Raw genomic sequence first — 57671 nt, 5'->3', positions numbered from 1 at the left:
CATAGTTGTCCCAGTAAACATAGATCCAACCTTGAGCTTGAAACCCGTTATTAAAAATACCTTTGGTATGGAGGTCTACAAAATCATTCCCTTCCTCTATTTTAATCTTATAGATCTTTCTTTCATTATCTACCAAAATAGTATCTAATTCAAACTGGTGGCTTTCCAACATATTTTCACCGAACAATGCCTTGGGATCATGCGAGTTTCGAACCAAATTCAATTTACCTTTAAACAGGTTTTCCAATCCATTCACGCGACCGTCATTCCAGCGAATGGCTTTTACCAATGACGATGTCCTGATGGTGTCTCTTTTTAGGTTCCTTGATTTCATTTTGAAATTCCTAACATGATTTTTTAGATATGATGTATACACCAATAGACTGTCAACATCTCTTAAATCATAGCTCTTTCTTACTTGATCTACATTTATTTTGATATTCTCATTTGCCCCAGATGGAAAACTGGAATCATACAACGTAATGGCACTTTCAATGAGCCATTTAAATTCCCTCTTATTTCTCTCCTTGTGTCTAATAAACCCCTTTTGAAGATATGGAGATTCTGGCAAATTACGTGGAAGGCGCTCTAGCGCTCTTTCAATAATTTCGTTTGCTGTTTCTGGTCTCGTATCGGCAACCAGCAAGACCTCATTCAAGGAAGCAATATCCTCCTCCAAAATAATTTCCATGGAGTCATCGAATTCGTTTACAGGAATTTTATAACTTTTATAACCGATATTGGAGACAATCAACGTATCAGTCTGATGCTTTTCTGGTATCAATAAAACAAACTTACCATCCTCATTAGTCACAGTTCCTATGGTCGTATTCTTCACATATACACTACAGTTTTCCAATGGAAGGAAGGACTGGAAATCCACCACTTTATTTTTAATTTCAATTTGGGAATGACCAATAAACCCTATCATTCCTATTACCAAAAAGAGAATCAGTCTTTTCATATTATTTTGGGGCGTGTTCTAAAGCAGGTTTATATTCTACCTTATCGATAATCATTTTTGACAAAACTTCTTTTAGAATTTCGGCAGTTCCTCCGCCAATAGGTCCCAACCTACTATCTCTAAACAAGCGAGCCATAGGGTACTCTTCCATATAGCCATATCCACCTAAAAATTGAATACATTCGTAAGCCACTTCATCAGCCATTTTGGTGGATTTTAATTTAGCCATAGTCGCTTCTTTAACCACATACTCTCCTTGATTCATTCTGTAAGCAATACCATAATTAAACTCTTTACAGAAGGTCATGTCAGTATATAGGTCAACAAACTTATGTCTCAACGCCTGAAACTCAGTAAGGGATTTACCGAAAGCCCTTCTGTTATTCATATAATCAAGAGCATATTCCAGAGCAAATTCAGCCCTTGCATGTGCATTGATCCCCATAATTAGACGTTCCAATGCAAAATGTTGCATGATATAAGAAAAGCCCTTGCCTTCCTCACCCATTAGATGGGATACGGGCACCTTCACATTATCAAATGCAATTTCTGCTGTATCTGATGCACGCCAACCTAATTTATCCAATTTGGTTGCTGAAATACCTGAAGTATCTCTATCGATTAAGATGATACTAATACCTTTGTGACCCAAATCGGGGTTCGTTTTTGCTGCAACTACCAAATAATCACTATAAACACCGTTGGTAATAAACGTTTTGGAGCCATTAATGATATAATGATCACCGTCACGAACAGCCGTCGTTCTCATTCCAGCCACATCACTACCTCCAAAAGGTTCTGAAATACAAAGACATCCAATCAAATCTCCATGAATACTACCCGACAAGTATTTTGCCTTTAACTCCGGACTCGCTTCTGCATTTACGTGTGTCATCGCTAAATAGGCATGTGCCCAAATATTGGCTGCAAATCCTCCAGAATTTATTTTCTGCAATTCTTCCAGTAAAATAACAGTATAGAAAAAGTCTAAATTCAATCCGCCGTATTCCTCTGGGGATGCTAACCCCAAATATCCCATATCACCAAATTTCTTCCAGATAAACCTCTCAACGGTTCCTGACTTTTCCCATTTATCTATATGAGGAACCACTTCTTTTTTAAGAAAATCCTTCAGGCTTTCTCTAAATAAATGATGTTCCTCTCCAAAATATAAATTGTTCATTAATTTCTAAGTCTTATTTTTTGTGTTTTTCTAATCTAAAGTCAAATACAATTTAATTATTTCCAATTTCACAATCGGGAAATCTTTAATTTTTAACAATTCATTAAAATTTTTAAATCCATCTCGCAAGGTTCTTTCTTCTATTATTTCATGAGCAATTTCATAATCAATATACTTGATTTGCACCAACTCATTTACAGAGGCCGAATTTAAGGCTATTTTGTCAATATGCCTTGGGGTTTTTATGGTAAAGTGCTTCCCTATTTCTTCAATAACCTCTGAAGATAGACCATAAACCTCAAACAGTTCAACCTGATCGGCAAAGCCATTTATCTTTGTACGGAATTTTATAATTCTTTCTGAAAGCGTTGGCCCAATACCGCGCACCTTTTGTAAATCACCTGCAGTGGCTAGATTCAAATCCTTTTTTTCTGAAGGGTAATTACTATTGTTCGAAAACGAATTGGTCTTTTGGTTATTGTTATAGCTTTTTGTCCATTCAGGAAACTTGAAATAGGGCGATATTTCTTTTAACAGGGAATCTGAAACTAAGGTTACTTTTTGAAATTCGCTAACAGAATTCACCCATTTATTTTGCTCTCGATACTTTAACAACCGATCTATTTCTTCATTGGTCATCCCTAACACATAGCCTTTGTAATCTGTGATATAATTGGGATTGAAAGGATAAATTTTAGGCTTGCTGTTTTCCTCATAAACCTTAACCAAAGAATCCCTTTCTTTCAAAAAAGCATCAATCTCCTCTTGATTTCCATAATCAATAGGCTTTGTAAAATCTGACACATAATAAATTGCCTGAACAGCCAACACCACAAGGATCAATAAAAAAATCCCATTTCGTTGTCTTCTTGTAAACAGGAAATGGGATTTCATCATATCTTATTTTTAAAAATATTACATGTGCTTAGTCAAATCTTCAGCCCCTTCATCCAAGGCCTCATGTTTCACATTAATAGCCTTCATATACTTCCTTAATTCTTTGCTAATGATTGGAGATAAAATGACAACCCCAATAATATTAGGTACTACCATGGCAAAAATCATAGCATCTGAAAAGTCAATAACCGCTCCTAAACTAATTGAGGAACCTAATACCACGAATATCAAGAATAGTATTTTATAAACTAGATCACTTACTTTTCCTTTTCCGAATAAATATACCCATCCTTGCATTCCATAATAAGACCATGAAATCATAGTTGAAAAGGCAAATAAAATAACTGCAATGGTCAAAATAATAGAGAAATGCGGGATAACAGAATCAAACGCAGTTGCTGTTAGCTCTACCCCTTCCTTAATAGGAACGCCATATTCCATAAATCCGCCTTCATAATTGGTGATAATGATTACCAATGCTGTCATAGTACAAATCACTACAGTATCAACAAAAGGCTCTAATAACGCTACTATTCCTTCAGATGCTGGGTATTTGGTACGAACAGCAGAGTGAGCAATTGCAGCAGAACCAACGCCTGCTTCATTAGAGAATGCTCCTCTTCTAATACCTTGAATCATAACTCCTACTAAACCTCCCGCAATTCCTAATCCTGAAAAAGCACCTTCAAAAATCAATCCGAAAGCATCACCAATATGATTGTAGTTAGCTCCTAAAATAATTAGTGAAGCCAAAACGTAAATTCCAGCCATAAAAGGAACTATTTTCTCAGTAACCGAAGCAATCCTTTTAATACCACCTATTATTACCACGGCTACGATAACCGCCATAACCATACCGAAATACATTCCAGCATTATCACTTTGAAAATCAAATAACTTGGTAAACTGCGCTGCCGCTTGATTGGCTTGGAACATATTACCTCCTCCAAAAGAGCCTCCAATCACAAAAATGGCAAAAACAACGGCCAACACTTTTCCTATTCCCCCCATTCCTTTCTCTCTGAACCCTTTTGTTAGGTAGTACATTGGTCCTCCATAGACTGTACCGTCTTCACCTACATCTCTATACTTGACACCAAGGGTACATTCAGCAAACTTAGAAGCCATACCTAAAAGTCCGGCAACAATCATCCAAAAAGTAGCCCCAGGACCACCAATGGATAACGCTACGGCAACACCAGCAATATTACCCAATCCAACGGTTGCGGAAAGAGCAGCTGTTAACGCTTGAAAGTGAGAAACCTCACCATGGGCACTATCATCGCGTAAGGTCTCAATGATATTATGATCTTCATTTGGTGTTTGATCACCATATAGTGTATCGGCACCATGCTTTTCAATATCCTCATATTTCCCTTGCACCACACGTAAAGCCGTTCTAAACCCAGTAATGTTGATGAACTTAAAATAAATAGTAAAGAAGATGGCACCACCTATCAAAACAATTAAAACCCATGGAATTTGGTAATTTTCAGAAAAGGGAATTTCATAAAAAATACCTTCAACAAACCAGCCAGTATACTCCTTGAAAATTCTATCAAATTTTTCAGAGGCCGATTCTTGGGCAAAGGTGATAAGGGGTAAAATCAAAGTAAAAATTGTAAGAAGATATCTTCTCATGCTATTTTAAGTTTTAGTTAGATTTATATTTCTTTTTTGTAAAGGGCGACAAGATGCAAAAAAAAATGCAGTTATTAAAACATTGGTTGTTAAAAACCCTTAGCTCAAGTTGAATTCAGAATTGAGTTTTTGGATCTGCTCTGGCCTTCCCAAAACGATAATTTTTGAGTTGGGAACTAGATTAATATCAGCATCTGGATTAACTATATATTCTCCTTCTGGACTTTTAAAACCTATCACATTACATCCTGTCTTTTTCCTTAGGTCTAAATCTCGAATGGTTTTTACAGCACTGGTATCATAAAGTTTTTCAACCTCTACTTCCTCGATATTGATATTGGACTTTCCTACAATAGAAAGGTTATCTATAAATTCTATTAAATCTGGAATAACTACTAAAGAAGCCATATGGTCGCCACCAATTCGATCTGGTAAAATAACGTTATTAGCTCCCGCAAATTTTAACTTTTCATAGGAAGTTTCTTGTGACGCTCTACTAATAATTGTCAACTTACTATTTATTTGTCTAGCAGAAAGAACCACAAATACATTATCTGCATCATTTGGCAAAGCGGAAATCAATGTGCTCGCTCTTTCAATTCCAGCTTCCTTTAATACATCATCTTCATTGGCATTTCCATTGACATACAAAATGTTCTCTTCATCCAATTTCTGTAAAAGTTCCTTATTTCTCTCAACCACCACAAACTGCTTTTTATAAGCCTTTAATTTTCGTGCTGCCTGACTCCCATTACGACCATATCCACAAATGATAATATGGTTATTAAGCGCTTCCATTTCCTTTTGCATCTTTTTGATCTTTAAATCTTCATAGTTATTTCTACTTAAAATGTATTCCGTAATCACGCTTATGGCATAACCCACAATAATAACACTTGTTAAAATTAAAATGATGGTGAAAATTTTCGAGGCATCATCCAAAGGCTGGACTTCACTGAAACCTACTGTGGTCATAGTAATGACCGTCATGTAAAGGGCGTTTATCCAAGAATAACCAGACAGAATTTTAAACCCTACCACTCCAGTCCCGACCAATAATGCTAGCAGGAACATCGCTGTGTAGATTTTAGACCTAAAAATTCTAAAAAAAGCTACTCTGGAAATCATAGATCGAAAACAGATGAACGCTTTGTATAAACCAAATCTTTAATACGCATCCAAAATGCGATGAACAAATACAAAGCAAAACCAAACCCTAAGGTTACAAATGTCAAGTACATAAAGGAAGTCCTAACCACCTTAGCCCTAATCCCCAATCTATCTGCAATTCGCTGACATACATGATACCCCCGTTTCTGGAAATAAAGTAAGCTATTGTAAAATATATTCATACCGCAAGATAAACATTTATTTGTACTATGAAATGTTGGTTTGCTCAAGATATCCTAAAGCAAACCTTAATAAATCATTTAACTATCAATGCATTTCCTATGGCGCATTGAAGGCATTTATTTTTATCACAATATTCTGTTTTCAGCTGCAGTAACCCTTGGGTTTGCAAAGAAGAAAAACCCACTTTTTTTAGTTGATCAAAAGCTTGAACTATATGATTTTTTTCAGGTTTAATTTCATGGGCCAATTGAAACAAATCCTCGGAAGGATCTTTTCCTATAGATTGGTAATATGCAAATTTAAGAGGGATTATAGTATTGATCAAAAGCAAGTCAACAAACGACTTGCTCATTATCTTTTTGGACGTTTTGGATTCCTTCCCAAAACTATAATGAGAGTCCCAATAAGGAGAGGTCGATTTACGCAACAATTTATAAAATGCCTCCTTTTTGTTAAGGTCCATCAATTGAGAAAACAAATGTTCCTCTTCATGATATAACGTGGCTAGCTGTGACAATCGTAAAGTTGGAAAATTTTGAGGTCGCAATCGAAAAAACTGAATGGGCAAAACTCCTTGATTAGACAACTGAAACTTTTGATTCAAAAATTGATATTCCTTATTGAGGCTTTTAAAATAACCATCCTCCTGTTCGCCATCCAACAAACCAGCTTGCCCAAACAGTAAAGCTTCAATGGCCATTTGATTGGATCGTACCTTTCTTACCACATTAAAATCCAATGATTCTGCTAAACTTTGAAAAGCCTCTCCATTAACCTTAAGACCAAAGTTCTTTGCTAGCAAAACAAATAAAACGGCCTCCCAATTGTTCTTTGTCTTTTCTAGAAGTTTAAATATGGTTTGAGATTTTCTCTCCAACCTTTCAATAAACAATCGCTCCAACCAATTATTTATAGTAAATCCATGAACCTCCGAAAAATGGGTTTCACAATTAATCCATTTATCCTGCTTTGAAAAAAGCTCACGATATCCTGCTACAGTTCTTTCATCTAAGTAAGGTTTCAACTCCACGGTTGGTAAAGTTGAATTATCACTACGGAAGACCTCAGTGTCATGTTGATAAACCACATGCAGAATCACATTATTATAGGCGGGGTCATTTTCATGATTATGCTGAAACCAGTCACTGGAATTCATATGAATTTCCACATTTCCAGCCCAAAGCTGGTCCCCTATTTTAATTTGAGCATTAAAAAAATCTGGACCAGAATTATGGTTATGGGTTCCTACATTCCAAATTTCAACAGGCTCATATTGGGTTGTTTCCAATTGCTCCTGATGAAATTTTTTATGTTTCCAGATAAAATGTAGAAAATCCTCTTGCATGGATTAAATTTAGCAGATATTAATCTCAAATGCAATAAATTAAAAATCCTCTTTTAGGATTGCAGTTATATTAAACTGTAAACTTGTCTAGCAATTTCCAATTCTTCATTTGTTGGGACAACCAGAATAGAAACTCGAGAATCTTGACCATGAATTGTCCTAACCTCTCTAGATCTTTTTTCATTCTTATCCAAATCCAATTGAATTCCCAGATAATCCATATCCCTACAAACCAAAGACCTCAACACAGAACTGTTTTCACCTATTCCCGCTGTAAACACAATGGCATCGAGACCGTTCATAGCAGCTGCATAACTACCTATGTACTTTTTAATTCGATACGCATTCATTTCTAATGCCAATTGACAATTTTTATTTCCTTTTTCAGCCTCCGATTCTATATCTCTCAAATCACTAAACCCTGTCAGACCCAACATGCCACTCTTTTTGTTGAGTAATTCATTAATTTCTTTAGAGGAATACCCATACTTATCAATCAAATAGAATATTACCGATTGGTCAATATCTCCAGAGCGTGTCCCCATGATCAACCCATTCATAGGTCCAAAACCTAATGAATGATCGATACAGATTCCATCTTTGACGGCTGATATGCTACAGCCATTTCCTAAGTGCACGGTTACCAATTTGGAGTTTTTTAGTTCCAACACTTCATTTGCTTTCTCTGAAACATATTTATGGCTCGTTCCATGGAACCCATAAAGTCTGATTTTTTTCTCATAAAACTCGTTGGGAATGGCATATTTGTGTGCCTTTTCAGGAATAGTGGTATGAAAAGCGGTATCGAAAATAGCCAATTGTTTCGCGGATGGGAAAATTTCCTCTGCTACCTCAATTCCTTTAAAATTGGGAACATTATGCAAGGGAGCCAATGAAAATAGATCTTTTATTTTATCCTTTACCTCTTGATTCACAAAGGTTGTTTTGGTGAAATTTGCTCCACCATGAACCACCCTGTGTCCAACAGCATCTATATCATCCTTATTTTCAACGACTCCATTTTCCTTATCCAATAATAGTTGGGAAAGAATATTTAAGGCTTGGGTATGATCTGAAACATTTCCTTCCTTTTCGATAGAAAACGATTCCGATTGATATTTGATATTTGATTGCTCCAGTCCTATTCTATCTACCATTCCAGAAGCCAAAACCTCTTCGTTAGGCATTTGCAATAATTGAAATTTGATTGAAGAACTTCCGGAGTTTATTACTAAAATTTGTTTCATTTGTTATCCATCAACAATATTAATACTATAGTTTTAGATCTTGGCAAGACCAATTATAATTGAGCCTGAATAGCAGTTATAATAATGGTATTGTATACATCATCAACTGTACATCCTCTACTTAAATCGTTTACCGGTTTATTTAAACCTTGAAGCATAGGACCTATTGCCAGCGCACCAGTTTCTCTTTGTACCGCTTTATAGGTATTATTCCCTGTATTTAAATCAGGAAATATCAATACATTGGCTTGACCAGCCACCTCAGAATCTGGCATTTTGCTTTTTCCAACAGCCATATCTACTGCGGCATCATATTGAATAGGGCCTTCTATTTTTAGATCTGGTCTTTGTTTTTTCACTATTTCGGTCGCTTCGCGTACTCGGTCCACATCTTCTCCTTTCCCTGAAGTACCTGAAGAATAGGACAACATGGCAATCTTCGGTTCAATACCAAAGGTTTTACTACTTTCTGCCGATGTAATAGCAATTTCAGCTAATTCAGCAGCAGTAGGATTTGGGTTAATGGCACAATCTCCAAAAATGGAAACTCGATCTTCCAAACACATAAAGAAAATGGAAGATACCACAGAAACACCAGGCTTGGTTTTAATAAATTGAAGTGCTGGCCTAATGGTATGCTGTGTTGTATGTGCTGCTCCAGATACCATACCGTCGGCGTGCCCTTTGTAAATCATCATGGTTCCAAAATAGGAAACGTCACTCATCCAATCCCTGGCGATATCCATATTAACATTTTTATGTTTTCTCAATTCATAAAATGTGGAAACATAATCTTCAAAATAATCGCTTTCAACTGGATTGATAATTGAAACCGTATTTAGATCCAATGGAATTCCATGAAGCATGACTAATTCTTCAATTTTATCCTTTTCTCCCAACAAGGTTAAATCAACCAAGTTTAAACCAGAAAGTCTTGCTGCCGCCTGAAGAATACGTACGTCATTACCCTCAGGTAAAACAATATGTTTTTTCGTTTTTTGGGCTCTTTGCAACAATCCATATTGGAACATTCTAGGTGTCATTCCTATAGGCTTGAAATTGATTAATTTTTCAACCATAGGGTCTATGGGAACATATTTTTCAAAGGCATTAAGACAAGTCTCTATCTTTTGAGAACTACTGGCATAAATTCTTGATTTTATTTGACCTATTTTATTCGTCACAGAAAACGTTCCTCCTTTAACCGAAATGATGGGAACAATTTGAGACAATCCCTCTATTAATTTCAAAATAGGTTCTTCAGGAATCAACCCTCCAGTCAACACGATTCCGGAAACTCTTGGGTAACTGGCAGAAATATTGGCTTGAAGTGCGCCCAAAATTATATCTGCACGATCCCCCGGCGTGATCACCAAGGCATCTTCCCTGAGAAATGTCAAATAATTTCTTAATTGCATTGCCCCAACCGCATAACTTCCCGTTTGATTATTAAGATATCCTTCTCCAAACAACACCGTTCCGTCTAGCTCATCTATTACCTCTTTAATTGTTGGGTTGGCCAAAGTTGGGATTTCTGGGATGGCATAAACTGCTACATCACTACCAAAAAATGCCTGAAGTTCCTTCTTTGTAGGTTTTAAATTGTCCTGCGAAACTTTATTGGCAATTACTCCCAGCACAGGCACCTCTTTTTGAGAGAATGATTGAAAGGCCATTTCCAAACCGTTTAACATCTCAGCTTGCGATTTATCTTGACCACTCCCAATTATAATAGCAGGGATTCTAAGATTTTTAGCCATTAACACATTAAAATCAAACTCAAACACCGTACCGTCAACCAAAAAGTCACTGCCCTCGACCAAAACGAAGTCAAAATCGTTTTCAAGTTGCTTATATTTGTGAATGATTAAATCTAAAACCTGTCCAGACTTTCCTTGGTTAAGCATTTGTACCAATTGCGGTCTTGTGTAAGCATAAGCCTGCTCATAATCCAATTTTAAGTCAAAATTGGACAAAACCGTATCGAGATGGTTATCAACTCCGGTTTTATGGGTATCTATAATAGGTCTGAAATAAGCAACTCTAGCTACTTTTCCCAAAAGGGAATTCATTAGACCTAATGTAATCAGCGACTTACCACTATGAGATTCCATAGTAGCAACATATAGTCCTTTATTCATGATTAATTTTGTTGTATTAATTTTCAGATACTTCTGATAATGAACAAGTAAAGGTAGAACTTTAATACTTAAATTTACTGATATTTGTCATACTTTTGCTTGTAAAATTTGATAAGAAAGCAGTAAAAATCGCAACTTTTCAGGTATTTTCCTTCAAAAAAAAAGCCACTCCAAAATTTTGGAATGGCCTTAAAATTAAAACGCCTGATTACACCATTACTGCCAACCGCCACCTAAATTTCTATATAAGGTAACTCGAGCCAATAATTGTTCTTTTTTGGTTTCTACCAGTTCAATTCTAGATTCCAATGCATCTCTTTGAGTTAACAGAACTTCCATATAATCTGCCCTTGCCGACTTAAACAGTTTATTGGTAATATCTATAGATTGGTTTAAAGCATCTACTTGATTCTCTTTGAGCTCATAGCTCTTTTTTAAGTTGTCGATTTTAGACATTTCATTAACCACTTCTATATAGGCGTTTAAAATGGTCCTTTCATACTCAAAAATAGCTTGAAGTTGCCGGTCGTTGGCATTGAAATATTCAGCTTTTATAGCATTTCTATTGATTACAGGCGCCACCATATCACCCACCACCGAATACAATAAAGAAGCCGGGGATGTAGTCAAATATTTTAGGTTAAAAGACTCAAATCCCACACCTGCTTTAATGGTGAAAGAAGGATAAAAATTAGCTTTAGCCACTTTGACATCCAACTTGGCCGCAGCCAATTCATACTCCGCTTTTCTGATATCGGGTCTATTATTGAGTAATTGCGAAGGCACACCTGAGAACAAAGTATCCAATTCCTTTTCTACAAACACATCAGAATTTCTAACAATGTGTTGTGGCGTTCTTCCAATGAGAAAGTTGATTCTATTTTCGGTCTCTACAATTTCCTGTTTGACTGAAAACAGTTCACTTCGGTTTTTATAAACCTCAGCCTGCAATCTTTGTACTCCCAATTCGGTAGCTCGAGCCGCCTGCTTCTGAAGCTCAACTGTTTTTAAGGCGTCATTTTGAAGTTTTAGGTTTTGCTGAATGATCCCAAGCTTATTGTCCAGGGCTTCCAACTCGTAGTAGGAGTCAGCGATTTCGGAAATCAAATTGGTAACCATAAAGTTTTTTCCTTCAACAGTGGCCAAATAATCCATCATAGCTGCCTTTTTGGAATTTCGTAGCTTTTTCCACACATCCAATTCCCATGTAGCAAATGCTCCAACTTGATAATTTGGAAGTGGTTCTGGAAATTCCTCACCTGGTCTAATGTCCGTATTGGCATCATTAGCTCCTTGACTTGTGTATCTACCAATTTTCTCAACTTCTCCGGCTGCCTGAATTCCAACAAAAGGTAAGTACTCTCCCTTCCTAGTTCTAATTTCATTTTTGGACATATCCACCTGCATCATTAATATATTCAACTCTTGGTTGTTCACCAAGGCTGTATCAATAAGTGCTGTTAATTGGTCATCATTAAAAAAGCTTTTCCAATTAATGGTGGCTACATTTGTGGTATCTCCAGAAATTTCTTCCTGATAACTTTGGGGAAGGGAGGTGTTCTCTTCCCTTAATTCCCTAGTAGGGACACAACTAAAAAATAGTAGTATCGCAAACCCCAAAAGACTCCAAGATTGAGGTATATGATATTTAAAGATTAAGTTACTTTTCATTTTTTCGATTCTTCATTAATTTTTTCAATTGCTTATTCATCTCATTCAATTTCTGTCTTAAGCCACTTTGCTCCTCTCCATGTCTCATAAATTCCTCTGACATAGGCTCAAGATTTTCGTCCTTGATTAAGCTTCTGCCTTCAGCCATTTTTCCAAAAATGAAATACAATCCAGGAATTACTAAAACTCCAAATACGGTTCCAATCAACATGCCTCCTAAAGATGAACCTCCAATGGTTCTATTTCCAATAGCTCCTGCACCTGAGGCTAGAACCAAAGGAATCAAACCGGCAAGGAAAGCAAATGAGGTCATTAAAATAGGTCTGAACCTCATCTTTGCTCCTGCAATTGCTGACTCAAGGATGCTAGCTCCTTGCCTATTTTTTTGCACCGCAAACTCGACAATCAACACCGCATTCTTACTTAATAATCCCACCAGCATAATCATCCCAATCTGCGCATAGACATCATTGGAAAGTCCCATAAGTTTTAGCATTAAAAAGGAACCAAAAACCCCAATGGGTAAGGATAAAAGCACCGCAAAAGGCAACAAGAAACTTTCGTATTGGGCAGCCAAAACAAAATAAACAAAAATGAGAACCACTATAAAGACATAAAGGGCATCATTACCTCGTTGTGCTTCATCATAGGACAATCCTTCCCAAGCAATATCATAACCTCTTGGTAATGTTTCCTTGGCTACTTCTTGAATCGCCTTTATCGCATCATCACTCGTATAACCTTTGGCTGGCAACCCTCTAATGGCAGCCGAATTGTATAAATTATAACGCGTTATTTCGTTAGGTCCCAGCTTTTTTTCCAAAGTCATAAAAGAAGAATAAGGCACCATTTGTCCTTCTTCGTTTTTCACAAAGAGTTTTTCAAGGTCGGTAGGAAGGCTTCTGTATTCTGGAGCTGCTTGGGTATATACCTTAAAAAAGCGACCAAATTTGATAAAACCTTGCTCATAGGTACTACCAATTAAGATATTCAAATTTTCCATGGCCTTTCCTATGGAAACACCTTTTTGCATAGCCGCCTTATTATTAATCTTCAAATCGTACTGCGGATAATTGGCTGCAAAAAAGGTAAACAGACCGCTCAACTCTTTGCGTTCTCCCAAGGCTTCCAAAAATTCGTTATTGATTCTTTCAAATTCATGGTAATCAGTGCCATTGGTTTTATCAAGCAGTCTCATAGAAAAACCTCCTGAGGACCCAAATCCAGGAACTGCAGGAGGTTCGAAATATTCAATCACCGCCCCAAGATTCTTACCTTCTTCTTCCAATTCCTCCATAATCTCATGAACCGAATGCTTCCGGTCAGACCATGGTTTTAAGTTGATTAAGCAAGTACCTGCATTAGATCCACGTCCTTCAGTCATAATCTCATAACCAGCCAAAGATGACACAGATTCCACACCTTCAATTTCCTCACAAATGGCTTGAAGTTTACGTGCCACATCATTGGTACGTTCCAAAGTTGCACCTGGTGGGGTTTGTATAATGGCGTAGATCATCCCTTGATCTTCACTTGGAATAAATCCGGAAGGCAATATTTTATTCACCAATCCTGTTCCTACACAAAATGCAATTAGAACTCCAAAAGTAATTACCCTTCTATGCACTATATGCTTTAAAACGCCAACATAGCGCCCCGTCAACCTTTCAAAAAGTCTGTTAAAACTATCAATGAAACGATTCATCAATGACTTTTTCCTAGGCTGCCCATGATTATTCTTTAAAATCATAGCACACAACACAGGAGTCAAAGTCAAGGCCACAATAGCCGAAATCACTATTGAACCGGCCATAGTTATGGAAAACTGTCGATAGAATACCCCTACCGGTCCTGTCAAGAAAGAAATAGGAATAAACACGGAAACCATGACCAATGTAATTGCGATAATAGCACCACCTATTTCACCCAAAACCGCCTGAGAGGCCTTATAAGGACTAAGATGTTCTTCTTCCATTTTTATGTGGACCGCCTCCACGACCACAATGGCATCATCCACAACAATTCCAATGGCCAAAACCAAGGCAAATAGGGTAATCAAATTGATGGAGAGTCCGAAAATTTGCATGATAAAAAATGCACCTACCAAGGATACTGGAACTGCAATTATCGGGATCAGGGTCGAGCGCCAATCTCCTAAAAATAGAAATACAACAATGGCCACTAAAATAAAGGCATCCCTTAAAGTATGAAGTACCTGTTCGATGGAAGCATCGAGGAAATTTGACACATCATAACTTATCTTATAGTCAATTCCTGGAGGCAAATCTTCTTTGAGTTCCTTGAGCTTCTCCTTGACAGCATCAATGACATCACTACCATTACTTCCAAAGGTTTGTTTAAGTACAATTGAAGCAGAAGGTTTTCCATCCAAATTGGAATAAATATCAAAAAACTCACTTCCCAATTCCACATCGGCAATATCTCCGAGGGTTATCATCTCCCCTTCGGCATTTGCTCTAATGATAATGTCTTTATACTGTTGGGGCTCACTATACCTATCTTGATAGGTCAACACATACTCCAAGGCCTGTGATTTTTTCCCAGAACTTCGACCAATCCTACCGGGACGTGCCAAAATACTTTGATCTTGCATTGCTTCAAGAACTTCTTCGGCTGAAATATTATAGGCCCGCATCCTGTCAGGCTTCAGCCAAACCCTCATGGCAAACTTACGGCTACCTAAAATCTGGGCACTGGCAATACCGTTTATCCTCTGGATTTCAGGTACAATTCTGGTGTAAGCATAATTATAAAGGAATTTTTCATCGGTATTATCCTTCTTGCTATAAAGGTTGACATACATCAACATACTGGGCTGAACAGGAGTTATGATAACCCCTTCTCTTTGAACCAATTCAGGCAGCAAAGGCATCACCTGATCAACCCTAGTTTTCACCCGTACTACGGCATCGTTGGGATCGGTCCCTGGATCAAAAATAATTCTTACTGTTCCTTCTCCTGCACTGGTGGCATCGGAAGCGATATATCTCATACCTTGAACACCATTGATAGCCGTTTCTAACGGAATCAAGGTTGATTTCACCAACACATCGGCACTAGAACCTGGGTAGGCTATAAAAATATTTACTGTGGTTGGTGCAATTTGCGGAAACTGCGAAATGGGCAGTTGTTTTATGGCCAAGAATCCCGTAAAAACAATAATTACAGAGATGACAATGGCCAATACTGGTCTTTGGATAAACTTTTTAAACATTGTCTGATAGTTTTGGGATTTCTACTCGGCGTATATGTCTAAATGAGCTAAAACGTCATCTGCCTTTTCCAGCTCAAATTTTATTTTCTGACCATCCTTTACAAGTCGGATCCCTTCTAACAAAACTTTATCGTTTTCCTCAAGACCTTGAGTGACTTCAAACAAATTGGATAATTCTGCTCCAACCTTGACTTCACGTTGCCTAACTATATTATCCTGATCAACAACAAAAACGAAATGTTTATCCAACACCTCAAATGTGGCTTTCTGAGGAATCAACAAGGCATGATTCAAAGCTGTTTTCATAAGAACTGTTCCTGTTTCTCCATGTCGCAAAATGCCATCAGGATTTGGGAAAGTGGCCCTGAAAGCTATATTCCCTGTCTCATTATTGAACTCACCTTCAATGGTTTCTACAATACCATTTTGATTGAACTTTTTATTGTTGGCCATGAGCAAGCTTACTTCCTTTTTTTCCTCTTTCTTGGCGCTCATGATATAATCTAAATATTCGGCTTCAGGAACATTAAAATATACCCACATCTGACTGTTATCTGACAGAGTAGTAAGTAATTCTCCTTCTTCAAGCATACTTCCTTCTCTTACATGCAAATGGTCCATGATCCCATCAAAAGGCGCTTTAATATTGGTAAAACCTAAATGGGTTTCTGCCAGTTTCACTTCAGCTTTCGATTTTTCAAAATTGGCTTTTGCAAGTGCTAACTCATTGGGAGAAACCACTTCATTATCTGCCAAAAGCTTGGTGTTTTGATATTCAATGGAAGCCGCATCATTTTCTGCTTTCGCTTTTTGAAGTTCTGCTTGATATATGTTTGGCATGATTTGGAACATCATCTGTCCCTTTTGGACTTTTTGTCCTTCATCTACCTTAATTTCTTGAAGGTAGCCCTTTTCCATAGCTCTCAGTTCTATATTCCTGATGGAGTGAACCTGACAAACATATTCTTTAGTGATAGATGTATCCTTGTAAATGGGATTGGTTACTTGAAAAGTGCGTTCTTCGTGCTTCTCCTCTTTGTGGGATTCGCAACAAATACTAGTAATAAACATGACCAACAGGCCCATGTAAATTGGGTATTTTTTCATAGTACAATGAAATTTTAAAATGAATAAATGTTGATAAGTAGTAGCCTGACTTATTTCTAGGACAGGCTCATTTTGGGTAATGAAACGGATTCAAAAAATGGTAAATGAGATTTTACCATTGAAGATTTTCAGATTCTAAAAACTTGAAATTGGATATACTTCTTGTATACTGTCCTTGATAAGGATTCTTTTCGATCAAAAAGCGGGTTAGAATGTGCTTCTAATGTTCTTAAACAAGAAAAAGCATATAAAAAAGCAATACTTACCTGGTGGTGAAAAGAAATGGAATTGCCATTTTGATCATGACTACCTTCAACCTCCTCACTTTCCGTGATTTCAGTAAAAAACTTTTCGAAATCGAAATGACCCTGATTGTCTTTTGAAGATAAGGTCAACTGATTTGCATTGGAAGCTTCGGAAACATTTCCTATGATATCCTCTACAGAATCAACATTAAAATTGGAAGTTGCAAATAATTGGGCTAAACCTCCTAAAAGGATAGCGATACCTAGCAGATATTTTGCAAAAGTTTGCCTCATGATTTGGCACAAAAGTATTTTGGGGTTTTAATATGCACAAGAAAAATTTGTTAAATTCATGATAAACCTTAGACTTAACAATATAAAGGTTAACATTTCATTTATATGACAATTTAGGGCCCTAATATTTGAATAATTACCAACAAAAATTCTCCAAAAGAGGATTTAACCCACTGACAAAGTTGATTGCTTTTATTTTTTTTAGTATCTTTAAGGGAAATAGTATTTACTTCCTTAAGAGCAATCCGTAGCATGGAATTGTATGATTTGGATTTCTTTTTGAAATTCATACACCAATTTTTTTAATCTATCCCTAAAATTGGCCCCGAGGTTATTTGTCCCACTTCGTTAATTAAATGACATATTAAAAACCAATTTCTAACCTTAATTCAAACATTATGAAACGACTAGGGATTTTAATTGTACTCATTTTCGGATTTCAAATGAGTGCCATACCACAAGAAACCAGTAATACCGATCAATTACAAATTAAAGAAGCTATCGACACCTATTTTGTAACCATGTGGGAATTAGATAATGTTACCTATGTAGAAGAATTTAATCACAAAGGTCCCAACAGTTCCTCTTATTTTGAATCAGAAGTTTTAAAAAATTATAGTAAATACCAAATTGACAAAATAAACCTCTTGTCTTCTAAGGGCGTAATAAGTAATTCACAATCAGATCAAGAAAAGGCAGAAGTGAAAGTGTATTTCGACACTTATGAAGGTGGGGGATTCTCTCATTGTGGCATGAAAATATTCAAACTCTCAAAAAGTTTAGGAGATTGGCGAATAAAATCTGTTGAATCTTTTGTACACCCAGAAGTGTGTCCTGAAATTGTAGATTAAAACAATTTTTAATTTCATAGAATTGAAAAATAAAGATTTCAATTAAGTGTTAAAGCTGGTTATTGTTCTGGTTTATTCGGTTGCCATTTTTTATTAATCTGCACCATGGTCAGTAAATTAAAATGATTATATTTAACTGAATAACAACCTGCTATTAATCTAAATGCAATACATAAAACAACTTGACAGCTTACGAGCTATAGCTGTACTCTTTGTTATATTTCATCATTGGAAACCTGTCCCACATGTTAATAGATTCTCTTTAGGAGCTATGGGTGTCTATATATTTTTTGTAATTAGTGGATTTCTTATTTCCTCCATTCTTCTATTTGCCAAAAAAGATCACGAAACCAATCATACCTCAAAAAAGACCATTTTAAAAAGTTTCTACCTAAGAAGGGTTTTAAGAATATTCCCTCTATATTATTTTGCAATTACCTTAGGTTATATACTACAAAATCATATCAATCTGTATGTTGATTTTGAAAAGCTTCTTCCCTATCTCGCTACCTTTACCACCAATTATTACTTTTTATTCAACGAAACTTGGGGAGGTTTGTTCTCTCATTTTTGGTCTCTCGCTGTCGAAGAACAATTCTATTTAATTTGGCCTTGGATTTTGGTCTATTGCCACAAAAAATACCTGCCGGTGGTGATCATTATTTTCATCTTTATAGGAATTGGACACCAATATCTTTCTAATTATGAAATTGAACAAGTCGGTATCTCAACCCTTTCTTGTTTTGACGCCTTGGGTTTGGGGTCATTACTAGCCTTTTACTATGTATATCAACCTCCTGCATTAAATAAATTTCAAAAAGTACTTGCTCCCCTGGGTATTATTATTTTTGTTTTATTCTTAATGAAATACCTATTCTTTCATGGCGTAATTTTTATTCCAAATTTACCCTTAGGAACCTCAATGGCCATTATGACTACTGCTCTAATCAACCACTTCATAATTCATCATCAGAACAAAAATTTTAAAGAAGCTTTCTTCTTTAAAAATAAGATTCTAATTTGGATCGGGAAATTGAGTTATGGTTTGTATGTATACCACTACTTTATTCCAGAAATATTTGGCCCTATTATTTTTGGCCAAAACACCCAAACATTCAAAAATCAAAATTTTAGTTTAAATCATTCGCTGCAGTTTGTTACCTACCTCCTTATTACTTTGTTTATTTCATTCATTTCTTACAGATTCTTAGAGCAAAGATTTTTAAAACTTAAAAACCTATTTAAATATTAGTTCTATTCTATCAAACTCCTGAAGTACAGGCAAATATTAACTTTTCAAATTTATATTTAAAGTAAAAAACTTGTATCTTTATTAGCATCTTAAGATACCTAGAAATCATTTTAAATACATTCATCATGTTTGCGGTTATCTATTCCTTTAAAGTAAAACCTGGGTTGGAGTCAACCTTTGAAAGAGCATGGAATGAAGTCACAAGATTAATTAAGATGCATGAAGGGGGATTAGGTGCCGTACTTCACAAAAAATGCCAACAACACTATATTGCTTATATGCAATGGCCAGATGAGGATACTTGGCAGCTGGCTGGTAAAAACCTGCCTTTAACTTCTAATAAAATAAGGAAGTTTATGAAAGATTCTTGCAATTCCATTGAAACCTTATTCAAATTAGAGGTTTTAGATGGCGTACAAGGCTCCTTTATTCAACAACATTAATTTTAAGTAAACTCTCATTCTCATTTTCTTTCAATCCATAGGTATCGGCATATACCTTAGTGAATTGCGCTCCAAAAAAGAAAATTAAGGATGCGTAACTAGCCCATAAGAGCACTAAAACCAGTCCTCCTGCAGCTCCATAAGTAGACCCAGGATCTGATTTCCCAAAGTATAGTCCGAGTAAAAATTGGCCCAAAACAAACAAAACTGCTGTAAAAAATGCACCTATCCATACATTTTTCCATTCAATTTTACGGTCTGGCATATATCTAAACATCAAGCCAAACAATAGAAAAATAATAGCTGATGATAGGATTCCGTCCAAGCCATAAGCCAAATAAACCACCAAATCTGGAAAAAGAGTTCCCAAATAATCAGTAGTTGCTGATAAAACTGCCGTCAAAGCAAAACTAATCAGTAATAAAAAACCAATGACCAAAATGAATGCAAAGCTTCTTGCTCTATCTGTAATCAATTCCCAAATTTGGTTTTTAAAATGTTTTTTAGTGGATTCGACACGCCACAATTTATTCAATGAAATTTGTAGTTGATAAAAAACACCGGTAGATCCATAAATCAAGGTGGCTAACCCAATCACCGTAGACCAAATACTTTTCTTTTGATCTTGAGTATCTTCCACAATTGCCACAATTGTTTGGGCAGCATCGGCACCCAAAGCTGATTTTATTTCATTGATCAACCCACCTCTAATTAATTCTGCACCCCAAATCCCACCAATGATGTTGATAATAACTACCAACAAGCCAGGCAAAGACAATACCGCGTAATAAGCCACAACCGCACTCATTCTCCAAGGGTCTGAAGCCATCCAAGCCTTAAAGGTTTTGGCAGTTAATTTTGGTAAATGCTTGAATTTAAATTTTTGCTCAGTCATGTTAAAAGGTTGAATAGGATTCCCACTCAAACCTTGAAGCTAATCATTTTGATTTGTAAAGGAAAATTTACTCTTGTTTTTTAAAGATTCATTCAATTCAAGCCTATTCCTCCAAAAAACCCATTTTTTTCATCCAATCATTATTGAACATCTTGCCAACATACCGGCTACCGTGGTCATGAAACAATACCACCACAACATCATCTTTGGAGAAATATTCCTTTAGCTGCAATACACCTTTGATGGCAGCACCAGCAGAATTTCCTAAAAACATACCTTCTTCCTTTGCTAATTTCTGAGTAAAAATAGCAGCGTCCTTATCAGTTACCTTAGTAAAACCATCTATAATACTGAAATCAACGTTCTTTGGAAGTATGTCTTCGCCTATACCTTCTGTGATATAAGGATAGATTTCATTTTCATCAAAAACCCCAGTTTCGTGATACTTTTTAAACACACTACCATAGGTATCCACCCCCCAAATTTTAATATCTGGATTTTGCTCTTTTAAATATTTTCCAACACCAGAAATGGTACCTCCAGTTCCCACACCAACCACAAAATGGGTGATTTTACCCTCTGTTTGTTTCCAAATTTCTGGACCCGTACTTTCATAATGTGCCAAAGCATTACTAGGATTGTCATATTGATTGACATACCAGGAGTTAGGTGTCTCTTCAGCTAGTCTTTTAGACACTGAATAATAACTACGAGGGTCATCCGGTGCCACCGCTGTAGGGCAAACCACCACTTCAGCTCCCATAGCTCTGAGTACATCCATTTTTTCCTTGGACTGTTTATCGTTTATTACAAAAACACATTTATATCCTTTTACAATGGCAGCCAAAGCCAATCCCATACCTGTATTTCCAGAAGTACCTTCAATAATCGTTCCTCCAGGTTTTAACCTCCCATCCTCCTCAGCATCTTCAATCATCTTTAAGGCCATTCGGTCCTTAACAGAGTTTCCTGGATTAAACGTTTCATATTTGGCTAATACCAAACAAGGTAATTCCTTGGTGAGTTTATTGATTTTCACCAAAGGTGTATTACCTATGGTATCCAAGATATTTTTAGCGTATTCCATAATGTGGTTTTGGTTGGCAAAAATAGGGAAAAGAAAAAGGTTTCATAAAAATCCATTCTTAAATCCTTGAACTATTCAAATCTAATTGCCTTAACAGGAGAAATTTTAGTGATGATTATCGAAGGTATTATAAGCATTGCAAGACATAATAGAAATGTCCCTAAGTTAAGGGCTAAAATATATCCCAAACTCATATAAACAGGGGCTTCTGTCACATAATAGACTTCTGGATTTAAAGGAAATAGTTTTAAGTACTTTTGAGCAAATAACAATCCCAACCCAATCAGATTCCCCCAAAACAACCCCAAGACAATTAAATAGGATGCATTGTATAAAAAGATTTTACGGATGCTCCAGTTATCACTTCCCAAAGCTTTTAAAATCCCAATCATTTGTGTTCTCTCTAGAATTAGTACTAGTAGAGCCGTTATCATATTAATCCCAGCAACAATAATCATGATGCCAATAATTCCATAGATATTTTTATCAAAAATCTTTATCCATTCAAAAATAGAGGGGAATTTTTCTTCAACACTATAAGTATTCAACATAGAAGGTGTGTTCTGATAAACTTCCATCATTTTTTCATTTATTTGACTGTAATCGTCCAAATAAATTTCAAAATTCCCTACTTCATTTGGCCCCCATCCATTCAATCTTTGTAAGTGACGAATATCACCAACGATATAAGTTTCATCAAATTCCTTAAATCCAGAGTTGTAAATTCCAACCACATTATAAGTAATCATGCTTGGTGGTTTATTAGGATCTTCCTTTCTAAACAGAGTTGTAAACCGATCCCCCACTTTAAAATGCATTCTATTCGCCAAATAATCTGAAATCAACACCTCTTCATTTCTTCCCTTTGAATAATCAGGGAGACGCCCTTCAAGAAGAAACTCTTTAAAATAGTTCCAATGATAATCCTGCCCAACTCCTTTCACTATGATGGCTTCAAAGTCATCCTCTGTCCTTATAACACCAAATTTGGAAGCCACTCCTTGAATATGTTTGATACCAGAAACCGATTTGAACTCCGGATAAAAATCTTGATCTAGAGAAACAGGGACACCACTTTCTTGGGAATTGTTACTATCAAAATTGGAAATAATAAGGTGCCCATTAAAAGCTGAAACCTTTTCTCTTATTTTTTGTTGAAGCCCTATCCCCGTTGCTATAGCAACAAGCATAACGATAATTCCAATGGCAATTGCCGTGATTCCTATTTTTATAATTGGAGCCGAAACGCTACTTTTATACGTTTTACTATCAATTATACGTTTAGCTGTAAAATATTCGAAATTCAAATTATGATTCACGGTTTAAAGATGCTCAAAAATACCATTTTATTCTTTGTCTTGATACTCATTTCCTGTGGAAACATTTCCAGACCAAAAGATTCTTTAAATAATGGAGAAATGTCTTCGTCTAATAACGAGATAGAGGACCAACCTATTATAGTTGGTGCCAACAGAACCGAAATTTATTTACCAGAATTAAAAGAAAAGAAAGTTGGTATTGTAGCCAACCAAACCAGTGTCATTTTTAAAAACGACCAAAGCTATACCCACCTTGTTGATTCTCTTGTGTCCTTGAACGTCTCTATTAAAGCTGTTTTTGCTCCAGAACATGGATTTAGAGGTAAGGCTGATGCAGGTGAACATGTAAATGACGGCATGGATTCAAAAACAGGTTTACCAATTATTTCTCTTTATGGTAACAATATAAAACCAAAACCTGAACAACTTGAAGACATTGACGTTCTTGTTTTTGACATTCAGGATGTAGGTGCTCGATTTTACACATATATATCGACCTTACACTATGTTATGGAAGCTTGTGCTGAACTGAACATTTCTATAATTATCTTAGACCGTCCTAACCCAAACGGACATTATGTTGATGGCCCTATTTTAGAGCCCGAATTTCAAAGTTTTGTAGGAATGCATCCCATTCCAGTGGTTCATGGTATGACTATAGGTGAATATGCCCAAATGATTAATGCTGAGGGTTGGTTAAAAGATAAAATCACCTGTGATTTACTGGTAGTTCCTATGGATAACTATAATCATAAAAAATCTTATGATTTGCCAATAAAACCTTCTCCAAACCTTCCAAATGCACACGCCATTAATTTATATCCCAGCTTGTGTTTTTTTGAGGGTACTAATGTAAACGCAGGAAGGGGTACTGAAAAGCAGTTTCAGGTTTTTGGAAGTCCGGATTTAAGCGCTTCCACTTTTCCCTATTCTTATACTCCTGAGCCTAATGAAGGAGCCAAACACCCCAAGCATGAAGGCAAGGTTTGCTATGGTATGGACTTATCCAATATAGAACCTTTAGATCAACTAGATTTATCTTATATCATTAAAGCCTACCGACATACAACTAATCAAGAAGCGTTTTTCAATTCTTTCTTTGATAAATTGGCTGGAACGAAAAAGTTAAAACAACAAATAATGGATGGCCTTTCAAATGAAGAAATAAGAGCCTCCTGGAAAGAAGGATTGGTAGTCTTCAGAATGAAAAGAGAAAGGTATTTGATATATCCGTAAATGAAAAAGGATGGCATCTGCCATCCTTTTTTAAAATATTATTCTACTAATTAAAGCTGTAAGACACTCTTGCATTGAAGCTATTGAGTCCTGTTCGATCCGCAAAATTCAGCACTTTGGAATTAGTCACGTATCTAATGCCAACATTGAATTTAGCTATATCAACGCCCACACCTAATTGCAACCCATAAATAACATCTCTAAGTTCAAATACGTAGTAATTATCTACCTCAACGTTATCCTTATGCTGGTCTACCTCCATAGAACCAGATAACGAATAATTAAAGCTTGGACCAGCTTCTAAAAAGGGAACTATCTTTTGATTATTAGTATTGAAACGGTATCGTACCATTAAATTCAAATAAATAGTAGATAAATCAAACTTCAAATTTTGGTGGCTCTTATAATCTAATGCGGCACTATATACATAAGAGTATTCATATGAATCTTCAACTGAAAAATATCCCAGTTCTCCTAAAACAGACCATTTTTTCAATTGGTCATTTATAAATATCTCATAAAATCCGCCTACATTATAACTAACCGTATGCTCAGGTTCAAATCCTTCAAAAACACCAGTTGTTCTTTCAAATTTTAGTTGGGTTAGTCCTACACCCACAAAAACTCCGTAATCACTTTTTATTTTATTTTTCTTTTTGAACTTATAGTCCGTTTCACCACAATGGTTGTACTTTTCAATTACCTCCATTAACTCTTCTCTTTTATAATCCAGAGAATTGCTCGCTTTGACACTTTTACAATCGGAAAAAAGTAAATTCAATTGGCCAATAAAATTTTTCTGAGGTCTCAACTTGGAATCCTTTGTTAACATTTGCCTGTAATTCAATTCTCTAAAATCATCTCCTTTCTCAACAAAATAGTGACTTCTACTATCAAAATATTCAAAAAAATTTATGGTTCCACGAACTATTTGTTTCATAAAAATATGCACATCCATAAACTCAACTGGCGTATCTGCATGCATTTTATCTAAATTTTGTTCGGTCACATCCAATGATGTATATCTAGAAATATATGTTTCCTGATTTACAGTAAATTCTTGAAGCAAATCTGGCGTATAAATCATAGTTTCATTACCATTTCGAAACTCAATTTGTTTGGGAGATCGTTTCCAATCTTGAAAATTAATTTCTCCATTACGTGTTGTCCCTTCAGCAGTAATGACACTTCCTGGGATAAAATTATTTTGTGCATGCATTAGCACAGAAATGAAGAAAAGGCCTAAAAATGAAATTTTTATTCTCATGTTGTTTAAATGATATATAATGGTTAATTAAAGTTGTAGTAAGCTCTTAGCATAAATGTTTGTAAATCACTAGAATCAGCAAAACTGAAAACTTTGGAGACAAATCCATATCTCAATTCAAGGGCAAACTTGGAAACTTCCAATCCAGCCCCTAAGGAAAGACCAAAGTTCATCTTTCTAGGTTCAAACTTATAGTGATTTGTTCCATCAGATCCATCTTTGGTCTGAAAAACTTCTAAATTTCCAGAAGTGAAATTTACACCAACACCTCCGCCCAAAAACGGAATCAGCTTTTGATTATTCGTATTGAATCGATACCTAATTAATAAATTGAAATCTACAGATGAAATTTGGTATTCAAACTGTTGACGATTATGGTAATCAAACAATTCAAAATAAACATGGGAATATTCGGCATCCCCTTTAACTGTAAAGAAACCTAGTTCTCCTAATACGGACCATTTCTTTAAATCTTTATTGATGAATAGTTCATAGAATCCTCCAAAATTGATGGACATATTATTTTCTGGGCTGTAGTTTACAAACGCAGATTCCGAACTTTCTGTATTTAAATTTAGTTTGGTAACCCCAACACCTATAAAGGCCCCAGAGCCGTTTTCAATTTCTCTCCTTTTTTTGTAAACATAGGTTTGGTCTCCACAATGGTTGTACATATTTATCAATTTGACTAGTTGTTCCTTTTTATAGCTCATTGATTCCTTGACATGAACATCTTGGCAATCGGAAAGCAATAAATTCAATTGCCCAATAAAGGTTTTCTGAGGTTTCAACTTTAAATTATCAGTTAACATCTCTCGATAATTCAACTCTCTAAAAACGTCATCCTTTTCAAAAAAATAGTGTGACCGATAATCAAAATATTCATAAAGATTAATGTTTCCTTCAACCAGTTGTCTTAAAAATATATGAACATCCATAAACTCAACAGGAGTTGAAGGATGCATTTTATTCAAGTTTTGTTCGGTAACATCCAATGAGGTTAATCTCGAGATATAAGTTTCTTCCCCTACTGTAAATCCTAGTAATCTCTCAGGGCTAAAAGTAATGGTACCATCACCGTTTCGAAATTCTATTTGTTTTGGAGATCGTTTCCAATCTTGAAAATTAATATCTCCCTTATGGATAGTTCCATCTAATTTTGTGATACTTCCGGGAATAAAATTGTTTTGTGCGTGCATGAGCACAGAAAGAAAAAATAAAAATAAAATGGTTCCTGTTTTTCTCATTCTTGATAAAAAATATATAGTGATTAATTAAAGTTTGCTTATCTATTTGGCAAAAGATTGCCTGTTCAAATAATCTTTGAACATTGTATCTTAAAAAACTTGAAATGAATTAATTAATAAATTTTTCTAGTAAATCTCCCTGGAATGATTGCTGAGATCATATTGATGGGATAAAGTTGAAAGTTGAATCATGTAGGTTAAATATTTTTGGTTTTTTTAATTTATTAGGGCTATTAATCTATCTGGGTAATCGGTAATTATACTATTCACTTGAAAGGCTATCATCCGTTCCATGTCCTCTGGATCATTAACGGTCCAGGGAATTACCAAAAATCCTTGATTTTGGTAGGCACTCACAGTTTCTTTGGACAATAGTTCAAAGTAAGGACTTAAAATTTTTGGCGTAAAACTTAGTTCTTTCAGCTTGTCTTCAATTGATTCCTTTTCATCTATCAAAAGGGCGACAACCATATCAGGATCTTGTTTTTTGATTTCCTCTAGAACTCTGACATCAAAAGATTGCAAATTACAACGAGAAGCCACACCATATCTTCTAACCTCATCCAAAACTAGGCTAACAAACTCATGTGGTTTAGGAGTATATAGGTCATCAAAATCTGGTTTTGATTTGATTTCAATATTATATTTAATATTTGGATTTAAGGAATCTGATAATTTAAAGACCTCTCCTAACAATGGTTTATGGGTCTTAAAATTCCTTTGATCTGGAAACCTAGGGTGCTGTTTACTGCCGCAGTCAAATTGTTTAATTGAATCATAGGTCATTTGAAAAAAATTGTACTTCATATCCAATCTTCTTGGAATAACCTCTCCATATGAATCCAAGCAATAATAACGACTAATAAAAGGCTCATGAGATACCACAATTTGCCGATCTTTTGAAATGGCTAAATCTAGTTCTAGCGTGTTCACCCCCAACTCTATGGCCTTTTGAAACGCGGGCAATGTATTTTCTGGTAGCAATCCGCGACACCCTCTATGTCCCTGAACACCGATATTTGGATTTGATTCACAACTCATAAGAACCAGGGTTGTTAAAATGAAAACAAAGGATTTAATTAGATTCATTCGTTGGTAAAACCGTTGGCTTTTTATATTTCTGAAAGGGCTGAGTCAATAGATTGCCTAAATTCCCATTTTCCTTTTCATTAGGGAACACATCTACCCCATAGACTAATTCATCTCTATTTAGCTCCATGTATGTACCAAAGATACGATCCCAAATGGAAAAAATATTTCCATAATTAGAATCGGTATAAGGCAACACATGGTGATGATGTACTTTATGCATATCTGGGGATACAAAAAAATAACTAATCATTTTATCCAATTTGGGCGGCATCTTTATGTTGGCATGTGTTAACTGAGTAAAAACAACTGATAGGGATTGATACATAAAAACTAGCGCTATAGGTGTTCCTACCACCAATACCCCCAATGTTGTAAACGCAAATCTAATAACACTTTCGATAGGATGGTGACGGTTTCCCGTAGTGGTATCCACATGATGGTCTGTATGATGTACTAAATGGACCATCCATAAAGGTTTAATCTTATGCTCGACAAAATGTGCTAGATAAGCTCCAAAAAAGTCTAAAAGCATTACCCCTAATAAAGCATATAACCACAAAGGCATATCGGGCAACCAATTGATTATTCCAAAGTTATTGGCTTTAACCCAATCGGCTGTTTTCAATAAAACGAAAGCCAAACTGAAATTAATCAAGATGGTTGTAAAGGTGAAAAAGAAATTTGGAAAGGCATGACGCCATTTTTTATACTTAAAATGGAATAGTGGGACGGCACTTTCCATAAGCCAAAAACAGGTAATCCCCCCAACCAGAATAAGGCTCCTGTGTAAAGATGGAATGGTTTCAAAGTAGGAAATGATTGATTCCAAACTAATTGTCTGTATGATTAATTAATTGCATGATTTTTTTTAAGTCTAACATCGACATCTTCGAGCGCCATTGAGAAGCATTATCTTCATCATTCAACATTCTGTAAGCCGAAAAGTACAAAAAAGCGAGCAATTTTTCATTGGCTTTATCCAATTCAGTTGTATCAATTCTATTCAACTGCCTTAACACCTTTTTAGGTTTATTTGTCAGTAATGAGGATTGTATTTCAAGTAGCTCAATTCGTTCCAGCATGACTTTTTTATCTTCTTCCTCGGGAATTCCGTTCAAAAATTCCAGAGCCTCCTCCAGATAAATCAAAGATAAATCGGTTACTTCTGGTCTGATATCCTCCTTAAGAAAAAAGGCGAAATCCATATACTTGGCTGCCAAATAAAATGCAGAATAAAAGTTTTTTTCCTGTCTGTAATTAATGTATTCATTTTTTATAAGTGACACATCCAACGCATATTTACCTATGAACTTGGAAAGATTAGTCAAATAAACGTTTTCATCCATTTTGTTAAGGATGTTGCCATTGACATCCATAATTTTCATACTATCATCATTGAATTTCTGAATATAGTCATAGGATCGATCCTTAATCTTGGCATACAAATCTGGATATGCATCTTCACTTAAAACAACAGGTACAAAATGGGCCCACACAAGACTATCTATTACGGGAGAATTGTAACTGTCTTCAATAAGAACCTCTTTCCCTTGCTCGTTATAAAGTATGGCAGGTGTCTTTTGATAAAAGGCATTTTCCCAAACAACCAACAACAATTTATTTTGAAATAAGGCCAATCGTTCTGCAATCTCTAAGTTGGTCATCCAATCTTGTGATTGTCCAACAAAGCAAACCAAGAACATCAAAATTGTCAATACCTTTCTCATGGTTTTATCATTTACTTTATTCGCTTTTTCATTTCTTCAACAATATTGAAAGCTGCAGGACAAATAGCCACATTCTTTAAGGTCAAATTAGATATTTGCTGAAACTTTTTCCGATCGGTATGTGGATACTCTCTACAAGCCTTTGGTCTTACCTCATAAATTGAGCAATAATTATCTGCCCCCAAAAAGGTACAGGGAACCTGTTGCAGTACATAATCCTGATCTTCATCAATACGCAAATAGGTATCAATGAACTGCTGGGGTTTCATTTTGAAATGCTTTGAAATACGCTCCACATCTTTATCTGTAAACAAAGGTCCCGTAGTTTTACAGCAATTAGCACACTTCAGACAGTCCGTTCGCTCAAACTCTTCTTCATGCAATTCCTGCATGATATAATCCAGATCCTTTGGAGGCTTCTTTTTAAGCTTCTGAAAGAATGATTTATTTTCCTTATGCTTATCTTTGGCCAATTCTGGCAGATGTTTAATGACCTCTTCCATAACACAAAAATAGTGTTTTAATATACAACCTTGACAAGGCCTAAAAACCTGATTCTTTACAAACCATGAAAGATATTTTTGGACTAGCTCTTTTAGATTTTCAATACGGGAATTATACAGAAGATTTGATTACTTGGACTAACATTTCTGACGAAGATGAACTCCCACTTCCCTATTTGTTCAGAAGTTTTAAAGACATGCCTTCTTTAGAGCAAAAGGCCCTGAAACTAGCCAAGGGGACTGTTTTAGATGTGGGTTGTGGAGCAGGTAGCCATAGTCTTTATCTTCAAAAAAAGGGATTTCAGGTCAAAGCCATTGATATTTCTTCAGGAGCTGTCACAGTTGCCAAGGCCAGAGGTGTCATCTCAGTTGAGAACTTAGACATATTGGCTGAGACCGGAACCTATGACACCATCTTATTGCTCATGAACGGAACCGGAATTTTCAAGGAGCTTTCTCAAGTGGCCACTTACTTGAAACATTTAAAAAGCCTATTAAAACCCAATGGACAAATACTCATTGACTCTTCCGACATTCAATATATGTATGAAGACGAAGATGGTGGTCTGTGGATAGACACTCATGCCAACTACTATGGTGAATTGGATTATTTCTTGAGCTACAAAGGACAGGAAGAAATCCCCATGACCTGGTTATATCTGGATTTCAATACCCTTTATACGGCGTGTACTGCTCTAGGTTTAACATGTGAATTGGTAGCTGAAGGTGACCATTATGACTATTTAGCCAAACTTTCACTTTCGTAAACCACCTCACCTCCAATAACAGTCTGTAAAACCTTTGTTTGCGGAATCTTTGCAACTTCTACGGTCATCAAATCTTGATCTAGAATGACAAAGTCGGCCAATTTCCCTATTTCTATACTTCCTTTTTCGTTTTCTTCAAAGTTTGAATAAGCTGCCCAAATGGTGATTCCTTTAAGTGTCTCCTCTCGACTCAGGTGGTTTTCCATTTGAAATCCTCCTTCTGGAAAACCTTTTAAATCTTGACGTCCAACAGCAGCATAGAATGTTAAGAAGGGGTTAACTTGCTCAACAGGAAAATCGGTCCCTAAGGCTATCTTACCATAAGCATCCAAAAGTTGTTTATAAGCATAAGCCCCTTTAATTCGCTCCTCACCCAATCGTTCCTCTGCCCAATACATATCACTTGTTGCATGCGTAGGCTGTACAGAAGGCAAGATGTTATTGAATTTAGAAAAATCGTCCGAGGCAATGACTTGGGCATGCTCCATTCTCCAACGTCTATCATTCTGTCCCTCTAGGGCCTTCTCATAGGTATTTATAAGTAAATGATTGGCAGAATCCCCAATGGCATGGGTATTCATCTGGAAATCAGATTTGGCTATACGACCGGCAATTTCAGTTAATTCTGAAACCGGAGTTAATAACAAACCAAAATGATTGTCTTTATCCTGATACGGCGCTCTCAACAAAGCACCTCTAGAACCAAGCGCTCCGTCTGCATACACCTTAAAGGAACGCACATTAAGACGGTTTGTTTTATAAATACCTTTGTTTAAATAAAGATCCAAATTCTTTGGACTGTTGGACACCATGGCATAAACCCTTGTTTTAAGGCTTCCCTCCTTTTGCATTTGGTCAATCATATCAATAATCGCTGGTTCCAAACCTGCGTCATCCACGGTTGTCAATCCAAATTTTGAACAAATAGCTTGAGCATCCAACAAACCTTTTGAAATTTCCTTTTCGGTTGGCTGTGGCCATTGGTCTAAAACCAAACTTACCGCATTGTCAATTAAAATTCCCGTTAGCTTTCCATCCTTCACTTCAATCTCACCACCATCAACTTTGGTATTGACCGTGATCTTCCCCAGGTCTAAAGCAGCTTGATTACAAATAGCTGCATGTCCATCAACACGCCTCAGTATAACTGGCATATCGGGAAATAATCTATTTAAAAGCATATTGCTTGGAAGTGCTTTATCTTCCCAGTCTGTTTCATCCCATCCTCTTGCTTCAATTTGTCGCGGTTGCGTTTGGTTATTGAAATCCAAAACCCGTTTCATGACATCATCAAAATTTCGTGTTCCTACCAAATCAACGGTTTGTTGATTCATCCCGATACCATAGAAATGGCAATGGGCATCAATTAACCCAGGAAAAACAGGTTTCCCTTTAAGATCTATGGTGTTTTGCGACTGGTATGTTTCGGTTATCTTTTTGGTGGTTCCCACATCCATAAACTTGCCGTCTTTGATTGCAAAAGCTTCTGCAATGGCAAAATCTTGGTTAACCGTATATACTTGGGCATTAAAAATTATGGTATCGACTTCTTCCTTGTTTTGGCAGGATAATGCCAAACAAAGAACAATCAAAAGGGCGATTTTTTTCATTGGGTTGTTAGTTTTATAGAGCATAAAAATAGAAATTATGAATGAATTGAAATTAGGTAATGCCAAGGAATTAAATGCTCCCTACTTTGAGCAAACCTACCACCTTAACAAATTCAAACTAAAACATTACTTATAAGCAACTTAAAACATCACCTTCTTTCTGAAAACTTTGTTCGAGAGTTCTCCGTGAGTTCTTTAAAAGCGCTTTTAAAAAAATAGCTTATTCAAGAAACAAAGACGAGGTATGGCAAATAGGAGAAAGTAAAACTCTTCATATACCGTGAGCAATAATGATAAAAGAGTATATTTAGGCACATATAACTATTTGTAGTGCATTAGAAAAACCGAATGGGAATATTTAATAAAAAGAAGAAGTGGGGAAATTTTAATGGGAATATTAATATCTATGATGACCTCAAATCTTCGGATATCCCCAAATTAATTCAGGAAAAAGACATTCATTCTCTCCAATTTTTTGAATTCAAAAACCCGAATAAAAAGACTTGGGACATATTGAATTCATTCTATAAAGAACACCCAAATATCGGACTGAGAATAGTTTGGTATGACCAAATGAATTTCGATTTCTATTCCCAACTGCCCGCATTACGGAATATTGATATTTCTTCATTTCACACTTCTGACTATACACCACTATTACAAAATAAACTACTGACTGACTTAGGTATCGGGGAAACAAAATCTACGGCAGTTGACTTGAGTTTTATTAGTGAGTTCAAAGATTTAACGACACTTTGGATAGACGGAATGAAAAAAGGACTTGAGAATGCATCCAAACTCGAGAAACTTGAACGTCTAACTTTTCGTGGCGTTAAAATGAATAATCTTGACTTAATCAACAATCTTGAAAACCTAAGACAATTAAGGTTGCTTTTTGGAAGCTATAAAAATTTGGATGCAATCTCGAATGTGAAAAGCATTAGAACACTTGAACTAAGCAGAACTAGACAAATTCCTAACTACGATTTTTTAAAGTCTATGGAGAATCTCAATTCATTGTACTTTGAAGGAATGTCGAAAATGGAGAATCTACCAGACCTTTCAGGATTGAAAAACCTGAAAAGAATCCAAATAGATAACAACAGTCGATTGACAGATATAACTAACCTTAATCAACTCCAAAATTTGGAGATATTTCTGCTATTCTTTCCAGAAAACTTCAAAGCTGCATATCGAAAAGAGCTATTTAAACAAGCAATTGAATTTCTATTGAAATCACCGTCAGTTAAATACACAAACCTTTTCTTTTGGCTAGAAGACGACAGAAAAAAACTACTCGAAGAGAAAGGAATAAAAAAGTGGGATTATGGAATGGATATTTAAAATAAAAACGTGTTACAACAACACCTATAGCAATGCCCTACTGGACACTGCCATAGCCAAACCGTTGTGGACAATATCTCAAAAACATTACGCTGAATTAAATGTTTAGTTTTAGAAAGAATAATTTAGACAAGATAAAATCATTCATTCGGAAATCGGAAGAAATCCAAATTGATAAATCCGACAAAGAGAAATTGATTGAAATGATTAGACCAACAATTGGTATAAGAACTAAATCGAGTGATGATAAAAACGCAAAAGTCGGAACAACAAAAATCGGTGGAAAACCTGATTTACCAAAAGATTTTGAATGGCCAAAAGCAGATGGAAAACCAATGCTATTTTGTGCTCAATACAATTTAGCGGAATTATCAAAATTTAACAAAGAAAACAGGTTACCTGAAAAAGGTTTTTTCTATGTCTTTTTGAGCCTTGACCAAGATTGGAAAGAATTTAATGGTGTAAACCAACCTTATAAATTCATATTCAGCGAAACTGAAAAAATTATCCGAACTGAATTTCCAAATGATCTTGAGGAAAACCAGACATTTAAAACAGCTTTGGTTGAATATTTTGAATTCTACACACTTCCAGACGACGAAAATTATAAACTGTTTGAATTGGAAAAAAAATATAATAATCACTTGTATTTCCTTTTTTATCAACCGACTGAAGAATTTATAGCAGAGGAAATTTACCAAAACACAGATAATTTCCATCAGATACTTGGATACGACAGGTCAATTCAATCAAGTGTTGTTTTCGAATTTGCATCTAAAGAATTAGGTCTGTATTTAGCCAATAGTTCAGAACATAAAAAATATTGGAATGAAATACTGGAGTTATCCAAAACATTTGAATTGCTTCTTCAATTAGATTGTAATGACTCAAATACTGATTTATCCAAATTTGGAGGAAGCGGAACTTACTATTTTGGACTATCAAGAGCTGATTTAGAAAATAAAAAATTTACTGATATTAAAATGACATTTCAAACGACATAAAAATGCTCTGTAAATTAATGGCTCCTATGAAAAATACTAACCCAATTCCCTAAATATATCTTTACAATTCTAAAAGCATACAAAAAACCGCCCATAAGGCGGTTTTTATTTTAATATCATATTTTTTAAAGATTTTTAAAAATTAAACTTATAGGTCACGCCTCCCAAAACTTGAATGCCTTGAACGGGAAAGTTCATCCATCTTTGGTAGTTTTGACTCGCTAGGTTATTACCTTTTAAAAACACCGACCAACGATCATTAATATGGTAACCTGCATGCAGGTTCAAATCAAAATAACCATCCAAAGAAACTACCGAAGACTCCATAGGCACTAAGGAATTGGCAAATACCAACTCATCCTTTCTTTCTCCAACAAAAAACATGCTCGCACCTGCAAACCAATGTTCGTCTATTTGGAAATCCCCAAACAATGAGCCTTTAAAATTAGGCAAGTTCCATGCCTCGGTTTGATCATCTGTACCATAGATAAAGTAATCGGCTTTCACTCCTACCGTGATGTTTCTATTTAAATCCACGCTCAGCTCACCTCCAATATTGAACGTATTGACATCGTCATAAACCACATTAAAGGAATTTCCGTTTTGGTAAACTTCCTCGGCGCCCACGACCAAGACTTCATTGCTTTTGAATAACGCTTTACCTCTATCGGCCATATAGCCTCCAGAAATGGTATAGCTCATGGTATTGCTTACCTTTCCTCGTAACCCTACATAGGCATTATACTGCTGATCGGTTGGCATTATATTCAACGTTGGCGATATAAATGGGTTCTCTTGGGCAAAATCATAATAAGAGTTTTGGATCAAGCCTCCCTTAATTCCTCCATAAGCTATCAATACTTCGTTTACAATACGATAGGAAGCTTCAATATTTGGGTAGATATAAAATTTGTTACCGCCATTTTCAAAGTCATTTAAATAATAGGTGCTCACCCCTAAATCAAGGGTTAAATCATCTTGAATCAATCGGTAAGAAGGCGCCAGTCCGATATTGAAATTCCCATATTTAATTTCATCGGAAGTCCAATAATTTCTATCAAATGAACCGCCTACATAATCAAACATAATATCTGCAGTGATAGCTGCCTCACCGATAGTCACATCTCCTGAAACTTTGGCATTGAATCTATTTTCTCCAGAGCCGTTATTATCTCCAAAATGCCTTAACAACACCTTCGCGGTTTTAATATATCCATCTTCAAAGCCTATATCTCCTCCTATATTCCCACCATAAAATGTGTGACTCACGCCAAGAGAACTTTGCTCAGATAGTGGTGTGAAAAATGGTTGTGGCAATCCATACCAATTATAAACTTGATGGATAAATCCAGCATCTACATTCCAAGTTAAATCCCTTAAATATCTCGAATAGTTCAAATCGATTTTAGAATCATAAAAATAATGATCCAATAAAGCCTCGTCTATACCGGTTTGGGATGAATGATGGCTTACAGAAGCACCCACATGATCTGTCCTACTTAAGGCATAATTTAAATACACATCACCTACAAGGGTTGTATAGCTTCCACCTGCTAGTGTGGCATAATTATCAAACAATTTGGCTGGGGTTGTTTTTTCCAAAGTAGCGGCCTTTCCCTTTGCCGGCGTAAAGGTAGAAGCTACTGGCACCGATAAAATATTGTATTGTACTTCCTTCTTGGTTGTATTGACATCGTCATCCAAATTAGGTGTCTCCCTGACCTTAAAAGCGTCTGAAATAGATGGCGTGTATGGTTTGACAACGTTAATGACCCCTGTTTGTAAAGTATCATTGTCTTTATCTTGAGCCCAAAGGCTTCCTACCGTTACAAATAAAAATATGTATAGAATTTGAATGTGCTTACGCATAGAATCGTTTTAAAAATGATGAAATTAATTACCTGCCTCTGGTTGAATAGATGAATTTGTTTTAGCTTGCTCTTTCTTGATTTTTGAAAGTTCGGATTGAGCTTCCTCTACCACGTCTTCAAAATCCTTGAAATTTTCAATAACACTTTCTAGAATATAGGTAGCTTGAAAAGCATCTCCCAATTCATTGAAGTTTTTGGCCATGACAACCAAACCTTTGGCACTGTAATATTTATATCCTGAATAATCCTTAACTAATTTTTGAATGGACTCATTGGAAGCCTCAAAAGCTCCTTCCTTATTTTTGAAGAAAGCGTTATAAAACAATGCTTCTGCAGCTGCCTCACCAATGGCGGTTTTTTCTACCTCGGCATAAGCCGATTTGGCTCTTTGCTCATTTCCCGTCTTTATGGCCGAACGTGCTATGATGATTTGAGCATCGCTTTTTATTTTATTATCAATACTGCTTTGAGCCAATACCTTCTCGGCATAGTTTACCGCTTCGTTATACTTATTCAGCTGGTAATTGGCCTTCATAAGGTTTGACTGTGCAAAAACAATATTCTGAGGGAAACTCGATTCGTTTTCAAGTCTTTTTAATACAGGTATGGCCTCCACCCAATTCTTGTTTTCCAAATAAATTTGGGAAACCCTAGATAATGATTCCTCGGTAAACTCACTAGGTGTTGCCTCCAGAACAAATTGGTAATGTGGTAAGGCATTTTCGCTTAATTCCTTTTTGGTGTACAATTGCGCCAAATAGAAATGGGCCGACAAGGCATTCATACCGCGAGGAAACTCATTAAGATATTTATTGAACTGACGGATGGCGTCATCTGTTTTGTTATCCAAGTATTTTTTCTCGGCAGATTCATAAGTGGCATTATCCAAATCGGCATCAGTAACATCCACATAATCCAAGGTTCTTACCCAGGAGGCATAGTCCTCAACTTTACCCATATCAATATAGATCAAACGGGCTGTCGATACAGCTTGATTTGCTTCTGGTGTACCAGGATAATCAGTTGCCACTTCCTTAAACTTCACAAGGGCATAGTCATTTTTCCCTGCATTGTAATGAATCAAACCTTGACGCAACAAAGCCTTAGGAACAAAGGCACTCATTTGATAATCGGCTCTTAACCGATCATAAATTTTTATTGCTTTTACATCTTCTCCAGCCTTTACATAGGAATTACCCAACTCGTACATGGCATCATCCCTAAGTGGGGAATCTGGATACTTTTGAATAAAGGTTTCCATTTCAGAGATCTTTTTCGAGGCATTCCCCATATAACCATAACTGATAGACTTCTGGAAAAAAGCATACCCTGGATCTACATTGTTCATAGCGATGGCTTCAGAATAAGCATCGATAGCTTTGTTGTAATCACTTGAAACAAAATAGGCATCACCCAACCTTAAATAGGCATCATTTAACCTAACCGCATCATTAGGATTACTTTGAATATACTGATTGAAAAAAGATAAGGCTTGTGAATAATTTTTTTGCTTAAAATAGGTGTAGCCCAAATTGTAATCAATGTTTTGGCTCTCTGGAACTGAAATTCCCGAAGACATACTCTTGAATTGCTTTAATCCGATTAAAGCCTCTTCAAAATTGGATAAGTGATAATCGGTTTCTGCCTTCCAGAAGATAGCTCTTGCTGTAAAAGTTTCATCAATGGCCTCTTTGGCAGATTTTTCAAATAAGGCATGTGCCTCTTTATAACTCCCATCATTATAAAGTTCCAATCCTCTGTAAAAGGCAACCTTCTGGTAAGCCTTTTTATTTTCAAAACTCCTTCTCCCTTCCAACAACACTAAAGCCTCTTCATAATTCTTTGAAGTGATATAAGAATCAATAAGTAAAGTTTCAACTTCTTCGCGATGTGCCGATTCTGGGTAGGATTTCAAATAGCCATCCAACACTTGTGGAACCGATTGATACGGATTCCCAATCTCATAACTGATTTTTGCATAATTCAAAAGGGCATCTTCCTTTATTTGGGCATCATACTCCATTTGAGAGGCGTTTCTAAAAGCATTCAATGCCTCTTGCTTCTTACCTTGCTCTACATAACTTTCCCCTAAATGATAATAGGCATTCTGGGCAACGAAGTCGTTACCTCCAATAATTTTGTTGAATTCGGAAATGGCTTTTTCAAAGTCATTTTGTTTATAGTAAGCATAGCCCAATTGGTAGTAATCGGTATTGCTCCATTTACCACGCTTACCTTGGTATTGGGTTAGATAAGGGAGTGCCTGATCATACTGCTCTAAATTAAAATAACTTTCGCCTATAATTTTATTAAGCTCTGAAACTTCATTTCTATCGCTTTTAGGAAGTTGTGCTTTTGCTAATTTGATGGCTTCTTCAAACTTGCCCAGTTTAAAATTCAAATCGGCTTGATAATAAGAAAGCTTCTCTTTGTATTTCTCATTATCTCCAACCTGCTCAAAATATTGATTGGCCTGTTGATAATCATCGCCCTGGTAGGCCATATAGCCAATATAATATTTGGCTTGAGCACCATATTTTTTAGAGTTTTCTACCTTGCTCAAGTATGATTTGGCATCGTTATAATTTTTTGTAGAAAATGCTACATACCCATTATTAAAATTGAATTTTTCCCTTTCATTAATAGCTAGAGAACCCTCATCTACCTTATCATACCATTTCTTGGCATAAGCATATTTGGCATTGTTGAAATAATATTCTGCCACATCCACATAGGCTGTATTGCGCTTGGGACTGGTGGGGTATTCCTCCACAAATCGTTCCATTAACTGATCGGCATTCTGCTGATTTAACCTCACCGCACAATTGGCTATGTAAAAAGCGCAATCAGATTTCACCACATCTGTAGAAGCTTGATTTTTAACTTCTTTAAACAATGATTGAGCAGCCAAATATTGATCATTATTGTACAAGGACAATGCTTTTTGGAAATCTACCAAGTCACTGGTATATGCTGCTGTTTGTTGTGAATATATATGTAGGGAAATACTTAATGTTAGAATGAAAAAAAGGATGCTTTTTCGCGTCATATAACTTGTTTTTATCACCATCAAAGATAATTTAATCTAACTTCTATAACGTAGAATTAGTAGGATAATTATAAACACATTTATTAAAGTTTGCTTTTGTCTTCAAAGGAGAACAGACAGTCATGCTTTTTAGCTTTTGGTTTTTCTAATTTGGTTTTTAGTGATACATTTACAAATGAAAATTAAAGTTTAGCACATGTCAAATCCCGTATTAAAGTTGAAGGACGTTTCCATTTTTCAAGGAGACAATCTCGTATTATCTGATGTCAATGTAGAAGTCAACAAAGGAGATTTTGTCTATTTGATTGGTAAGACAGGAACGGGCAAAAGTAGTTTGATGAAAACTTTATATGGTGATTTACCTTTAACCAAAGGAGAAGGTCACATTGTAGATTATGACTTGAGCCAACTTAAAGAAAAAGAAATTCCTTTTTTAAGGCGAAAATTGGGAGTCGTTTTTCAAGATTTCCAACTTTTATCTGACAGGACGGTAAACGGCAATTTGGAATTTGTATTGAAAGCAACAGGCTGGAAAGACAAAAAAGAAATTTCTGCTAGAATTGAAACTGTACTTGCCAAAGTTGGAATGAAAACCAAGGGTTTTAAATTCCCTCATGAACTTTCTGGGGGTGAACAACAACGTGTTGCTATCGCACGTGCCTTATTGAATAACCCAGAACTTATTTTGGCCGATGAGCCCACCGGTAATCTAGACCCACAAACCAGTATTGAAGTGATGGAAGTGCTGCAGGATATTAACAAAAATGGAAACACCATTTTGATGGCAACTCATGATTATGCCCTGTTATTAAAATATCCTAGTAAGACACTAAAATGTGATGAAGGACAAGTTTTTGAAGTGGTTCAACGTAAGGCGTCAGCTGGTTAAAAGCATACCTTTGTTTTTGCTTCAGAATTTAGACCAGAGACAAATTCCTTAAGAATACGACATTTAAATTTAGATAAGATGCATTCATGCTTTCCATCTTAATCCCTACATATCATTATAATGCCTTCCCATTGGCTTCTAATGTTGTTTCTCAAGCGGAAAAGGAACAAATTCCCTTTCAGTTATTATGTATTGACGATGGCTCAAATTCTGAGTTAAATAGTGAGAATCATAAAATAAATGATTTAAAAAACAGCTCCTTCATTTCTTTGAAAGAGAATGTAGGTAGATCTTCAGTAAGGCGAATACTTGCTGAAAAAGCCCAATTTGATTGGTTGCTATTTTTGGACGCAGACGTTATTCCCAAGTCCAACGACTTTTTAAAAAATTACATCCAATTAATAAATGGAGATTTTGAGGCCATATTCGGTGGATTTGCATACACAAGCAATTATGAAAGTTCGGGTAAAGAACTTCGGATTACTTTTGGAAAAAATCGTGAAGAAGTACCTGGATCAATAAGGAATAAAACGCCCTACAAAGTCATTATTTCAGCCAACTTTTTGATAAAAAGGAATATTTACACAGACGGTTTAAATATCAGTCAAGACAACCTTTACGGCATGGATTATTTATTTGGAGCCCTACTTAAAAAACATCAAATAAAAATAAAACATATAGACAATGAGGTTTATCATCTAGGAATAGATTCCAATGACCTTTTTTTAGAAAAGACCAAGAAAGCGGTAGAAACATTGGCATATTTGGTGCGCACTGATAAAATGAAAGAACATCAAAATTCACTTTTAAAAACATATAAATTTTTAAAATCCATGCATTTTGACACTTTGTATGGTAAATTAAGTAAAATGATTAACCCTCAATTGGAGAAAAATTTGAAGGGGTCCAATCCAAATTTATTTGTATTTGACTTATATCGATTAGGCTATTTGTGCCAAATTATGAATTAAACCTCTTTTGATTTCAAAAAGTTATTAAAATCCCTAATATAATCCCCCTCTTCAAACACATCTGACGCAAGTACCAAACATACAGCGCCAGAAGAAAAGTTATCCAATTCTCTCCAAATACCTGTGGGTATTAGCAATCCTTTATTAGGTTTGTTGAGAGTCACACGCCTAGAGCCCATACCATCATTTAAAATCACCTCAAAACTACCGCTAACCGCAATCAAAAATTCCAATTGTTCTTTATGAGCATGCCCACCTCTATAAGCGTCACTGGGGACATCATATAAGTAATACACCCGATTAATTTTAAAAGGAATGGTATCCTTTTCTATAACCGAAAGGTTCCCACGAGTATCTGCTATTTTTGGGACCTCCATTATTTTAATATCCTCAAGTGATGTTTTCATACCAAATAAAACTATTAAAAAGATAATTTATTTCTTTTCCAATCCTTTAAAATCTCTGATTCCTTTAAATCCCATGCTCACCTTATTAAAAAACTCGTTGGCCTCAATCTCTCCTTTCCTCCATACCAAATACAAATATTTCAATATCCTTACGTAACCTAAATACCCAGAATATTTATAAAATAAAGCTCCTCGAGCATAAACTATTCGATCACTACCTGCATCTTGACCCGAACTCATTTTAGGATGAGACAAAATAACTTTGGGTTGATAGTAAATTTGAAGGTTGGCAGAGAGGGCGTTCCGTAAAAAAACATATTCATTTGCGGTTTGGAAGGTTGATCCAATACCAAAATGCTCATCAAATTTAACTCCTTTATTTTTGACTGCTTTCAAAAAAAAACTAATCACTACAGAATTAGCTGTGCTTATGCTTTTTTTGTCGTGTTTGGTTTTATTTGGATAATCCCTGAACAAATTTCCCTCATCATCCTCCATTTGAAAAGTTATCATTTCTGCCCTCTCATTTTCCTGATAGGATTCTAAAATACTCTTTTCAAAATCTTTATCATATATGACGTCGTCATCAGCAATTAAACAGATATCCCCTAAGGCATGCTTCAAGGCTAAGTTCCTGCTGGCCGGCAACCCTTTTTCAAATGTATTTACCACCCTAATTTTTTCGATTTCAGAAATCAATAAATTATCAGGTGTGGTCTGGTTAATAATTAAAACATTATAATCTTTACCTTGATTATTAATAAACATATCATCCAAGAAGCTCAAAGAACTTCTATTCATTGTAGAAATTAGAATTTCTAAATTGAATGCTTCTATGTTTGGATTAATCATTAACAACTATATTTATGGCAAAAATAAGATAATGAAGATTCTTTTAATAGGAGAATTTAGCCGATTACATAATTCATTGAAAGAAGGTCTAATATCATTGGGACATGAAGTTACTTTAGCAGGTACTGCTGATGGTTTTAAAAATTTTCCAGTGGATTTAGATTATGGCGTAAAATTTCTATCCAAACCAATCTTCAAACCTCTAGTCAAAGTAACACACAAGTTTTTTGGTTTTGATTTATTTGCACTTGAACACTATTACAGGTTTAAAAGTTTTCTCCCTGATTTAAAATACTTTGACGTGGTTCAAATCATTAATGAAAATAGCATTAAAACCACACCTACTTTAGAAAAAAAGCTTCTTCATTCCATATTCAGTAACAATAGAAAAGTATTTCTTCTTTCCTGCGGCACAGATTATATTAGTGTAAAATATGCCCTTGACCAAAAGTTTAAATATTCCATTTTGACTCCTTATTTTGAAAAACCTGAATTAAAAAATTATTATCAATTTATCTTAAAAAAAATATCTAAAAAGCAATATCAATTACATCAATTCATTTATAACCATATCGCAGGAGTTATTGCTTCAGACATGGATTACCACATACCTCTTTTAGGGCATCCTAAATACCTCGGCATGATTCCAAACCCCATTAACTCTGAATCAATAAAAAAAACCGAATTAGACGTATCTCATAAAATAATTATTTTTCACGGAGTTAATAGAAGCAACTATTTTAAAAAAGGAAATGACATTTTCGAAAATGCTCTCGAGCTACTAAGGGAAAAATATGCTTCCCAAATTGAAATTATTCAAACCGAAGATGTTCCTTATCAAAAGTATATTGAAAGCTACAACAAAGCCCATATCATCCTAGACCAAGTATATGCCTATGACCAAGGTTATAATGCCTTAGAAGCCATGGCTAAAGGCAAAGTAGTTTTTACTGGCGCCGAGGAAGAATGGTTAAATTACTACCAATTAGAAGAAGATACAGTTGCAATTAATGCTTTACCTGACAGCCAACTAATTTTCAAAAAATTAGAATGGTTGGTTACGCATCCAGATAAAATTTTAGAAATTTCGAAGAGTGCCAGAAATTTCATAGTTAGTCATCACGATTATAAAAAAATTGCGCAAAACTATGTTTCTATATGGAATTCTAATTAAGCATTCACTTAACCTGACCAATAACCCTTGCTGGGTTTCCTGCAATTATAACATCATTTGGAAAACTTTTAGTCACCACAGAATTGGACCCGATCACAGAATTCGCTCCAATAACAACACCTTTTAGAATAGTCACATCATTACCTATGAATACATTTCTATCAATGATTACTTCTTGTGGGCTAGGATCTGTTTGTTTTCTTTTTTCAGCATTCAAATCGTGAAAGTTACTATCCGTTATCTTACAATTCAACCCAATAAGTACGTGGTCATTTATGGTAATTCTCTTTTCTGAAACTGCTGAAAAATTGTTGTTAACACTAATATTGTTACCAAAAACAACCTTTGCTTCCTTGTTTCTTGCTTCTAAATAGGCATAACTATTATGATAAAAAGGCGAATTCACCACGCCCATCTGTACATTTTCTCCAATGATGATTTCTCCCTGACCTCTGAAAACAACAGGATACTTCCCCTTAAATCTTCCCGACACAAACTTATTGTTGGACCAAAAGGAATATTTTAATTTCCTAAATTTTAAACATAAATCCCTAATCATTTTCATGGTCTAAATCCTCATTATCACCTTGTAATAGTTCCTCTTCTGGTAATACGCCAAAAAGTGAATGATTAAAAATGAATAAAATAAGTGCAAAATGCAAGACTTGGGTTACAAAATGCCCTATCACTGCTCCTTGAACGCCAAAAATATCAACAAACAAAATACTCGAAATATAAAGGATTGAAACAGAAAAAGCCTCCACTATCAAATAATGCCAAACCATATTTTTTGCCAAAAATTGATATGCTATAACTATAGATAACACATTGATAAAATCCCCTAAAAGTTGCCATAGAAACAAGCTTTCAACTGGTTTAAACTCGCTTGAAAAAATAACAGCTATCAGTATATGCCTCATTAAATAAATAGCCAACAAACCTAAACCAAAAATGGGGAGAACCGTTTTGTAGAAATTAAAAACTTCAGTTCTAAATTCCTTGATGGTATTAATTTCAGAAAATCTAGGAAGGATATAAAGAGACATTAAGGAGCTGATGAACATTAAATAATATTTAGAAATCCGGTTCATCGCTTCCCAAAAACCTGCTTCTTTAAAACCTACATGATCTATTAAATAAGTTCTGATTGCTATAGCGACTAAAGGCAGCGCCATAGCCGAAAATATTTTCATTATTGAAAAAGAACTTAACTTTTTCACGAAATCCAATCTGAAATGACTCAACTTTAAAAGGGGTGCCAAAGACCTTTGATTAGAAATACCAACTAGCGTAATAAGAAAAATAAGAGATTCAGAAATAGCTACTGAAATGAGGGCCCCATCTACTCTTTCCTGATAAATCAATAATAAAGTAATGGAAGCAGCTAAAATCTGCCCAATTATATTGATGATAATAAGAATCTTAAACTTTGAAAAACCATTTAAAATAGAATATGTAAACATATTCAAAGAATAGAATGGCAAAGCCACAGCAAAGATTCTTATGATATAGGCGTAATCATTATAAGTTGGAAAAAGGTAATTATTGATTTCATTAGAATAGAAATAACACAAAAACCCACAAAGCACAGTGGATATAAAACCCATATAGTAGGCCGTAGACAACATTTTACTGAGCTCCTTAGTGTTATTCTTAAACTCAGCGACATACTTCACTACACCATTATAAAGCCCTAAAATAGAGAAGGATTGCAACGTCCCAACAAAATTTCTAAAATTACCTATCAAAGCCAAACCTTCAGCTCCTACAAACAAGGCAATGGCTTTAGAAGTAAGAAAACCAGCAATAATTCGAGTAATTACCGAGGCAGAATTTAATGAGGCAACCCTTACCAATACATTGTTATTAATGTACTCTACAAACTTTTTCAACTAGTAATGGTTTATGGTTTTAATAACATAATCAATTTCATTCTCTTCAAGAACCGGACTTATGGGCAAACTTACCACTCTATCATGAATGGATTTGGTCAAAGGCAATTCCAATTCTTGAAATTGTAGAAAAGCTTCCTGTTCTGAAGGGGAAATGGGATAATGGATTAAGGATTCAATATTACTATTTTTTAAATACTCAATGAAATTTTTTCGATGATCTACCATCACCACAAACACATGAAACACATGATTTTCAGAACCATCGTATTGGGGTAGCACAAGTTTTTCATTATTAATTTCTTTAAGATACCTTTTTGCAATCTGCCTTCTTCTTATGTTATCTGCATCCAAAGTGGCCAATTTAATATTTAAAATACCAGCTTGAAATTCGTCTAAACGATTATTGAATCCAACATATTGATTGATGTACTTTTCTTTATTCCCGTAATTACGAAGTTTTCCTATGACCTCTTTCAACTCCAAATCATTGGTTGTTACAGCTCCAGCATCACCTAATGCTCCTAAATTTTTAGAGGGGTAAAAACTGAATCCGGAAGCAATTCCAAAATTACCAGCTTTAACACCGAATTTATTTTGGGCCCCATGTGCTTGAGCTGCATCCTCTATGACCAATAATCCATTGCCTTCTGCAATGTGCCCTATTTGATTCATATCAGCTAATTGACCATACAAATGAACAACAAGAATAGCCTTTGTTTTAGAAGTTATTTTATCAAGAATATGATTGGGAGAAATGTTATAAGTATGCAAATCTGGCTCAATAAAAATAGGGTTTAAACCGGCATGTAAAACGCTTAAGATACTCGCTATATAAGTATTTGCAGGAACTAAAACCTCATCCCCTTCCTTCAGCTTTCCCAATTGTTTTAATGCCTCAAATATTAGGATTAAAGCATCTAGACCATTACTTGTACCCACACAATATTTAGTTCCACAGTAAGATGCAAAGTCTTCTTCAAATTTTAATACTTCTTTACCTAGGATATAATGTCCCGAATCTAAAAAAGACTTGAATTTTTCCTGAAATTCCGTTTCAAAACGAGCATTCAGTTTATGAAGATCTAAAAACTTGATCATATTAAAACTTGTTTCAGTTTAGAATGGTTTGTCACGTCAACCCTGTAAAAATCCTGAGTAAGGGTTCTAGCCCCAAAACCTTCTTTCCAATATTGCAAACCTTTGTTGACATGTCTTCCTTGACTTTCATTTGAAATTCCAAAGTCAAAATAGGATTTGTTTTGGAATACGTTTTTCAATAAATAATCATGTAAAAAGTCCAAACTCCCCAAACTATTTTTATCTGGATTCCCCGAAATATACTGGGAATGAGCGACAAGTTTCGATATAAAAATAGTGGTTCCTGCAACCAATTTATTATTATGATATACATTGAACTGTTTAATTTGAGCAGGAAATTTATTCTTTAAGGACTTTATTTCATTCAAGGTGTGCACCGGTTTCGCTTGATGTTTTCCCTTCAGGTTTGGAATAAGTATGGTGTTCCAAAAGTCATCAAACACATCATCTTCAACTATTTGAAGTTCATTTTTAAAACCTCGTTTAATACCGTCTCTTCTATCTTTAGAGTATTTATATGGAATCTGTAAATTCAGAACAGATAAAGAATCCCTTCTTAGCAATTGAGCGTCCAATAAAAACATCAAGTACGAAAGTTCTTCATTCGGGTATTCAGAATAAATAGAAGGAAGCATTTTAAGTTCCAAAAATTTAATTCTTTTAGCTTCACAATACTGCAGCACTGAAGCAAATATGTCTATAACCTGATGAAATTTTAATTTATGATGGTAAATTAAACCACCGTAGGTGAGCCCCTGATGAGAATAAAGCACATCACCCAAAATATTGGCTGGAAGGAGAGCAATTAGAATATCCCCTTTAAAAACCATTAGGGAATGGTCTTTAAACCTATCCTGATGATAATCCATAAAGTCTCGATAAAACAAAAAAGTACTATTTTTTGCTTTCGAAACGAATTGATCCCATGTTTTCTGGAATCTTGAATTATAAATTACAACTGAAAAAATAAAGTTTAGTTTTTAGAGAATTCAACGTAAAAATAAAGTTAATATTTATTTTCGACCAACATTTTTGTTTATAGATCAATTAGATCCTTGTCTTTACGCATTCGACAAAGCCCTTTCAAGTCATAAATTGGAAAAATGCAAATACCGTTTCGTTTTATTTTTCAGCTTCTCTCTTAATATTCTAGAAACAAGAAAGTAAAAATTAGACATTGCCCTTTTAAGAAATCAAATTAACAAAGAAGAAGTCCTTAATAAAAAAGCCAACTCCTTAGAGTTGGCTTTTTTAAATTTATATCGCTTTACTTCGTTTTCTATCAACATCCTTTAATAGGATTTTTCTAATACGTAAGTGGTTTGGTGTCACCTCTACATATTCATCTTTCTGAATGTATTCCAAAGCTTCTTCCAATGAAAATTTAATAGCAGGAACAATTCGAGCTTTATCATCAGCACCAGAACTACGCACGTTACTTAATTTTTTGGTTTTAGTCACGTTGACAACCATATCATCTTGACGGGAATTCTCTCCGATTACCTGTCCTTCATAAATATCCTCTCCCGGATCAACAAAGAATTTACCTCTATCTTGAAGTTTATCTATAGAGTAAGGAATCGCTGTACCTGTTTCCATAGAAACCAAAGAACCATTTTGTCTTTCTGGAATACCACCTTTTATTGGTTGATATTCTTTAAATCTGTGCGCCATAATAGCTTCCCCGGCAGTAGCTGTCAAAATTTGATTTCTCAAACCAATGATACCTCTTGAAGGAATGATAAACTCACAAACCATACGTTCTCCTTTGGCCTCCATACTTAGCATCTCCCCTTTTCTCATGGTCACCAATTCGATGGCTTTCCCAGATACAACCTCTGGCAAATCAATAGTCATTTCTTCAACGGGCTCACACTTTACACCATCAATCTCCTTGATAATTACCTGGGGTTGACCAATTTGAAGTTCGTAGCCTTCACGTCTCATAGTTTCAATCAAAACAGATAAGTGTAATACCCCACGTCCGAAAACCATAAACTTATCGGCGCTATCTGTTTCTTGGACTCTCAATGCTAAGTTTTTCTCTAATTCCTTAGTCAAACGATCCTTAATGTGACGAGAGGTCACAAACTTTCCGTCTTTTCCAAAGAAAGGTGAATCATTAATAGTGAATAACATGCTCATTGTTGGTTCATCTATGGCAATAGATTTCAATCCTTCAGGATTTTCAAAATCGGCAATCGTATCACCAATTTCAAAACCTTCCAAACCAACCACAGCACAAATATCTCCAGCAGTCACCTCTTCAACCTTAAGTCTTCCAAGACCTTCAAATGTAAACAGCTCCTTAATACGTGATTTGGTAATACTTCCATCACGCTTCACCAAAGACACAGGCATTCCCGCTTTAAGCATTCCACGTTGAAGTCTACCAATGGCAATTCGTCCTGTAAATGAAGAGAAATCCAAAGAAGTAATCAACATTTGCGGTGTACCTTCAACATCTACTTTTGGTTCTGGGATATGCTCCACAACCATATCTAACAACGGTTCAATGTTTGAGGTTTGATTTTTCCAATCTTCACTCATCCAATTATTCTTGGCCGATCCATATACAGTTGGGAAATCCAACTGCCATTCTTCTGCCCCTAATTCAAACATCAAATCAAAAACGGCTTCATGTACTTCATCTGGCGTACAGTTTTCCTTGTCAACCTTATTAACGACTACACAAGGCTTTAATCCTAGACTAATGGCTTTTTGCAAAACAAAGCGTGTCTGTGGCATCGGCCCCTCAAAGGCATCAACCAACAAAAGCACACCATCTGCCATGTTAAGAACACGTTCTACCTCACCCCCAAAATCGGCGTGACCAGGAGTATCAATAATATTGATTTTGGTTCCTTTGTAAACAACAGAAACGTTCTTTGAAGTAATGGTAATTCCTCTTTCACGCTCCAAGTCGTTGTTATCCAGAATCAAATCCCCGGTATTTTCATTTTCACGGAACAATTGACAGTGATACATAATTTTATCTACCAAAGTTGTTTTACCGTGATCTACGTGTGCAATAATTGCAATGTTTCTCATATTAGCCATAAGTGAAGCCTTGTTTTAAGCGCGCAAAGGTAAGCTATATTTTAACATCTTGGACAGGTATTTACTAATTTTTAGTTAATTATATGTTAGACCCTTCCCCCTTGAAAATATGGATTGTTATATTTCGTTCACATATAAAGTGTTTACTAATCAACCAAATCATGTAAACCTTTAAACAAACCCTTATGAATTTAATTAACAAATACGCCAAGTTCATCCCCTATCTCTATTATATAACGGTTATTGCCTTTTGGTTCACCTCCATCAATAGAGCTGAAGGATTGATAGCTTATCCCATCCTTTTAGCAGGGGTACCTTTTTTATGGCAATTGGTTAAGCCAAATAAAAAACTAAATGCTTTATTGGGTATCACATTTGCCTGTCTTTCATCCTACATGATTATTGCATATGTTTCAGATAAACTACATGTCATACAGCTTTCTTATGGTCTTAAAGAATATTTCTTCTACGGAGGTTTCTTTGTCCTGACCAATTTTGTGATGGCTGTTTGGATGATTAAAAATGCTTTAAGGCAAAGCTTTTAAAAAAAAGGTCTTCTAAATTAGAAGACCTTTTTTTTAATTTTTAACTATTCGCCTTAGGACAGTCCTATTCTTCGTCTGTATCCGAGCAAAATAAACACCAGATTTAAGACTATTCAAATTTAATTGACCTGATTTTTTTTCTTGAAATACCTTTTTACCCAAAACATTAAAAAGTTGGACATCCAGAATATCTTGACCTCCTGATAAATCAATATTAACAATACCGTTCGTTGGATTTGGATAAATTCTAAATGTATCTTCTGCATCAAATTCCATAACCCCTAAAGATTCTGAGGTTGCAATTAATTCAGATAAATATGCAGAAGTTGGTAAAGGCCCTACAAAACTAAGCATCAAATGCTTATTATTATTTGTAATATTTATTGAAATTGGATTGGGAAGATCTGAAGTTCCAAAAACACCTCCATTGGCCAATACATAATTGGAATAATCAGAATAACTGTAATCACCAGAAGTATTTTGACTTTGGTTTGCGACTGCATCTAAAATAATATATGTTCCCGGTTGAGACCAACCTGCAAGACTTACTGAATAATTTCCAGGCTCCAATTCAGGGCTAATTAAAGTGAATAAGTTGTTCATCCCAGCACCAAACCCATCATAAAAACCATTAAAATTAACTGAATTGCTTCCAGAATCTAATAGAACCCAACAATCTGGGATACTAGTATCTGAAATGCTTAAGGTTATAGATGATTGGACATCACACTGAGCGACAAGCTTATAAGAAGGAAATAACAGAAGTAAATAAAGTAATTTTGTTTTCATTAATGTTTATTTTTTTATTAACTAATTTAAAGACAACTTAAGAAGCATATAGGGTGACAAATTGGATTGAAAAATTTCAAATTTTTAGGTTGTAGTATAGATTATACTAATTACCTATCTTTGTAAAAAATCTTTATCATTTTAATAAAATGAACCTGGAAACGATCCCTCAAATAAAACATACCCAATCCGACAATTTCTTTTTATTGGCAGGCCCATGCGCCATTGAAGGCGAGGAGATGGCGTTAAGAATTGCCGAAAAAATTGTTGAAATAACCAACAAGCTTGAGATTCCTTATGTTTTTAAGGGTAGCTTTAAGAAAGCAAATAGAAGTCGTATTGATAGTTTTACAGGTATTGGTGATGAAAAAGCTTTGAAAATTTTAAGAAAGGTTTCTGAAACCTTTGATGTACCAACCATTACAGATATCCATGAAAATAGTGATGCCCAAATGGCTGCGGAATATGTGGATGTCCTTCAAATACCCGCTTTTTTAGTTCGCCAAACAGACTTGGTGGTAGCTGCGGCGGAAACAGGCAAGGTTGTCAACCTTAAAAAGGGTCAATTCATGAGTCCTGAAGCGATGAAACATGCCGTTCAAAAAGTAAAGGATACGGGCAGTAATAAAGCATGGATCACCGACCGAGGAACCATGTTTGGCTATCAAGATATGATTGTTGACTTTAGAGGTATTCCAACTATGAAAACCTATGCCCCGGTAGTTATGGACGTTACACATTCCTTGCAACAGCCCAACCAGACTAAAGGTGTTACTGGAGGCAGACCAGATATGATTGAGACAATAGCAAGAGCTGCTGTTGTAAATCATGTGGATGGCTTATTTATTGAAACCCATTTTGATCCGGCAAACGCCAAAAGCGATGGAGCAAATATGTTGCATTTAGACAATTTGGAAGGCCTACTTACCCGCTTGGTAGCTATTAGAAAAACAATTACTTCCTTCTAAAAATTCAGACAAGAAAAATTTCATATACTATTGCAAAACTAAAATATAATTATTTACTTTGTTTTTCAAAGTACTTTATATGGAATCATCAAAAGACTATTTGAAAGACATTTCTGAGATCAAAAACCTCATGAACAAATCCTCGCGATTTATCTCACTGAGTGGACTTTCAGGTATTATGGCTGGTATTTATGCCATAGTTGGGGCGGCAATAGCCTACTACCTTGTCATCAATTACAGTAATGGCACCCTACTACTGGATGGAAAAATATTCAGATGGGTCATGTTCGATTTGTTTATGATTGCCTTTTTGAGTGCTATAACTGCCATAGTCTTGACTACCAGAAAAGCCAAAAAAAATGGAGCCAGCATGTGGGATCCTTCATCAAAACGCTTAATCATAAACTTTTTAATTCCCATGGCTGTAGGAGGCATATACATATTAACCATATTGAGCCAACAAAAGTATGGACAAACAGGAGCCCTCATGTTGATATTTTATGGTTTGGCCTTGGTCAACGCATCAAAATATAGTTTGGGAGATATCAGGTATTTAGGATATTGTGAAATTGTTTTAGGCCTTATTTGTGCCATTTACCCGGGATTTGGATTTTGGCTATGGGTTTTAGGTTTTGGCATTTTACACATAGTATATGGCACTGTGATGTACCTAAAATATGACAGACAATAGTTTTGAGCATTATAAACAATATAAATAAAGCATTTGACCACCGCATCAGACTAGGTATTATGTCTGTTTTGATGGTCAATGAGTATGCAGATTTCTCTACTTTAAAAGAGCTTCTAGGTGCTACGGATGGCAATTTGGCCAGTCACGCCAAAGCCTTGGAAAAAGAAGGATATATTAAAGTTGAAAAGCAGTTTATAGGACGAAAGCCAAATACTAGATACTCAACAACCAAATCTGGAAGGGAGGCTTTTCAAAAGCACATAGATGCTTTGGAAAAATTAATAGGCAAACCATAATTTTTTTATCAATCCACTTTGAATTTCAAAGTAAAAAAAGAGAACATGACACATAAATCAATCTTCAATAAAGCATTAGATTTCAAACGCTTATTAAAACGAACCAAAATTTCGTGGCTTGTTGCCACATCACTTCTAGTTCTGTTCTTAATACGAATTTCTTTCAAAGTAGGAAAAGTAGAATCATGGATGTGGGTACCCTTAGTGACCGTATCAGTTGGCAGTATTGCCGCGGGAATTTTATACTATTTCCTAGTTGACCACCTAGCCTCAACACCTAAAATCAAGTTTCTGATGACATTTGTTTCCATTTTGGGTTTTATTGTAGCCTGTTGGTTGTCTTTTATTTTCGCCCTTGATCAGGTTGGTTTGTGGCATTAATCAAATATCAATTTACCTATGAAACCCTTTGTAAACAAAAATTCCATCGTTCGAGAAATTTGGGGGAAAAGTGATACCATTCTTTTCGTCTTCGCTGGAGCATCTGCAGAATTCGCCTTAAATAAAGCTGTAGATTGGCTCTATTATACCGGTAAACTTCCTAAAGATCCTTTAGGCCGTTTGTTCTCAACCGTTGCTTACGCCAGACATATTGTTTTTTCGGATGAGTCTACCGCATATCAATCCATAGATATGATTAATAAAATCCATCAGAATGTAGAATCCAGTCGGCAAATGAACATTCCAGATTGGGCCTATAAAGATGTTCTCTTTATGTTGATTGATTACTCTATCAGATCCTATGAAATGTTGGAACGTAAACTGAGTTTAAAGGAAAAAGAAGATGTTCTTGAAGTATTTAACAGGGTGGGAACTAGAATGAACATCAAAGACCTCCCCCCTACCTTTGAAAAGTTTGAAAAAATGCGTCTGCAGCATATGGAATCCGATCTTCAATTTGCTGTATACACACAAGATCTTTACAACCAATACCGAACACATCTAGGTTGGTTGAGATACAAATTACTGTTGGAAGTCCAAATTAAGTTGCTCCCAACCCCAGTACGCTCCAAATTGAACCTAAGAAAACATTCATTTATTGAAATACCTTTAATCGCCTATAAATGGAGCCGATTATTACGAATCGATTGGTTTATAAAAGAGCTCATTTTACCATCAGAATACAAACCTAATATCAAAGCCTTAGATCAAATGGCTGCCTAAAACAAAAATTTTTAACTATACGCTTTGTATTTCAAAGTACTTTAAAACTTGTAAATCATGAAAATCATTATTCCCTTAATTGCTTCTTTACTCTTTAGTCTACTTTTTTATGGACAAAGCATTGGTCTCAATTTAACCCTATTTAGCTTCCTTACTCTTATTGTCCTCTCTGTTGTTAAAACTAAGGATATCATGTTCAGAAAAAATATTTCCTTGGCCATCGCTTATTTCCTTTCTGCTTTCCTAGTATTTATAAATCATTCTATGCTTTCTATTCTTGTCAATTGTTTTTTATTCATTTTGTTGGTAGGTTCTATTTCAGAAAAGAATACGTCCCTTTACATCTCTTTTTTTAACGGATTTTACTCCGTCATCGCCGGCTACTTTCACCGTGTTATAGATAATAAAAGTACATCGCCAAATGAAAAATGGTTTCATAAAATTGATAAATGGCATCTTCTTAAATTAATAGGAATTTCAATCATCACATTGACCATATTCATTCTCTTTTACAAACATGGAAACCCTCTTTTCAGTAAGCTAATTGAACAAATAGACTTTAGTTTCATTGACTTTCAATGGATTCTTTTTACTGTTCTTGGTTTTTATTTAATTTATAATATCCTAGAACCTGTAAAAATTGACCCCTTAACAAACTACGATCTTAAAACCATCAATAACCTGATAGAAAAAACAGACATCTCCTTTTCCAATCTAAAGAAAGAGACCCAATTAGGAACCCTGCTTCTATCCTTACTAAACTTACTTTTAATCTTTTATATAATCACTGATGTGATTTATCAGTTTTCAATTGAAGATTTTAGAGCCTCAACCCTATCGTCCCAAGTTCATAATGGCATCAACACCTTAATAGGATCTATCATAATGGCTATATTGATTATTCTATACTTCTTTAGAGGAAGTCTTAATTTTTACACACGAAATAAAACCCTTAAAAATCTTGCCTATTTATGGATTGGTTTAAATTCTATTTTAATAATCCTTATCAGCATCAAGAATAACCAATACATTGATATTTTCGGTTTAACCTACAAGCGTATAGGAGTTTATATTTATTTAATTTTAACCCTAGCTGGATTAACAACTACTTTCCTAAAGGTCTTCAAACACAAAAACCTCTGGTTCTTGTTACGTGTAAATACCAATGTAGCGTTTGCAATCTTAGTAATAAGCAGTTTTATAAACTGGGACTATAACATCACTTCTCACAACTTAAAACATGCAAAAAAAATAGACATGCAGTATCTAATCAATCTTTCTGACAACAATGCCATAATCTTAAAGGAATACAGCGACAATAACCAATTGAATGATCTCTTTTCACAACAAATCAATAAAAAGTATCACGACTATAAAACAGAATTATATTCTAGAAATTGGCAGGAATCGAGTTATGAAAATTTAACCCTAACCGAAAACTTGAGACAATGAATATAGGAGTTAATTTATGTAAAAGCACTTTACTTGCAACCGGTATCTTTTGGGTTATCCTTTTTAAAGCAGAAGTTACATGGAGCATCATGCCTTTTGTAATCCTGTCAGTTTTGCCCATATTTTTATGTTGTCTCTTTGTTATTTCTATTAGCATTTGCCCCTTTTTCTTTTCTTGTAAAGATTCTGTGGATAAAAAGCGCATATTCAAAACCTATTTCCCAATCTATATAATGATAAGTTTTATTCTAGGACTTACTTTTATTATAAACTGCAAATTTGATATTTATGTCATAGCTTTCTTTACTTCAGCCTTTATAACTACCTCACAATCTTGGATATGGTTCACAAAGGACAAATCCCAATTACAAATTAAAAAATGAAAAAACGTAAAATGATTTTATTAAGCCTCGGAATTCTTGTTTCAATGGTATTGCTTAGCAACATAACTGTTAAAAAATCATCCCAAATGAAAACTTTTGATTCAGTTCAGAATATTCCACATAACAAGGTAGGACTTGTGCTTGGAACAGGGAAATACACAAATGACAACCGAATCAATCTATTTTACCAATACAGAATTGATGCCACCGTAAAACTTTACAAGGAACAAAAAATTGATTACGTTTTAATAAGTGCTGACAATGGTTCAAAAAATTATGATGAACCCTCTACCTTTAAAATAGATCTTATAAAACAGGGAATTCCAACGGAAAAGATATTTCTTGATTACGCCGGTTTTAGGACTCTTGATTCTGTTGTAAGAGCCAATAAAATCTTTGGTCTCAATGATGTTACTATTATTTCTCAAAAATTTCACAACGAGAGAGCTATTTTCTTGGCTAACCATTACGATGTAAATGCAATAGGATTCAATGCTCAAGATGTTCCCAACAGCATAGGACTTCTTACCCATCTTAGGGAATACCTAGCACGCACCAAAGCGGTATTAGATATAATCACCGATAAATCGCCTAGATATTTAGGGGAACCAATAGCAATTCATTAAAACATGAAACTCACTTTCAACCTAAAATATTTCATGGCATTTTTGGTGCTTTTTATTACAGAGGCTCTCATCGCCTATTTCCTAAAGTCTGGTTTTATAAGGCACACTTTTGGAGACTTTTTGATTGTCATTTTGATGTATTGCTTTTTAAAAAGCTTTTTAATCATAGCTCCAAAGAAGGCTGCATTTCTAGTATTAGTAATTTCATTTACTATAGAAATTTTACAATACTTCAACCTGAATCATTTTTTGGGACTACAAGATTCCCATTTAGCCAAACTCATCTTAGGAAGTACTTTCCAGTGGTCCGACCTGTTGGCCTACTGCCTAGGTGTCCTATTTGTTTTAATACTAGAATCTCTATCAACCAAAACCTCAAAATCATGAAATCTTTCTTATTTAAACATTATTCTATATTATCTCAACTATTCCTATCCATGGGTTTTAGCATTTTCCTATTAATGGTTCGTATGAAACTCAATCAATCCTTTTTCCTATTATTCATGGTCTGGAATTTGTTTTTG

53 protein-coding genes (2 of these 53 running past the window's edge) are annotated in these 57671 nt (G+C 35.2%); 20 read left to right on the top strand and 33 right to left on the bottom strand.

The genetic code is table 11. The features are described 5' to 3' along the window. The 13 genes from GZ212_RS09505 to GZ212_RS09445 form a co-directional block, all read right to left on the bottom strand. Positions 1 to 964, bottom strand: the 5' portion of a protein-coding gene (locus tag GZ212_RS09505; RefSeq protein ID WP_166959375.1) for a carboxypeptidase-like regulatory domain-containing protein. 434 nt of this gene lie to the left of the window's left edge; 964 of the gene's 1398 nt are visible here — the first part of the coding sequence; its start codon is at positions 962 to 964; the stop codon falls past the left edge of the window. Between the two features lies 1 nt (position 965). Further along, the gene (locus tag GZ212_RS09500; protein ID WP_166959372.1) at positions 966 to 2147 is read right to left on the bottom strand and encodes an acyl-CoA dehydrogenase family protein; all 1182 of its coding nucleotides are present in this window, start codon (positions 2145 to 2147) and stop codon (positions 966 to 968) included. Between the two features lie 30 nt (positions 2148 to 2177). After that, on the bottom strand, positions 2178 to 3044 hold the full coding sequence (locus tag GZ212_RS09495) for a ComEA family DNA-binding protein (RefSeq protein WP_370520472.1): 867 nt from the start codon (positions 3042 to 3044) through the stop codon (positions 2178 to 2180). Positions 3045 to 3062: 18 nt separating this feature from the next. Beyond that, on the bottom strand, positions 3063 to 4685 hold the full coding sequence (locus GZ212_RS09490; protein ID WP_166959370.1) for a sodium:alanine symporter family protein: 1623 nt from the start codon (positions 4683 to 4685) through the stop codon (positions 3063 to 3065). A gap of 99 nt (positions 4686 to 4784) precedes the next feature. After that, the gene (locus GZ212_RS09485; protein WP_240923794.1) at positions 4785 to 5759 is read right to left on the bottom strand and encodes a TrkA family potassium uptake protein; all 975 of its coding nucleotides are present in this window, start codon (positions 5757 to 5759) and stop codon (positions 4785 to 4787) included. Between the two features lie 50 nt (positions 5760 to 5809). Continuing rightward, positions 5810 to 6037, bottom strand: a complete 228-nt coding sequence (locus GZ212_RS09480; protein WP_082316613.1) for a PspC domain-containing protein — start codon at positions 6035 to 6037, stop codon at positions 5810 to 5812. Positions 6038 to 6111: 74 nt separating this feature from the next. Beyond that, positions 6112 to 7383, bottom strand: coding sequence for a DUF2851 family protein (locus tag GZ212_RS09475; RefSeq protein WP_166959365.1), 1272 nt, complete (start codon positions 7381 to 7383; stop codon positions 6112 to 6114). Between the two features lie 65 nt (positions 7384 to 7448). After that, positions 7449 to 8630, bottom strand: coding sequence for an acetate/propionate family kinase (locus GZ212_RS09470; protein ID WP_166959363.1), 1182 nt, complete (start codon positions 8628 to 8630; stop codon positions 7449 to 7451). Positions 8631 to 8683: 53 nt separating this feature from the next. Beyond that, positions 8684 to 10771 (bottom strand): phosphate acetyltransferase, encoded by a 2088-nt coding sequence (gene pta, locus GZ212_RS09465; RefSeq protein WP_166959361.1) that lies wholly within the window; start codon positions 10769 to 10771, stop codon positions 8684 to 8686. A 216-nt stretch (positions 10772 to 10987) separates the two neighbouring features. Then, positions 10988 to 12442 carry a TolC family protein gene (locus GZ212_RS09460; RefSeq protein ID WP_166959358.1) on the bottom strand — a complete coding sequence of 485 codons (1455 nt, stop codon included), beginning with the start codon at positions 12440 to 12442 and terminating at the stop codon, positions 10988 to 10990. Continuing rightward, entirely contained in the window at positions 12432 to 15677 is a 3246-nt protein-coding gene (locus GZ212_RS09455; RefSeq protein ID WP_166959356.1) for an efflux RND transporter permease subunit, read from the bottom strand. The genes GZ212_RS09460 and GZ212_RS09455 overlap by 11 nt, the downstream gene beginning before the upstream one ends. 21 nt (positions 15678 to 15698) lie before the next feature. Then, positions 15699 to 16784, bottom strand: a complete 1086-nt coding sequence (locus GZ212_RS09450) for an efflux RND transporter periplasmic adaptor subunit (RefSeq protein WP_166959354.1) — start codon at positions 16782 to 16784, stop codon at positions 15699 to 15701. A gap of 128 nt (positions 16785 to 16912) precedes the next feature. Further along, complete coding sequence (locus GZ212_RS09445) at positions 16913 to 17323, bottom strand: hypothetical protein (RefSeq protein WP_166959351.1); 411 nt, start codon at positions 17321 to 17323, stop codon at positions 16913 to 16915. Positions 17324 to 17721: 398 nt separating this feature from the next. Between GZ212_RS09445 and GZ212_RS09440 the strand changes: the two genes are divergently transcribed. The 3 genes from GZ212_RS09440 (at position 17722) to GZ212_RS09430 (ending at position 19869) form a co-directional block, all read left to right on the top strand. After that, positions 17722 to 18174 (top strand): hypothetical protein, encoded by a 453-nt coding sequence (locus tag GZ212_RS09440; protein WP_166959348.1) that lies wholly within the window; start codon positions 17722 to 17724, stop codon positions 18172 to 18174. 163 nt (positions 18175 to 18337) lie between these two features. Continuing rightward, positions 18338 to 19426 carry an acyltransferase gene (locus tag GZ212_RS09435; RefSeq protein ID WP_166959345.1) on the top strand — a complete coding sequence of 363 codons (1089 nt, stop codon included), beginning with the start codon at positions 18338 to 18340 and terminating at the stop codon, positions 19424 to 19426. Between the two features lie 125 nt (positions 19427 to 19551). Next, a complete protein-coding gene (locus tag GZ212_RS09430; protein ID WP_053972342.1) occupies positions 19552 to 19869 on the top strand; it encodes an antibiotic biosynthesis monooxygenase in 318 nt (105 codons plus the stop codon). Here GZ212_RS09430 and GZ212_RS09425 read toward each other — a convergent pair. The 3 genes from GZ212_RS09425 to GZ212_RS09415 all read right to left on the bottom strand — a co-directional run bounded on the left by GZ212_RS09425 (position 19853) and on the right by GZ212_RS09415 (position 23158). Continuing rightward, positions 19853 to 20764, bottom strand: coding sequence for a YihY/virulence factor BrkB family protein (locus GZ212_RS09425; protein ID WP_166959342.1), 912 nt, complete (start codon positions 20762 to 20764; stop codon positions 19853 to 19855). The two genes, GZ212_RS09430 and GZ212_RS09425, sit on opposite strands and share 17 nt — an antisense overlap. 103 nt (positions 20765 to 20867) lie before the next feature. Continuing rightward, complete coding sequence (locus GZ212_RS09420; protein ID WP_166959339.1) at positions 20868 to 21851, bottom strand: PLP-dependent cysteine synthase family protein; 984 nt, start codon at positions 21849 to 21851, stop codon at positions 20868 to 20870. A gap of 71 nt (positions 21852 to 21922) precedes the next feature. Continuing rightward, a complete protein-coding gene (locus GZ212_RS09415; protein WP_166959918.1) occupies positions 21923 to 23158 on the bottom strand; it encodes an ABC transporter permease in 1236 nt (411 codons plus the stop codon). Positions 23159 to 23161: 3 nt separating this feature from the next. Here GZ212_RS09415 and GZ212_RS09410 point away from each other — a divergent pair, with 3 nt between their 5' ends. Further along, a complete protein-coding gene (locus tag GZ212_RS09410; RefSeq protein ID WP_166959337.1) occupies positions 23162 to 24406 on the top strand; it encodes an exo-beta-N-acetylmuramidase NamZ domain-containing protein in 1245 nt (414 codons plus the stop codon). A gap of 46 nt (positions 24407 to 24452) precedes the next feature. Here GZ212_RS09410 and GZ212_RS09405 read toward each other — a convergent pair whose 3' ends face one another. From GZ212_RS09405 to GZ212_RS09380, 6 genes are all read right to left on the bottom strand, one after another. Next, the gene (locus tag GZ212_RS09405) at positions 24453 to 25673 is read right to left on the bottom strand and encodes a porin family protein (RefSeq protein ID WP_166959334.1); all 1221 of its coding nucleotides are present in this window, start codon (positions 25671 to 25673) and stop codon (positions 24453 to 24455) included. 23 nt (positions 25674 to 25696) lie between these two features. Continuing rightward, positions 25697 to 26920 (bottom strand): outer membrane beta-barrel protein, encoded by a 1224-nt coding sequence (locus GZ212_RS09400; RefSeq protein ID WP_166959331.1) that lies wholly within the window; start codon positions 26918 to 26920, stop codon positions 25697 to 25699. A gap of 216 nt (positions 26921 to 27136) precedes the next feature. Further along, complete coding sequence (locus GZ212_RS09395) at positions 27137 to 27961, bottom strand: glycerophosphodiester phosphodiesterase (protein ID WP_166959328.1); 825 nt, start codon at positions 27959 to 27961, stop codon at positions 27137 to 27139. A gap of 34 nt (positions 27962 to 27995) precedes the next feature. Next, positions 27996 to 28841, bottom strand: a complete 846-nt coding sequence (locus GZ212_RS09390) for a sterol desaturase family protein (RefSeq protein WP_166959326.1) — start codon at positions 28839 to 28841, stop codon at positions 27996 to 27998. Between the two features lies 1 nt (position 28842). Further along, complete coding sequence (locus tag GZ212_RS09385; protein WP_166959324.1) at positions 28843 to 29739, bottom strand: hypothetical protein; 897 nt, start codon at positions 29737 to 29739, stop codon at positions 28843 to 28845. A gap of 11 nt (positions 29740 to 29750) precedes the next feature. Further along, positions 29751 to 30242, bottom strand: a complete 492-nt coding sequence (locus GZ212_RS09380) for a YkgJ family cysteine cluster protein (RefSeq protein WP_053972334.1) — start codon at positions 30240 to 30242, stop codon at positions 29751 to 29753. A 65-nt stretch (positions 30243 to 30307) separates the two neighbouring features. Here GZ212_RS09380 and GZ212_RS09375 point away from each other — a divergent pair, with 65 nt between their 5' ends. Beyond that, positions 30308 to 31009, top strand: a complete 702-nt coding sequence (locus GZ212_RS09375) for a bifunctional 2-polyprenyl-6-hydroxyphenol methylase/3-demethylubiquinol 3-O-methyltransferase UbiG (RefSeq protein ID WP_166959322.1) — start codon at positions 30308 to 30310, stop codon at positions 31007 to 31009. Here GZ212_RS09375 and GZ212_RS09370 read toward each other — a convergent pair. Further along, positions 30982 to 32619, bottom strand: coding sequence for an amidohydrolase (locus GZ212_RS09370; RefSeq protein WP_166959320.1), 1638 nt, complete (start codon positions 32617 to 32619; stop codon positions 30982 to 30984). The genes GZ212_RS09375 and GZ212_RS09370 overlap by 28 nt on opposite strands. A 348-nt stretch (positions 32620 to 32967) precedes the next feature. Between GZ212_RS09370 and GZ212_RS09365 the strand changes: the two genes are divergently transcribed. Beyond that, positions 32968 to 33963: a hypothetical protein gene (locus GZ212_RS09365; RefSeq protein ID WP_166959318.1), complete on the top strand. Its 996-nt coding sequence runs from the start codon at positions 32968 to 32970 to the stop codon at positions 33961 to 33963. Positions 33964 to 34064: 101 nt separating this feature from the next. After that, positions 34065 to 34967 (top strand): DUF1963 domain-containing protein, encoded by a 903-nt coding sequence (locus tag GZ212_RS09360; protein WP_166959316.1) that lies wholly within the window; start codon positions 34065 to 34067, stop codon positions 34965 to 34967. 135 nt (positions 34968 to 35102) lie between these two features. Here the strand turns inward: GZ212_RS09360 and GZ212_RS09355 are convergent, their stop codons facing one another. Next, the gene (locus GZ212_RS09355; RefSeq protein ID WP_166959314.1) at positions 35103 to 36836 is read right to left on the bottom strand and encodes a TonB-dependent receptor; all 1734 of its coding nucleotides are present in this window, start codon (positions 36834 to 36836) and stop codon (positions 35103 to 35105) included. A 24-nt stretch (positions 36837 to 36860) separates the two neighbouring features. Continuing rightward, a complete protein-coding gene (locus GZ212_RS09350) occupies positions 36861 to 39887 on the bottom strand; it encodes a tetratricopeptide repeat protein (RefSeq protein ID WP_166959311.1) in 3027 nt (1008 codons plus the stop codon). Positions 39888 to 40083: 196 nt separating this feature from the next. Between GZ212_RS09350 and GZ212_RS09345 the strand changes: the two genes are divergently transcribed. After that, complete coding sequence (locus GZ212_RS09345) at positions 40084 to 40776, top strand: cell division ATP-binding protein FtsE (RefSeq protein ID WP_053972328.1); 693 nt, start codon at positions 40084 to 40086, stop codon at positions 40774 to 40776. A gap of 86 nt (positions 40777 to 40862) precedes the next feature. Beyond that, positions 40863 to 41747 carry a glycosyltransferase gene (locus tag GZ212_RS09340; RefSeq protein WP_166959309.1) on the top strand — a complete coding sequence of 295 codons (885 nt, stop codon included), beginning with the start codon at positions 40863 to 40865 and terminating at the stop codon, positions 41745 to 41747. On the opposite strand, the gene GZ212_RS09335 is transcribed toward GZ212_RS09340, so the two are convergent. Together GZ212_RS09335 and GZ212_RS09330 are read right to left on the bottom strand one after the other, a co-directional pair. Beyond that, on the bottom strand, positions 41744 to 42154 hold the full coding sequence (locus GZ212_RS09335; RefSeq protein WP_166959307.1) for an FdtA/QdtA family cupin domain-containing protein: 411 nt from the start codon (positions 42152 to 42154) through the stop codon (positions 41744 to 41746). The genes GZ212_RS09340 and GZ212_RS09335 overlap by 4 nt on opposite strands. 27 nt (positions 42155 to 42181) lie before the next feature. Continuing rightward, positions 42182 to 43006, bottom strand: a complete 825-nt coding sequence (locus GZ212_RS09330) for a glycosyltransferase family 2 protein (protein ID WP_166959305.1) — start codon at positions 43004 to 43006, stop codon at positions 42182 to 42184. Positions 43007 to 43037: 31 nt separating this feature from the next. On the opposite strand from GZ212_RS09330, the gene GZ212_RS09325 reads away from it, so the two are divergent. After that, positions 43038 to 44180: a glycosyltransferase gene (locus GZ212_RS09325; protein ID WP_166959303.1), complete on the top strand. Its 1143-nt coding sequence runs from the start codon at positions 43038 to 43040 to the stop codon at positions 44178 to 44180. A gap of 4 nt (positions 44181 to 44184) precedes the next feature. Here GZ212_RS09325 and GZ212_RS09320 read toward each other — a convergent pair whose 3' ends face one another. The 5 genes from GZ212_RS09320 to typA all read right to left on the bottom strand — a co-directional run bounded on the left by GZ212_RS09320 (position 44185) and on the right by typA (position 50233). Then, a complete protein-coding gene (locus GZ212_RS09320; protein WP_166959301.1) occupies positions 44185 to 44673 on the bottom strand; it encodes an acyltransferase in 489 nt (162 codons plus the stop codon). Between the two features lie 58 nt (positions 44674 to 44731). Continuing rightward, the gene (locus tag GZ212_RS09315; RefSeq protein ID WP_166959299.1) at positions 44732 to 46072 is read right to left on the bottom strand and encodes an O-antigen translocase; all 1341 of its coding nucleotides are present in this window, start codon (positions 46070 to 46072) and stop codon (positions 44732 to 44734) included. Next, positions 46073 to 47173, bottom strand: coding sequence for a DegT/DnrJ/EryC1/StrS aminotransferase family protein (locus tag GZ212_RS09310; protein WP_166959297.1), 1101 nt, complete (start codon positions 47171 to 47173; stop codon positions 46073 to 46075). Further along, positions 47170 to 48042, bottom strand: a complete 873-nt coding sequence (locus tag GZ212_RS09305) for a GNAT family N-acetyltransferase (protein WP_240923793.1) — start codon at positions 48040 to 48042, stop codon at positions 47170 to 47172. Before GZ212_RS09305 ends, GZ212_RS09310 begins: the two co-directional genes overlap by 4 nt. Before the next feature lie 388 nt (positions 48043 to 48430). Next, positions 48431 to 50233 (bottom strand): translational GTPase TypA, encoded by a 1803-nt coding sequence (gene typA, locus GZ212_RS09300; protein ID WP_166959295.1) that lies wholly within the window; start codon positions 50231 to 50233, stop codon positions 48431 to 48433. Positions 50234 to 50418: 185 nt separating this feature from the next. Here typA and GZ212_RS09295 point away from each other — a divergent pair, with 185 nt between their 5' ends. Further along, complete coding sequence (locus GZ212_RS09295; RefSeq protein ID WP_166959293.1) at positions 50419 to 50778, top strand: hypothetical protein; 360 nt, start codon at positions 50419 to 50421, stop codon at positions 50776 to 50778. Between the two features lie 33 nt (positions 50779 to 50811). On the opposite strand, the gene GZ212_RS09290 is transcribed toward GZ212_RS09295, so the two are convergent. After that, on the bottom strand, positions 50812 to 51567 hold the full coding sequence (locus tag GZ212_RS09290; RefSeq protein ID WP_166959291.1) for a T9SS type A sorting domain-containing protein: 756 nt from the start codon (positions 51565 to 51567) through the stop codon (positions 50812 to 50814). 149 nt (positions 51568 to 51716) lie between these two features. Between GZ212_RS09290 and kdsA the strand changes: the two genes are divergently transcribed. The 9 genes from kdsA to GZ212_RS09245 all read left to right on the top strand — a co-directional run. Then, complete coding sequence (kdsA, locus tag GZ212_RS09285) at positions 51717 to 52535, top strand: 3-deoxy-8-phosphooctulonate synthase (protein WP_166959289.1); 819 nt, start codon at positions 51717 to 51719, stop codon at positions 52533 to 52535. Between the two features lie 79 nt (positions 52536 to 52614). Continuing rightward, positions 52615 to 53226, top strand: coding sequence for a hypothetical protein (locus GZ212_RS09280; protein WP_166959287.1), 612 nt, complete (start codon positions 52615 to 52617; stop codon positions 53224 to 53226). 2 nt (positions 53227 to 53228) lie between these two features. Then, complete coding sequence (locus GZ212_RS09275; protein ID WP_053972316.1) at positions 53229 to 53522, top strand: transcriptional regulator; 294 nt, start codon at positions 53229 to 53231, stop codon at positions 53520 to 53522. A gap of 45 nt (positions 53523 to 53567) precedes the next feature. Further along, positions 53568 to 53903, top strand: a complete 336-nt coding sequence (locus tag GZ212_RS09270; protein ID WP_166959285.1) for a hypothetical protein — start codon at positions 53568 to 53570, stop codon at positions 53901 to 53903. A gap of 18 nt (positions 53904 to 53921) precedes the next feature. Further along, positions 53922 to 54686 (top strand): oxygenase MpaB family protein, encoded by a 765-nt coding sequence (locus GZ212_RS09265; protein ID WP_166959283.1) that lies wholly within the window; start codon positions 53922 to 53924, stop codon positions 54684 to 54686. Positions 54687 to 54743: 57 nt separating this feature from the next. Then, positions 54744 to 56138 carry a DUF4173 domain-containing protein gene (locus GZ212_RS09260; protein ID WP_166959281.1) on the top strand — a complete coding sequence of 465 codons (1395 nt, stop codon included), beginning with the start codon at positions 54744 to 54746 and terminating at the stop codon, positions 56136 to 56138. A 469-nt stretch (positions 56139 to 56607) separates the two neighbouring features. Continuing rightward, entirely contained in the window at positions 56608 to 57147 is a 540-nt protein-coding gene (locus GZ212_RS09255) for a vancomycin high temperature exclusion protein (protein WP_232394448.1), read from the top strand. Positions 57148 to 57150: 3 nt separating this feature from the next. Then, positions 57151 to 57534 carry a DUF2809 domain-containing protein gene (locus tag GZ212_RS09250; RefSeq protein ID WP_166959277.1) on the top strand — a complete coding sequence of 128 codons (384 nt, stop codon included), beginning with the start codon at positions 57151 to 57153 and terminating at the stop codon, positions 57532 to 57534. After that, positions 57531 to 57671, top strand: partial view of a DUF1361 domain-containing protein gene (locus GZ212_RS09245; protein WP_166959275.1) — the 5' portion only. Its footprint extends 519 nt past the window's final position; the window shows 141 of its 660 coding nt (coding positions 1-141); its start codon is at positions 57531 to 57533; the stop codon falls past the right edge of the window. Before GZ212_RS09250 ends, GZ212_RS09245 begins: the two co-directional genes overlap by 4 nt.

The organism is Mangrovimonas sp. CR14 (assembly GCF_011764015.1).
GTDB classification, from domain to species: domain Bacteria; phylum Bacteroidota; class Bacteroidia; order Flavobacteriales; family Flavobacteriaceae; genus Mangrovimonas; species Mangrovimonas futianensis.
Note: the sequence above shows the minus strand (reverse complement) of the source record. Positions and strands in the feature narration are given on the sequence as shown.

What these genes read in the sequence shown, in the direction of transcription:
- GZ212_RS09500 (WP_166959372.1), bottom strand. Translation starts at nt 2,147, where the DNA reads ATGAACAATTTATATTTTGGAGAGGAACATCATTTATTTAGAGAAAGC.
- GZ212_RS09495 (WP_370520472.1), bottom strand. Translation starts at nt 3,044, where the DNA reads ATGATGAAATCCCATTTCCTGTTTACAAGAAGACAACGAAATGGGATT.
- GZ212_RS09490 (WP_166959370.1), bottom strand. Translation starts at nt 4,685, where the DNA reads ATGAGAAGATATCTTCTTACAATTTTTACTTTGATTTTACCCCTTATC.
- GZ212_RS09485 (WP_240923794.1), bottom strand. Translation starts at nt 5,759, where the DNA reads ATGTTCCTGCTAGCATTATTGGTCGGGACTGGAGTGGTAGGGTTTAAA.
- GZ212_RS09480 (WP_082316613.1), bottom strand. Translation starts at nt 6,037, where the DNA reads ATGAATATATTTTACAATAGCTTACTTTATTTCCAGAAACGGGGGTAT.
- GZ212_RS09475 (WP_166959365.1), bottom strand. Translation starts at nt 7,383, where the DNA reads ATGCAAGAGGATTTTCTACATTTTATCTGGAAACATAAAAAATTTCAT.
- GZ212_RS09470 (WP_166959363.1), bottom strand. Translation starts at nt 8,630, where the DNA reads ATGAAACAAATTTTAGTAATAAACTCCGGAAGTTCTTCAATCAAATTT.
- pta (WP_166959361.1), bottom strand. Translation starts at nt 10,771, where the DNA reads ATGAATAAAGGACTATATGTTGCTACTATGGAATCTCATAGTGGTAAG.
- GZ212_RS09460 (WP_166959358.1), bottom strand. Translation starts at nt 12,442, where the DNA reads ATGAAAAGTAACTTAATCTTTAAATATCATATACCTCAATCTTGGAGT.
- GZ212_RS09455 (WP_166959356.1), bottom strand. Translation starts at nt 15,677, where the DNA reads ATGTTTAAAAAGTTTATCCAAAGACCAGTATTGGCCATTGTCATCTCT.
- GZ212_RS09450 (WP_166959354.1), bottom strand. Translation starts at nt 16,784, where the DNA reads ATGAAAAAATACCCAATTTACATGGGCCTGTTGGTCATGTTTATTACT.
- GZ212_RS09445 (WP_166959351.1), bottom strand. Translation starts at nt 17,323, where the DNA reads ATGAGGCAAACTTTTGCAAAATATCTGCTAGGTATCGCTATCCTTTTA.
- GZ212_RS09440 (WP_166959348.1), top strand. Translation starts at nt 17,722, where the DNA reads ATGAAACGACTAGGGATTTTAATTGTACTCATTTTCGGATTTCAAATG.
- GZ212_RS09435 (WP_166959345.1), top strand. Translation starts at nt 18,338, where the DNA reads ATGCAATACATAAAACAACTTGACAGCTTACGAGCTATAGCTGTACTC.
- GZ212_RS09430 (WP_053972342.1), top strand. Translation starts at nt 19,552, where the DNA reads ATGTTTGCGGTTATCTATTCCTTTAAAGTAAAACCTGGGTTGGAGTCA.
- GZ212_RS09425 (WP_166959342.1), bottom strand. Translation starts at nt 20,764, where the DNA reads ATGACTGAGCAAAAATTTAAATTCAAGCATTTACCAAAATTAACTGCC.
- GZ212_RS09420 (WP_166959339.1), bottom strand. Translation starts at nt 21,851, where the DNA reads ATGGAATACGCTAAAAATATCTTGGATACCATAGGTAATACACCTTTG.
- GZ212_RS09410 (WP_166959337.1), top strand. Translation starts at nt 23,162, where the DNA reads ATGATTCACGGTTTAAAGATGCTCAAAAATACCATTTTATTCTTTGTC.
- GZ212_RS09405 (WP_166959334.1), bottom strand. Translation starts at nt 25,673, where the DNA reads ATGAGAATAAAAATTTCATTTTTAGGCCTTTTCTTCATTTCTGTGCTA.
- GZ212_RS09400 (WP_166959331.1), bottom strand. Translation starts at nt 26,920, where the DNA reads ATGAGAAAAACAGGAACCATTTTATTTTTATTTTTTCTTTCTGTGCTC.
- GZ212_RS09395 (WP_166959328.1), bottom strand. Translation starts at nt 27,961, where the DNA reads ATGAGTTGTGAATCAAATCCAAATATCGGTGTTCAGGGACATAGAGGG.
- GZ212_RS09385 (WP_166959324.1), bottom strand. Translation starts at nt 29,739, where the DNA reads ATGAGAAAGGTATTGACAATTTTGATGTTCTTGGTTTGCTTTGTTGGA.
- GZ212_RS09380 (WP_053972334.1), bottom strand. Translation starts at nt 30,242, where the DNA reads ATGGAAGAGGTCATTAAACATCTGCCAGAATTGGCCAAAGATAAGCAT.
- GZ212_RS09375 (WP_166959322.1), top strand. Translation starts at nt 30,308, where the DNA reads ATGAAAGATATTTTTGGACTAGCTCTTTTAGATTTTCAATACGGGAAT.
- GZ212_RS09370 (WP_166959320.1), bottom strand. Translation starts at nt 32,619, where the DNA reads ATGAAAAAAATCGCCCTTTTGATTGTTCTTTGTTTGGCATTATCCTGC.
- GZ212_RS09365 (WP_166959318.1), top strand. Translation starts at nt 32,968, where the DNA reads ATGGGAATATTTAATAAAAAGAAGAAGTGGGGAAATTTTAATGGGAAT.
- GZ212_RS09360 (WP_166959316.1), top strand. Translation starts at nt 34,065, where the DNA reads ATGTTTAGTTTTAGAAAGAATAATTTAGACAAGATAAAATCATTCATT.
- GZ212_RS09355 (WP_166959314.1), bottom strand. Translation starts at nt 36,836, where the DNA reads ATGCGTAAGCACATTCAAATTCTATACATATTTTTATTTGTAACGGTA.
- GZ212_RS09350 (WP_166959311.1), bottom strand. Translation starts at nt 39,887, where the DNA reads ATGACGCGAAAAAGCATCCTTTTTTTCATTCTAACATTAAGTATTTCC.
- GZ212_RS09345 (WP_053972328.1), top strand. Translation starts at nt 40,084, where the DNA reads ATGTCAAATCCCGTATTAAAGTTGAAGGACGTTTCCATTTTTCAAGGA.
- GZ212_RS09340 (WP_166959309.1), top strand. Translation starts at nt 40,863, where the DNA reads ATGCTTTCCATCTTAATCCCTACATATCATTATAATGCCTTCCCATTG.
- GZ212_RS09335 (WP_166959307.1), bottom strand. Translation starts at nt 42,154, where the DNA reads ATGAAAACATCACTTGAGGATATTAAAATAATGGAGGTCCCAAAAATA.
- GZ212_RS09330 (WP_166959305.1), bottom strand. Translation starts at nt 43,006, where the DNA reads ATGATTAATCCAAACATAGAAGCATTCAATTTAGAAATTCTAATTTCT.
- GZ212_RS09325 (WP_166959303.1), top strand. Translation starts at nt 43,038, where the DNA reads ATGAAGATTCTTTTAATAGGAGAATTTAGCCGATTACATAATTCATTG.
- GZ212_RS09310 (WP_166959297.1), bottom strand. Translation starts at nt 47,173, where the DNA reads ATGATCAAGTTTTTAGATCTTCATAAACTGAATGCTCGTTTTGAAACG.
- GZ212_RS09305 (WP_240923793.1), bottom strand. Translation starts at nt 48,042, where the DNA reads ATGGATTATCATCAGGATAGGTTTAAAGACCATTCCCTAATGGTTTTT.
- typA (WP_166959295.1), bottom strand. Translation starts at nt 50,233, where the DNA reads ATGGCTAATATGAGAAACATTGCAATTATTGCACACGTAGATCACGGT.
- GZ212_RS09295 (WP_166959293.1), top strand. Translation starts at nt 50,419, where the DNA reads ATGAATTTAATTAACAAATACGCCAAGTTCATCCCCTATCTCTATTAT.
- GZ212_RS09290 (WP_166959291.1), bottom strand. Translation starts at nt 51,567, where the DNA reads ATGAAAACAAAATTACTTTATTTACTTCTGTTATTTCCTTCTTATAAG.
- kdsA (WP_166959289.1), top strand. Translation starts at nt 51,717, where the DNA reads ATGAACCTGGAAACGATCCCTCAAATAAAACATACCCAATCCGACAAT.
- GZ212_RS09280 (WP_166959287.1), top strand. Translation starts at nt 52,615, where the DNA reads ATGGAATCATCAAAAGACTATTTGAAAGACATTTCTGAGATCAAAAAC.
- GZ212_RS09270 (WP_166959285.1), top strand. Translation starts at nt 53,568, where the DNA reads ATGACACATAAATCAATCTTCAATAAAGCATTAGATTTCAAACGCTTA.
- GZ212_RS09265 (WP_166959283.1), top strand. Translation starts at nt 53,922, where the DNA reads ATGAAACCCTTTGTAAACAAAAATTCCATCGTTCGAGAAATTTGGGGG.
- GZ212_RS09260 (WP_166959281.1), top strand. Translation starts at nt 54,744, where the DNA reads ATGAAAATCATTATTCCCTTAATTGCTTCTTTACTCTTTAGTCTACTT.
- GZ212_RS09255 (WP_232394448.1), top strand. Translation starts at nt 56,608, where the DNA reads ATGAAAACTTTTGATTCAGTTCAGAATATTCCACATAACAAGGTAGGA.
- GZ212_RS09250 (WP_166959277.1), top strand. Translation starts at nt 57,151, where the DNA reads ATGAAACTCACTTTCAACCTAAAATATTTCATGGCATTTTTGGTGCTT.